The 57,671-nt window shown below is 30.8% G+C and carries 53 protein-coding genes and 1 pseudogene (1 of these 54 running past the window's edge); 7 read left to right on the top strand and 47 right to left on the bottom strand.

Going from position 1 to position 57,671, the window contains the following annotated elements:
* Positions 1-2,093: the 5' portion of a DNA helicase RecQ gene (gene recQ / locus ACK5ON_RS00730; protein WP_409818957.1), read on the bottom strand. 103 nt of this gene lie to the left of the window's left edge; only the first 2,093 of its 2,196 coding nucleotides appear in the window; the start codon lies at positions 2,091-2,093; the stop codon falls past the left edge of the window.
* Positions 2,094-2,179: 86 nt separating this feature from the next.
* Between recQ and ACK5ON_RS00725 the strand changes: the two genes are divergently transcribed.
* The 4 genes from ACK5ON_RS00725 to lptB all read left to right on the top strand — a co-directional run bounded on the left by ACK5ON_RS00725 (position 2,180) and on the right by lptB (position 5,130).
* A complete protein-coding gene (locus ACK5ON_RS00725) occupies positions 2,180-3,145 on the top strand; it encodes an SIS domain-containing protein (protein ID WP_396174996.1) in 966 nt (321 codons plus the stop codon).
* Complete coding sequence (tatC, locus tag ACK5ON_RS00720) at positions 3,145-3,969, top strand: twin-arginine translocase subunit TatC (protein WP_396174994.1); 825 nt, start codon at positions 3,145-3,147, stop codon at positions 3,967-3,969. The genes ACK5ON_RS00725 and tatC overlap by 1 nt, the downstream gene beginning before the upstream one ends.
* Positions 3,953-4,300, top strand: coding sequence for a carboxymuconolactone decarboxylase family protein (locus tag ACK5ON_RS00715; protein ID WP_396174993.1), 348 nt, complete (start codon positions 3,953-3,955; stop codon positions 4,298-4,300). Before tatC ends, ACK5ON_RS00715 begins: the two co-directional genes overlap by 17 nt.
* 86 nt (positions 4,301-4,386) lie before the next feature.
* A complete protein-coding gene (gene lptB / locus ACK5ON_RS00710) occupies positions 4,387-5,130 on the top strand; it encodes an LPS export ABC transporter ATP-binding protein (RefSeq protein WP_396174992.1) in 744 nt (247 codons plus the stop codon).
* Between the two features lie 107 nt (positions 5,131-5,237).
* Here the strand turns inward: lptB and pssA are convergent, their stop codons facing one another.
* Positions 5,238-5,954 (bottom strand): CDP-diacylglycerol--serine O-phosphatidyltransferase, encoded by a 717-nt coding sequence (gene pssA, locus ACK5ON_RS00705; RefSeq protein ID WP_409818954.1) that lies wholly within the window; start codon positions 5,952-5,954, stop codon positions 5,238-5,240.
* Positions 5,955-6,149: 195 nt separating this feature from the next.
* Here pssA and ACK5ON_RS00700 point away from each other — a divergent pair, with 195 nt between their 5' ends.
* Both ACK5ON_RS00700 and ACK5ON_RS00695 read left to right on the top strand, forming a co-directional pair.
* Positions 6,150-7,136 carry a PorV/PorQ family protein gene (locus tag ACK5ON_RS00700; RefSeq protein WP_396175010.1) on the top strand — a complete coding sequence of 329 codons (987 nt, stop codon included), beginning with the start codon at positions 6,150-6,152 and terminating at the stop codon, positions 7,134-7,136.
* Positions 7,137-7,143: 7 nt separating this feature from the next.
* Positions 7,144-8,259, top strand: a complete 1,116-nt coding sequence (locus tag ACK5ON_RS00695; protein WP_409818951.1) for a DUF4105 domain-containing protein — start codon at positions 7,144-7,146, stop codon at positions 8,257-8,259.
* Here the strand turns inward: ACK5ON_RS00695 and ACK5ON_RS00690 are convergent.
* The 27 genes from ACK5ON_RS00690 to ACK5ON_RS00560 all read right to left on the bottom strand — a co-directional run bounded on the left by ACK5ON_RS00690 (position 8,239) and on the right by ACK5ON_RS00560 (position 37,365).
* Entirely contained in the window at positions 8,239-9,627 is a 1,389-nt protein-coding gene (locus ACK5ON_RS00690; RefSeq protein WP_409818949.1) for an exopolysaccharide biosynthesis polyprenyl glycosylphosphotransferase, read from the bottom strand. The two genes, ACK5ON_RS00695 and ACK5ON_RS00690, sit on opposite strands and share 21 nt — an antisense overlap.
* Positions 9,628-9,676: 49 nt before the next feature.
* Positions 9,677-10,687 carry a glycosyltransferase family 4 protein gene (locus ACK5ON_RS00685; protein WP_409818946.1) on the bottom strand — a complete coding sequence of 337 codons (1,011 nt, stop codon included), beginning with the start codon at positions 10,685-10,687 and terminating at the stop codon, positions 9,677-9,679.
* Positions 10,659-12,002 (bottom strand): O-antigen ligase family protein, encoded by a 1,344-nt coding sequence (locus ACK5ON_RS00680; RefSeq protein WP_409818943.1) that lies wholly within the window; start codon positions 12,000-12,002, stop codon positions 10,659-10,661. The genes ACK5ON_RS00685 and ACK5ON_RS00680 overlap by 29 nt, the downstream gene beginning before the upstream one ends.
* Positions 12,002-13,075, bottom strand: a complete 1,074-nt coding sequence (locus ACK5ON_RS00675; RefSeq protein ID WP_409818940.1) for a glycosyltransferase — start codon at positions 13,073-13,075, stop codon at positions 12,002-12,004. The genes ACK5ON_RS00680 and ACK5ON_RS00675 overlap by 1 nt, the downstream gene beginning before the upstream one ends.
* 2 nt (positions 13,076-13,077) lie before the next feature.
* Positions 13,078-14,190: a glycosyltransferase gene (locus ACK5ON_RS00670; RefSeq protein WP_409818938.1), complete on the bottom strand. Its 1,113-nt coding sequence runs from the start codon at positions 14,188-14,190 to the stop codon at positions 13,078-13,080.
* Between the two features lie 6 nt (positions 14,191-14,196).
* On the bottom strand, positions 14,197-15,198 hold the full coding sequence (locus tag ACK5ON_RS00665; RefSeq protein WP_409818935.1) for a glycosyltransferase family 2 protein: 1,002 nt from the start codon (positions 15,196-15,198) through the stop codon (positions 14,197-14,199).
* Positions 15,195-16,193: a glycosyltransferase family 2 protein gene (locus ACK5ON_RS00660; protein ID WP_409818932.1), complete on the bottom strand. Its 999-nt coding sequence runs from the start codon at positions 16,191-16,193 to the stop codon at positions 15,195-15,197. The genes ACK5ON_RS00665 and ACK5ON_RS00660 overlap by 4 nt, the downstream gene beginning before the upstream one ends.
* Positions 16,186-17,727, bottom strand: a complete 1,542-nt coding sequence (locus ACK5ON_RS00655) for a glycosyltransferase family 2 protein (RefSeq protein WP_409818929.1) — start codon at positions 17,725-17,727, stop codon at positions 16,186-16,188. The genes ACK5ON_RS00660 and ACK5ON_RS00655 overlap by 8 nt, the downstream gene beginning before the upstream one ends.
* 15 nt (positions 17,728-17,742) lie before the next feature.
* Positions 17,743-18,546, bottom strand: coding sequence for an FkbM family methyltransferase (locus tag ACK5ON_RS00650; protein ID WP_409818926.1), 804 nt, complete (start codon positions 18,544-18,546; stop codon positions 17,743-17,745).
* Positions 18,543-19,685 (bottom strand): glycosyltransferase family 4 protein, encoded by a 1,143-nt coding sequence (locus ACK5ON_RS00645; protein WP_409818924.1) that lies wholly within the window; start codon positions 19,683-19,685, stop codon positions 18,543-18,545. Before ACK5ON_RS00645 ends, ACK5ON_RS00650 begins: the two co-directional genes overlap by 4 nt.
* Position 19,686: 1 nt before the next feature.
* Entirely contained in the window at positions 19,687-20,247 is a 561-nt protein-coding gene (locus tag ACK5ON_RS00640) for a serine O-acetyltransferase (RefSeq protein ID WP_409818922.1), read from the bottom strand.
* A gap of 4 nt (positions 20,248-20,251) precedes the next feature.
* Positions 20,252-21,652, bottom strand: coding sequence for a UDP-glycosyltransferase (locus tag ACK5ON_RS00635; RefSeq protein WP_409818920.1), 1,401 nt, complete (start codon positions 21,650-21,652; stop codon positions 20,252-20,254).
* A 388-nt stretch (positions 21,653-22,040) separates the two neighbouring features.
* Positions 22,041-22,757: an FkbM family methyltransferase gene (locus tag ACK5ON_RS00630; RefSeq protein WP_409818917.1), complete on the bottom strand. Its 717-nt coding sequence runs from the start codon at positions 22,755-22,757 to the stop codon at positions 22,041-22,043.
* Positions 22,758-22,825: 68 nt separating this feature from the next.
* Positions 22,826-23,044 carry a hypothetical protein gene (locus ACK5ON_RS00625; RefSeq protein ID WP_409818915.1) on the bottom strand — a complete coding sequence of 73 codons (219 nt, stop codon included), beginning with the start codon at positions 23,042-23,044 and terminating at the stop codon, positions 22,826-22,828.
* A 73-nt stretch (positions 23,045-23,117) separates the two neighbouring features.
* The gene (gene asnB, locus ACK5ON_RS00620) at positions 23,118-24,890 is read right to left on the bottom strand and encodes an asparagine synthase (glutamine-hydrolyzing) (RefSeq protein ID WP_409818912.1); all 1,773 of its coding nucleotides are present in this window, start codon (positions 24,888-24,890) and stop codon (positions 23,118-23,120) included.
* Position 24,891: 1 nt separating this feature from the next.
* Positions 24,892-25,587 carry a cytidylyltransferase domain-containing protein gene (locus ACK5ON_RS00615; RefSeq protein ID WP_409818909.1) on the bottom strand — a complete coding sequence of 232 codons (696 nt, stop codon included), beginning with the start codon at positions 25,585-25,587 and terminating at the stop codon, positions 24,892-24,894.
* A complete protein-coding gene (neuC, locus tag ACK5ON_RS00610; RefSeq protein WP_409818906.1) occupies positions 25,587-26,747 on the bottom strand; it encodes a UDP-N-acetylglucosamine 2-epimerase in 1,161 nt (386 codons plus the stop codon). The genes ACK5ON_RS00615 and neuC overlap by 1 nt, the downstream gene beginning before the upstream one ends.
* Positions 26,744-27,751: an N-acetylneuraminate synthase family protein gene (locus tag ACK5ON_RS00605; protein ID WP_409818904.1), complete on the bottom strand. Its 1,008-nt coding sequence runs from the start codon at positions 27,749-27,751 to the stop codon at positions 26,744-26,746. Before ACK5ON_RS00605 ends, neuC begins: the two co-directional genes overlap by 4 nt.
* A 66-nt stretch (positions 27,752-27,817) precedes the next feature.
* Positions 27,818-29,023, bottom strand: coding sequence for a hypothetical protein (locus ACK5ON_RS00600; RefSeq protein ID WP_409818902.1), 1,206 nt, complete (start codon positions 29,021-29,023; stop codon positions 27,818-27,820).
* 5 nt (positions 29,024-29,028) lie between these two features.
* A complete protein-coding gene (locus ACK5ON_RS00595; protein WP_409818900.1) occupies positions 29,029-29,964 on the bottom strand; it encodes a glycosyltransferase family 2 protein in 936 nt (311 codons plus the stop codon).
* 15 nt (positions 29,965-29,979) lie between these two features.
* Positions 29,980-30,867 carry a glycosyltransferase gene (locus ACK5ON_RS00590; RefSeq protein WP_409818898.1) on the bottom strand — a complete coding sequence of 296 codons (888 nt, stop codon included), beginning with the start codon at positions 30,865-30,867 and terminating at the stop codon, positions 29,980-29,982.
* A 504-nt stretch (positions 30,868-31,371) separates the two neighbouring features.
* Positions 31,372-32,313: a glycosyltransferase family 10 domain-containing protein gene (locus ACK5ON_RS00585; RefSeq protein WP_409818896.1), complete on the bottom strand. Its 942-nt coding sequence runs from the start codon at positions 32,311-32,313 to the stop codon at positions 31,372-31,374.
* Positions 32,314-32,451: 138 nt separating this feature from the next.
* The gene (locus tag ACK5ON_RS00580) at positions 32,452-33,330 is read right to left on the bottom strand and encodes a glycosyltransferase family 2 protein (protein ID WP_409818893.1); all 879 of its coding nucleotides are present in this window, start codon (positions 33,328-33,330) and stop codon (positions 32,452-32,454) included.
* Positions 33,294-34,073, bottom strand: coding sequence for a glycosyltransferase family 2 protein (locus tag ACK5ON_RS00575; protein ID WP_409818891.1), 780 nt, complete (start codon positions 34,071-34,073; stop codon positions 33,294-33,296). Before ACK5ON_RS00575 ends, ACK5ON_RS00580 begins: the two co-directional genes overlap by 37 nt.
* 84 nt (positions 34,074-34,157) lie before the next feature.
* On the bottom strand, positions 34,158-35,030 hold the full coding sequence (locus ACK5ON_RS00570) for an FkbM family methyltransferase (RefSeq protein ID WP_409818889.1): 873 nt from the start codon (positions 35,028-35,030) through the stop codon (positions 34,158-34,160).
* Between the two features lie 10 nt (positions 35,031-35,040).
* A complete protein-coding gene (locus ACK5ON_RS00565; protein ID WP_409818888.1) occupies positions 35,041-36,330 on the bottom strand; it encodes a polysaccharide ABC transporter ATP-binding protein in 1,290 nt (429 codons plus the stop codon).
* Positions 36,331-36,510: 180 nt separating this feature from the next.
* Entirely contained in the window at positions 36,511-37,365 is an 855-nt protein-coding gene (locus ACK5ON_RS00560) for an ABC transporter permease (protein ID WP_409818885.1), read from the bottom strand.
* Between the two features lie 187 nt (positions 37,366-37,552).
* Here ACK5ON_RS00560 and ACK5ON_RS00555 point away from each other — a divergent pair, with 187 nt between their 5' ends.
* The gene (locus ACK5ON_RS00555) at positions 37,553-38,290 is read left to right on the top strand and encodes a tyrosine-protein phosphatase (protein WP_409818884.1); all 738 of its coding nucleotides are present in this window, start codon (positions 37,553-37,555) and stop codon (positions 38,288-38,290) included.
* Here ACK5ON_RS00555 and ACK5ON_RS00550 read toward each other — a convergent pair.
* The 18 genes and pseudogenes from ACK5ON_RS00550 to ACK5ON_RS00465 all read right to left on the bottom strand — a co-directional run.
* On the bottom strand, positions 38,273-40,675 hold the full coding sequence (locus ACK5ON_RS00550) for a GumC family protein (protein ID WP_409818881.1): 2,403 nt from the start codon (positions 40,673-40,675) through the stop codon (positions 38,273-38,275). The genes ACK5ON_RS00555 and ACK5ON_RS00550 overlap by 18 nt on opposite strands.
* 1 nt (position 40,676) lies before the next feature.
* Positions 40,677-41,444 carry a polysaccharide biosynthesis/export family protein gene (locus ACK5ON_RS00545; protein ID WP_409818879.1) on the bottom strand — a complete coding sequence of 256 codons (768 nt, stop codon included), beginning with the start codon at positions 41,442-41,444 and terminating at the stop codon, positions 40,677-40,679.
* Between the two features lie 42 nt (positions 41,445-41,486).
* The gene (locus ACK5ON_RS00540) at positions 41,487-43,430 is read right to left on the bottom strand and encodes a polysaccharide biosynthesis protein (RefSeq protein WP_409818876.1); all 1,944 of its coding nucleotides are present in this window, start codon (positions 43,428-43,430) and stop codon (positions 41,487-41,489) included.
* A gap of 51 nt (positions 43,431-43,481) precedes the next feature.
* Entirely contained in the window at positions 43,482-44,618 is a 1,137-nt protein-coding gene (locus ACK5ON_RS00535) for a DegT/DnrJ/EryC1/StrS family aminotransferase (RefSeq protein WP_409818874.1), read from the bottom strand.
* Positions 44,619-44,630: 12 nt separating this feature from the next.
* The gene (locus ACK5ON_RS00530) at positions 44,631-45,227 is read right to left on the bottom strand and encodes a sugar transferase (RefSeq protein ID WP_409818871.1); all 597 of its coding nucleotides are present in this window, start codon (positions 45,225-45,227) and stop codon (positions 44,631-44,633) included.
* The gene (locus tag ACK5ON_RS00525; protein WP_409818869.1) at positions 45,188-45,823 is read right to left on the bottom strand and encodes a NeuD/PglB/VioB family sugar acetyltransferase; all 636 of its coding nucleotides are present in this window, start codon (positions 45,821-45,823) and stop codon (positions 45,188-45,190) included. The genes ACK5ON_RS00530 and ACK5ON_RS00525 overlap by 40 nt, the downstream gene beginning before the upstream one ends.
* 8 nt (positions 45,824-45,831) lie before the next feature.
* A complete protein-coding gene (locus tag ACK5ON_RS00520) occupies positions 45,832-46,497 on the bottom strand; it encodes a sugar transferase (RefSeq protein WP_409818867.1) in 666 nt (221 codons plus the stop codon).
* A complete protein-coding gene (locus ACK5ON_RS00515; RefSeq protein WP_409818865.1) occupies positions 46,440-47,444 on the bottom strand; it encodes a sugar-transfer associated ATP-grasp domain-containing protein in 1,005 nt (334 codons plus the stop codon). The genes ACK5ON_RS00520 and ACK5ON_RS00515 overlap by 58 nt, the downstream gene beginning before the upstream one ends.
* On the bottom strand, positions 47,441-48,577 hold the full coding sequence (locus tag ACK5ON_RS00510) for a hypothetical protein (protein WP_409818863.1): 1,137 nt from the start codon (positions 48,575-48,577) through the stop codon (positions 47,441-47,443). Before ACK5ON_RS00510 ends, ACK5ON_RS00515 begins: the two co-directional genes overlap by 4 nt.
* Positions 48,578-48,584: 7 nt before the next feature.
* Positions 48,585-49,730 (bottom strand): glycosyltransferase family 4 protein, encoded by a 1,146-nt coding sequence (locus ACK5ON_RS00505; RefSeq protein ID WP_409818861.1) that lies wholly within the window; start codon positions 49,728-49,730, stop codon positions 48,585-48,587.
* Between the two features lie 16 nt (positions 49,731-49,746).
* Entirely contained in the window at positions 49,747-50,901 is a 1,155-nt protein-coding gene (gene gmd / locus ACK5ON_RS00500; RefSeq protein WP_409818859.1) for a GDP-mannose 4,6-dehydratase, read from the bottom strand.
* A gap of 25 nt (positions 50,902-50,926) precedes the next feature.
* On the bottom strand, positions 50,927-51,874 hold the full coding sequence (locus tag ACK5ON_RS00495) for a GDP-L-fucose synthase family protein (protein ID WP_409818857.1): 948 nt from the start codon (positions 51,872-51,874) through the stop codon (positions 50,927-50,929).
* A gap of 6 nt (positions 51,875-51,880) precedes the next feature.
* Positions 51,881-53,014, bottom strand: coding sequence for a glycosyltransferase family 4 protein (locus ACK5ON_RS00490; RefSeq protein ID WP_409818855.1), 1,134 nt, complete (start codon positions 53,012-53,014; stop codon positions 51,881-51,883).
* Positions 52,998-53,933, bottom strand: a complete 936-nt coding sequence (locus tag ACK5ON_RS00485) for an NAD-dependent epimerase/dehydratase family protein (RefSeq protein ID WP_409818853.1) — start codon at positions 53,931-53,933, stop codon at positions 52,998-53,000. The genes ACK5ON_RS00490 and ACK5ON_RS00485 overlap by 17 nt, the downstream gene beginning before the upstream one ends.
* 57 nt (positions 53,934-53,990) lie before the next feature.
* A complete protein-coding gene (locus ACK5ON_RS00480; protein ID WP_409818850.1) occupies positions 53,991-55,055 on the bottom strand; it encodes a glycosyltransferase in 1,065 nt (354 codons plus the stop codon).
* The gene (locus ACK5ON_RS00475; protein ID WP_409818847.1) at positions 55,052-55,957 is read right to left on the bottom strand and encodes a glycosyltransferase family 2 protein; all 906 of its coding nucleotides are present in this window, start codon (positions 55,955-55,957) and stop codon (positions 55,052-55,054) included. Before ACK5ON_RS00475 ends, ACK5ON_RS00480 begins: the two co-directional genes overlap by 4 nt.
* Before the next feature lie 15 nt (positions 55,958-55,972).
* Positions 55,973-56,620, bottom strand: coding sequence for an acetyltransferase (locus ACK5ON_RS00470; RefSeq protein ID WP_409818844.1), 648 nt, complete (start codon positions 56,618-56,620; stop codon positions 55,973-55,975).
* Positions 56,614-57,561, bottom strand: a pseudogene (locus ACK5ON_RS00465) (DegT/DnrJ/EryC1/StrS family aminotransferase); the annotation flags it as partial. The pseudogene ACK5ON_RS00465 and the gene ACK5ON_RS00470, both read right to left, overlap by 7 nt.
* Positions 57,562-57,671: the final 110 nt, after the last annotated feature.

Raw genomic sequence — 57,671 nt, 5'->3', positions numbered from 1 at the left:
TCCGAATCCATAAAATAGTCATGAATTTCTTCTTGTTGGTCTTCATCTAAAATTTCATTAATCCAGTATTTGATATTCAATTTTGTACCCGAGTAGACAATTTGCTCCATTTCTTTGAGTAAATCGTCCATTTTCATTCCTTTGGCTTTGGCAATGTCTTCTAGCGATAATTTTCGGTCAATATTTTGAATGATATACAATTTATTGGTAGAGTTAGCACCCGTAGATTTTACTACCAAATCATCAGGTCGAATAATATCATTTTCGTCAACATATCGTGAAATAAGTTCTACAAATGCAGTACCATATTTTTTTGCTTTTCCTTCTCCTACTCCATGAACATTGCTCAATTCATCAATTGTAATAGGATATTTCAATGCCATATCTTCTAATGACGGATCTTGAAAAACTACAAATGGTGGAACGCCTAGTTTTTTGGCTTCTTTTTTACGTAAGTCACGAAGCATGCTCATCAAAGCTTCATCGGCTGTTCCACTAGATTTTGCAGCAGTCATTATTGCATCATCTTCGGCTTCGTTATATTCATGATCTTCTGACATCATGAACGATATAGGATTATTAATATACTCATGTCCTTTTTCGGAAACTTTCAAAATACCATAAGTTTCGATGTCTTTGGTAAGCATTCCATCAACTAAAACCTGACGAATTAATGCCATCCAATAACGCTCTTCTTGGTCATTACCTATGCCAAAGAATTTTTGAGTATCCGTTCTGTGTGCTTTGATTGTGGCGTTTACTCTTCCAATCAAAGTGAATACTATTTCTTTGGATTTGTATAAATACTTTGTATCACGAACTACTTCCAGTAATTTTTTAACATTGTCCTTAGCTTCAACTTTGGCTTTTGGATTGCGAACATTATCGTCCATGTCGGCACCTTCTCCGTTTTCGCTATCAAACTCTTCACCAAAATAGTGCAATAAAAACTTACGTCGAGAAATAGATGTTTCTGCATAAGCTACTACTTCTTGCAACAAGGCAAAACCTATTTCTTGTTCTGCAACAGGTTTTCCCGACATGAATTTTTCTAATTTTTCAACATCTTTATAAGAGTAATAAGCCATACAATAACCTTCGCCACCATCTCGACCAGCTCGGCCAGTTTCCTGATAGTAACTCTCCAAAGATTTTGGTATATCATGATGTATGACAAACCGAACATCGGGTTTGTCGATTCCCATTCCAAAAGCAATCGTAGCCACAACTACATCAACATCTTCCATCAAAAACATATCTTGATGCTTTGCACGCGTTTTAGCATCCAAACCAGCGTGATATGGAACAGCACTAATACCATTTACTTGTAACACTTCGGCAATTTCTTCTACTTTCTTGCGACTTAAGCAATAGATAATGCCCGATTTACCTTTGTGTTGTTTAATAAAGCGAATGATATCAGACTCAATGTTTTTGGTCTTGGTGCGTACTTCGTAAAATAAATTTGGTCGGTTAAATGATGCTTTAAAAGTAGTTGCATCAACCATATCCAAATTCTTTAAAATATCTTCTTGCACTTTTGGGGTAGCAGTTGCTGTTAAACCAATAACAGGTACATCACCGATTAGTTTTATAATACTTCTTAAATTTCTATATTCGGGTCTAAAATCATGTCCCCATTCAGAGATACAGTGTGCTTCGTCAATCGCTACAAAGGAAATTTTCACACTTCGAAGAAACTCTACATATTCTTCTTTAGTTAATGACTCAGGAGCTACATATAATAATTTTGTAATTCCAGAAGTAATATCTTTTTTAACTTGGTTGATTTCGGTTTTAGTCAGCGATGAATTTAATACGTGAGCAATGCCATTTTCAGATGACAAGCTTCTAATAGCATCGACTTGATTTTTCATTAATGCAATCAATGGGGAAACTACAATAGCTGTTCCTTCTTGAATTAAAGCGGGTAATTGATAGCACAAAGACTTTCCTCCGCCTGTTGGCATAATAACGAAAGTATTATTTTGAGTAATAATACTTTTTATGACTTGTTCCTGTAATCCTTTAAATTGGCTAAAACCAAAATACTTTTTTAATTCCTTATGGATGTCAATTTCGTTTAAATTCATTCTGTGTTAATGGTATTTTTACATAAATTTGCAAACATAAAGATACGACTTTCTTTTACACACACAAATTTTATACTATTTCAATTTTGATAAATAGAGAAATAATTCTAAATACGGCAAAAAACACCATTTTATCCGAGAGCATTGCTATTGCCAAACTGGTGGATTTTTTGGATGATAATTTTGTAGAAACAGTAGACATCATCTATAACTCCGAAGGAAGATTAGTAATAACCGGAATTGGAAAAAGCGCTATTATAGCTCAAAAAATTGTTGCCTCTTTAAATTCCACAGGAACTCCCTCTCTTTTTCTTCATGCTTCAGAAGCCATTCATGGTGATTTGGGTATGGTTCAACCTGGTGATGTAGTGATTTGTATTTCAAAAAGTGGTAACAGTCCAGAGATAAAAGTATTGGTTCCATTATTAAAAAGATTTGGAAACAAATTGATTGCAATTACAGGGAACACTACTTCATTTCTTGGTAAAGAAGCCGATTATGTTCTTAATACTTATGTAGAAAGTGAAGCATGTCCAAACAACTTGGCTCCAACAAACAGCACAACCGCTCAATTAGTAATGGGTGATGCTATTGCCGTATGCTTGATGGAAATGAGGAACTTTACTTCCGAAGATTTTGCCAAATACCATCCTGGCGGTGCCTTGGGCAAAAAATTATTGTATCGTGTTCGAGATATGCTAGATACAACTCATAAACCTATCGTTGCTCCTGACGCCAACATCAAAAATGTTATTGTTGAAATATCTGAAAAACGATTAGGTGTTACCGCAGTTGTAGATAAAGATAAAGTAATCGGAATTATTACTGATGGAGACATTAGACGAATGTTGAATAAATCGGAAACAATATCTGGTTTGACAGCCCTCGATATTATGACTAAGAATCCAAAAATGATTAAGTCTACCGATTTAGTGAGCGATGCTTTGAATATTTTAGAAGATTTTTCTATTACCCAATTAGTTGTGGTAGATAATGATGAATACAAAGGAGTGCTTCATTTACATGATATTTTAAAAGAAGGCATTGTATAATGGCAAAAAAGTCGCTCGGAGAAATGTCATTCCTAGACCATCTTGAAGAATTAAGATGGCTTTTGGTAAGAAGTACGATTGCCATTGTGGTCATTGCTGGTGCTTGTTATTTCATCGATGATTATATTTTTGACACCATTATTTTTGGACCAAAAGACCCCAACTTTATTACTTATCGCTTTTTTTGTCAATTAACACGTTTTTGTGGTGTAGATGATAGCTATGCATGTGCCACTGAGTTTTCATTTATTATTCAAAATACTGAAGTTGGTGGACAATTCTCAATTTACCTTTGGATTTTAATTACAGCTGGGTTCATTCTTGGTTTCCCTTATATTCTTTATGAATTTTGGCGATTCATAAGTCCGGCATTATATGAAAACGAACGCAAAAAAGCGGGACTTTTTATTATAGTTTCTTCCATATTGTTTTTTATTGGAGTGCTTTTTGGCTATTTTGTTATTGTTCCATTATCCATTAATTTCTTTGGAACATTCAATGTGAGCAAAACTATTGTGAATCAATTTACCGTTGACTCCTATATTAGTATGATTAAAACGTCAGTCATTGTTAGTGGATTAGTATTTGAATTACCTATTATCATTTACTTTCTAACAAAATTAGGCCTTATAACTCCTGCATTTTTAAGAAAATATAGAAGAGCTGCCATTGTAATCATACTTATTGTAGCTGCCATAGCAACACCTCCAGACATTCCAAGTCAAGTAGTGGTTTCTATTCCAATATTGATTTTGTATGAAGTAAGTATTTTAATTTCTGCATTAGTTGTGAAAAAAGAAAAAGAAAATGAGCAAATTAGTTGAAGAATTTAACGATTATCGTTCTAGAATGAACGAAAAATTATTGGCAGATAACAATAAAATTGTAAAACGAATTTTTAATCTTGATACCAATGCTTATGCTGAAGGTGCTTTGGATGTTAAAACCAAAGAGCTTTTGGGATTAGTAGCATCAACTGTTTTACGCTGTGATGATTGCATCAAATACCATCTAGAAACCAGCTATAAAGAAGGAATTACCAAGGAAGAAATGATGGAAGCCATGGGAATTGCAACATTGGTTGGCGGAACTATTGTTATTCCACATTTGAGAAGAGCTTACGAGTTTTGGGAAGCGTTGGAAGAAAACAAATAATTGTTAATGTGTGGATTTGGTTATTTGTTTATTCGTTTATTTGCATAAACTAAGTACCAAGAGATACTGAAATAAATTCAGCATAAATGAAATTAAGAGCCGAAAATTTAGTCAAAACTTACAAAGGCAGAAGTGTTGTAAAAGGCATTTCTGTGGAGGTAAATCAGGGAGAAATCGTTGGGTTATTAGGTCCAAATGGTGCCGGAAAAACTACGTCTTTCTACATGATTGTGGGATTGGTAAAACCAAATTCAGGAAAAATTTTCCTCGACGATATGGATATTACTGATTACCCAATGTACAAACGTGCACAAAACGGTATTGGTTATTTAGCACAAGAAGCCTCTGTTTTCAGAAAATTAAGCATTGAGGACAATATTTTGAGTGTACTGCAATTGACCAAGCTTTCCAAAGAAGAACAAGTGGCAAAGATGGAAAGTTTAATTGCTGAATTTAGTTTGGAACATATCCGCACCAATCGCGGCGATTTACTTTCTGGAGGAGAAAGACGACGTACTGAAATTGCAAGAGCTTTAGCTACTGACCCAAAATTTATTTTATTAGACGAACCATTTGCTGGAGTTGATCCAGTTGCCGTGGAAGATATTCAACGAATTGTTGCTCAATTGAAAAACAAAAACATCGGAATTCTAATTACCGACCATAATGTTCAGGAAACTTTAGCTATAACTGATAAAACATACCTAATGTTTGAAGGTGGAATTCTAAAAGCAGGAATTCCAGAAGAATTAGCCGCAGATGAAATGGTAAGAAAGGTGTATCTCGGACAAAACTTTGAATTGCGAAAAAAGAAATTAGACTTCAAATAAAACTTTGAGAATATAGTTGACCGCGAATTCGCAAATTGTTTAAATAAGAATTTGCGAATTTGCGGTATTTTTTTTTTAAAATATGAAAAAAAATGAGGTTTAGCTTTCTAAATAGTAACCTTTTTTTTAACCATATTATTAATTACTGACAGCAATACATAAAGTATAATGATCATTGGCACCGCCAATATTTGAAGGAAGATTAGCATTAGTACTGAAAACGCTAAAAAGAAAATTTGCAGTTTATATTTAGCAAAACTGAAATTTTTAAACTTCAAGGAGAACAAAGGTATTTCAGCGTTCATGATGTAAGCGCTAATAAAGCTTATAACTAACAAACCTACTTTGATAATTGTGGTCAATTTATAACCGAACGGATCGTTATCAATCAGAAATGGAATACTCATAATAAACAAAGCATTTGCAGGCGTAGGCAATCCTATAAAATTATCTGATTGTCGTTCATCAATATTAAATTTTGCCAAACGATAACAAGCACCAAGTGTTATAACAAATCCTAAAAAGGGATAAAATCCCCAAAAAGATAAATCGATAATAAATCCTTTCAACAAAGTAAACATAAGGTATCCCGGAACAACGCCACTAGTTACCATATCTGCTAACGAATCCAATTGAACTCCCAATGGTCCAGCAACATTAAACTTTCGAGCAAAAAATCCATCAAAGAAATCGAAAAAAATACCAAGGGAAACAAAATAAAAAGCGAAGTCAAATTTATAATCAGAAACCATTGCCAAAGCCACGCAACCACAAAACAGATTAAGCATCGTAAATAAATTGGGAATCTGCGCTTTGATATTCATCTGTAATCGTTTAGTGTTTGCAAAGAAAAACAAAATTAACACAATAACTTAAAGGTTTCTGCGTTTTGTAATAGAGATTTTTATATGATATTTGTAAAAAGAAAAATTGCCTTGAAAAAAAAGATTGCTATTCTACTGCTTTTTATTAGCATAATTACTCATGCTCAATCGGTTAGAAAATATTCGAATGAGTTCATGAATATTGGGGTTGATGCAGCATCTCTTGGAATGTCCAATGCTGTAACGGCTTTTAGTGGTGATGTAAATTCAGGGTATTGGAATCCGGCAGGATTATTAAGAATTGAAGATAGCGAAGCGTCATTAATGCATGCCAGTTACTTTGCCAATATTGCACAATATGATTATGCTAGTTATGCCAAGAAGATAGATGACCGAAGTGCTTGGGGTGTTTCTCTAATTCGGTTTGGCGTTGATGATATTTTAAACACCACGCAATTAATTGATGGTGAAGGCAATATTGACTATAACCGAATAAGTCTTTTCTCGACGGCTGATTATGGTTTGACTTTTTCATACGCAAGAAAACCTGTCCTTTATGAAGGTTTTCAATATGGTGTGAATGCCAAAATTATTCGAAGAGTAATTGGAGAATTTGCCAATTCTTGGGGTTTTGGTTTTGATATTGGACTTCAATATGAAAATAATGATTGGTATTATGGGTTAATGCTTCGTGACATTACTACAACTTACAATGTATGGGCTATAGATGAAGATAAATACAACGACATTAGAGATGCCGTTTCTGGTCAAAATCAAGAATTGCCAGAAAGCACAGAAATCACTTTACCAAAAGCACAATTGGGAATTGCCAAAAAATTTGAATTTCATTATGATTACACGCTTTTGGCTGCCGTAAATTTGAATATGCAATTTGCACAAACCAATGATGTAATTTCTTCAGAAATAGTGAGTATTGATCCTGCATTAGGATTTGAATTTGGCTACACTGATTTAGTTTTCCTTCGCGCTGGAGTTGGGAATTTTCAAAATGTGTTACAAATTGATGGTACTCAAAAAGTGAATTTTCAACCTAATATTGGTTTAGGATTTAAATACAAAGGCATTCAGATTGACTATGCCTTAACCGATTTGGGAGACCAAAGTGCCGCTTTGTATTCAAACATTTTTTCTGTTAAAGTAGATTTGAGTATTTTTAGATAAAATGGATATGTTAAAAAAAACACTGCTACTACTTTTCTTTTTTAGTGTAAACTCATTTTCACAAAACCCAAAACTTTCTGAGAAGACAAAAGTCAGTATTTTTACTTGCGGAAGAGGTGAAGAATTATATTCCACTTTTGGTCATACAGCGCTAAGAATAAAGGATGATGAAAACCTATTGGATGTGGTTTTTAACTATGGAGCATTTGACTTTAGAACCGAAAATTTTTATTTGAAATTTATAAAAGGTGATTTACAATATTTCATGAATGTCACTTCTTATGAAGATTTCATTTTAGAATATCAAACGGATGAAAGAGAAGTAATTGAGCAAACACTAAACCTACCATTAACAAAAAAACAAAAACTATTTGAAACTTTAAGCGCTTCTTTATACACTTACGAAAGATATTATACCTACAAATTTATTGATAGAAACTGTACTACTATGGTGGCTGATAAAATTAGTACTTTGATTGGACAAAAACCACTTGAAAAGGTTGATGATACAAGTATATCCTATCGTAAAGTATTATATCCTTATTTTGAAAATTATTTCTGGTACAAGTTAGGAATCAATATTATTTTTGGAGCAAAAACAGATGCAAAAGCAGCAAAAGTATTTCTTCCAATTGAACTAATGCACAGTTTAGACAAAGCAATAGTTGACGGTAAGCCATTAGTATCAGAAAAAAAAACTATTTTAAAGGGTAATAAAAAACAGGTTGCCTTTTCATTTTTTAATAGTATCTATCTGATAATCATGATACTACTGTTATTAATACTGATGAATAAACGATTTTTATTTTTAAGCTATTTATTTCTGTGTGGGATTTTAGGAGTGTTTCTGTGTATTGTTGGTTTATATTCTCAGCATCAAGAAGTACTTTGGAACTATAATGCACTCCTTTTTAGCCCTTTATTTTTTACATTACCTTTCCTTAAACAAACTAATTTAAATAAGATTTGTAAACTTTCAATAGCAATTATATTCATATATGCCATCATTATGATAAACAAACCTTATTTGTTAATCATGTTGCCGTTTATGATAAGTACAATTTATATGCTATTGAAAATTAGTGGTAAAAATCCACTGAAACTATTGCCCTCTATAAAATAATATTGTGCTCAGTGTCTTGAACATAATATTAAAGTCAAGAAAAAGACTACGATGTTTGATATAATACAAGTCATATTGAAGTTTGATCAAGCTATCGTTTATAGTTTCTCCATAAGAATAGTTGACTTGTGCCCAACCTGTTAACCCAGGTTTAATAACGTGACGTGTTTCATAAAATGGCATTACAGCCGCAATTTCATCCACAAAAACAGGACGTTCGGGTCTTGGTCCAATAACAGCCATATCTCCCTTTAATATGTTGTAAAATTGAGGAAACTCATCAATTCTTGATTTTCTTAATATTTTACCAAAAGGAGTAACTCTTGAGTCATTAAGAGTTGCAAAAACTGCACCTTCATTTTCGGCATCTTTAATCATGGTTCTAAATTTTACAATATTAAAAACCTTACCATTCTTTCCTACTCTTTCTTGTGTATAAAATAGTTTTCCTTTATTTCCTATAATATTTCCTATAATCACAATTGGAATTAAAATGACACCAAATGCTAACCCAATTATTGCAGTTATAATTTCCAAAAGCCGAACAAAAAGTATATAAAAATGATTTTGATTGCTTCTACTAAATGGGAAATAGCGATAAAAATCCCGAGACACATATTGAACAGGAATACGATAAGTAAGACTTTCATAAACCTGAGTGTACTCTCTAATTATATAGCCATTTTCTAATAAATGTATTAACTGATTATATAAAGTAATGCTAATTCCGTCTGTTTTTTGGGAAGCAATAACTATTTCTGAAATGGAATTTTCTTTTACAAATTTTTCTAAATTAGTAATATCAATATTTTTAACATTATTTAATTTAGTTTCATTTGAACTATCCGAATTAACAAATCCAAGAACTTTATAGTGTGGGTCAGCACTTTCTAGTCCTTTTACAAGCTCTTTTACTTGATCATTATCACAAATTAATATTACTTTTTTTGAAAATCTATTGGAAGCAAAAAACCGGACATATATCATTCGCCAAGAAAATAAAGCGACAAAAATAGAGACAAAAAAGATAAGTATTTGAATACGATTTGTAGGTAAAATAGGAGTGTAAATAGGTGTCAATAAATAAACCAATACAGTTGTGGAACTAGTCAATATAATACTTTTAACGACTTGAAATTGACTACTCGCAACTTGCAGGTTATACATTTCAAAAATTGAACCTATAATAGTTAAATAGAGTCCTAAGACAAACGTCCAATAAAAATTAGTCTTTGAAATATTAAAATAATCAAATTCAAAAATAATTCCAACCAAGTACAAAGAAAGCAGCACAGAAACTACATCAAAAATTCGTAAAAGAATTTTTCTTTCTGAAACTTCAAAATGTATGTCCTTGTATTTGTTCATCTTATAAAAAAAGTAATCTTAGAAGTCGCAAGTTACTAAATTATACTAATTATCGCAGTAAATCTTTCCATTGCTTTTTAACCATATCCCAATCAAAACTTTTAATTGACTCCTTGGCATTTCCTGTCATTTTATTAGCTAAATTAGGTTCAATAAAAATTCTGTTTATTTGTAGAGTCATGGCTTCAATATTATTATCTGAAACTAACAAAGCGTTATAATCATGTTTCAACAAATAGGGAATTCCACCTACATTCGTTGAAACAACAGGAATACCTAAAGCCATTGCTTCAATAACGCTAATCGGGGTATTATCAAAATGTGTGGTATTTATAAAAACATTATAAGCAGCCGAAAGTTCAATCCATTTTTGTTTTGATAATTTACCCATAAAATTAACTTCAACATTATGATTTTTTGCAAAACGAATTGCTTTTTCGAGGCTGCTATCCTTTTTTGGTCCTACCATGCATAACTCAGCATCTGGATACATCATTTTTAAATTTATAAATACTTTTATAGCCATTAATGGATTGTATATCACAGAAAAAGACCTAACCCAAAGCAATTTTGGGGATTTAAATTGTTTGTTAAATGATATATATTTATCAAGCTCGATAGTATTTGGAATATAGTAAAGATTTGTATAACCATTATCTTTAAAGGCATTTAACAAATAATTAGAGGGAGCAATATTGACAAAGGCATTATTAAAAATTAATCTGGAGAAGAATTTTGATTTAACAATTCTATTTGGTAAATCTCCACCATGAAGTTTAGGAATATATTTTAACTTTAAAATTCTGCATAGCTGAGAAATAATAAAAGCATACCAAAAATTGTTTGTACTATAGGTATCAATCAATACGTAATCAACTTTATTTGAGTAGCTTATGGTCTTGCCAATCATTTCCATCATTCTAAAATATTTGTTTTTTTGGGATGATGCATAGTAAACAGTATAGCCATCACTTTCTAAAAACTCACCTAATGTTTCTATCGAAGTAGAAGTGTAACCGTGTTCAGACAGTTTATTCCCTATGTAAAGGAGTCTCTTCATCCATATAAACTTTTAATAATGATAACGAATATACAAAAGCCGGTGCTGCTATTCTCATAGCAGCATGATTGATTGTCATTAACCAAAAAATTAAAAAACAAAAGATAAATATATTTTGTTTATTATCTAAATATAAAAAAAAAGGTGTAAAAAAAACAATTAATAATGCAATAATACCCATCGTACCATGTTCAGCAAGTGTTCTAGTAATTTCATTGTGCGATGTTACAGTCTCTCCTGTCTTTTCTTTCCTTATTTCTAAACCTTTGGCAACTCCAACACCAAAGACTGGATGATCTTCAAATGCTGCAATTTCGCTATTCCATATGTCTTCTCTACCTGTAAATTGACTTTCTTTCATTCTTCCTTTTGCGTCTTGGTTTGCATATCTTTTATCAATTAAACCACTTGTTTGATTTGAGGTATATATCCAAGTTAGAGCAAATGCAGCTATCATAAATACAAATAAAATATAAAGTCGTGATCTAGCATAACTACTTATATCTTTGTATAATATCACTAAAAAAAGTGTCATCATAACTAATCCCGTCAACATACCACCACGGGAAAAAGTTACCAATCCTCTATAAGAAATATTGAGCAAAATAATTAGATTAATTATAAAAAGCAGTTTCGTTTTCGAAGCCAAAATCAATCTTGTAAAAAAGATAAACATCCCAATACCAAGCATTGTTGCAACTTGATTGGGACCAAATCCTCCTGAAGTGGCTAGATTTGAACCGGTGCTAACTAAAATTGTTTTTAATTCAGGTGTATATAAAATTAAATAGACTGTGGTAGAAATAATGGGCAAACCAAGTGTAAGCAACATATTATTTAGTTGAGAAAATAATATTTTCCTGTTGTAAGTATAAATCGAAGCAATACCCAAACAAACAGGACCAGTAATATTAAAAGCTATTGAGGTTCTTAAATCTGATTGCAAGTTTAAAGTTTCTGTGGCAACTACAACTCCTGGCAATAGCAACAATAGATAAATCCATAAAGGGACAGCATTTTTAGAAAATCCACTGTAATACATACCCATTGATAAAAAAATCATCACTCCATATTTTGAGAATTCATAAAGAATATTTCCACCTGTCATTCTCAAAAAAACCTCACTACCGACAATATAAGCAGCTACAAATAGTACATCATTGTTTCTATTGCGAGTTTTTATTACATAATACAACCCTAATATTAATATTGAAAAACCATATAGTTTAGATATTGGTGGAATTAGATAAATTAAAACTCCAATTGCTACATGCAATAAAACTAAAGCGATATAATTTTTTTCGTTTTTATCCATTATAACGTTTCAATCCAATTTAAATACTTAACAATTACACCTTCCTCCGAATGATTTTCTAAAATAGTTTTATGCAAATAGTTGCCAAAACGTAGTCTTAAACAAGAATCATCAATTAATTGAATTAATCTTTCATAAAACATTTCTACTTCATTGACTCCAACAATAAAACCATTAATTTCATCTTGAATAATAAATGGAATTTCACCAACATTTGTTGTAATAACAGGTTTGCTCATTAATCCATACTCAATTAAGGCAACTGGTAAACCTTCCGATTTTGAAGTTAAGATAGCAATATCTGCCTGATTAATAATATTATTCACATCATTTTTTGAACCATAAACAAAAACAGTGTCATCTAATCTTTTACTTAAAATTAAGCTTTTAATTTTTGTAGAGTAATCATCTTCAAAATCTTTTCCAACTAAATGGAATGACCAATCAGATTTAATTTTCTTCAGTTTTTCAGCAACTTCTAACAACAAAAAATGATTTTTTTGATCTCTCAAATTAGCCAAACATAAAATGCGTTTACCAGTAACACCTTTTAAAATTGTATCAGGTTTTATAGTAGAATTTTCAATGGTAAAATTAGGAAGATATAAAACATTAGAACAATTCAATTCCTTTTCAGCCCATTTTATCAATTTATAATTTACACCTATTAAACCAATTAAAAAATAAGATGGAATTTTAAAAAAAAGAGATCTTTCCAAACTAATATTCTCGCTTGAACCATAATGATCATGCCAAATAATTTTTATTTTCGGATAAACAATTTTCAACAACACTGATAAAAAAAAGGAAGTACTGTGAGCATGGACAAAATCAATGCTATTCTCGGTACAATATCTTTTTAATTTAAAAATAGCAACAAAATCAATAGTTCTTTTTTTTTTTAAAAAAAGATAAGATACCTCTTCATATAGTTGCTTTTTTAAATTTCCTTCTGCTCTTGTAGCAATTAAACCCGAAAACTCAATTCTTTTTGAGAGTGAATTGGCATAATTAACTGCCATTTTTTCGGCTCCACCTACTTCTAAGGAATCTATAACTTGTACTATTCTCATGATTATATAAGGTGTTTTATTTCTTCTTCAAAAACATCTAAAGTATATTTTCTTGACCAATTAACAGCATTATTAACTTTTTCTTGATACAACTCATTTTTATCCAGAACAGATTGAATATTTTTTATATCATCTTGTAATGTAAGCTCTAAAATAATTCCTCTGTCACCGTTGTCTAACATATTTGGAACACAGGAAACTCTTGTTGCAATAGGCAAACAACCCCAAAACATACCTTCAGCAACAGCTTTTGGCCAACCTTCGCTTAATGAGGGTAAAATTATGAAATGATTTTTTTGATAGGCATTTTTGATGACTTCTTGATTTTGGTTTCCTTTTAAATTTACAATATTTTTTAGTTTGTTTTTTGCAATATAATTTTCTATACTTACCCTTTCTTTACCTTCTCCATAAATACATAATTCAACTTCATTACCATTTTTATGGAGTTGTTCAATTAATTGAATAGCATACAAAGGTTGCTTACCATTAGAAAGCGTACCAACAAAAATAAATGTTATCTTAGAATTTAAATCTTTAGGGCTGAAATCAATTTTATCTTTTTCAAAATAACTTGCTGTAAAAAAGGATTTGATATTTTTAGAACTATTTTTCCATTCGCCATAAACTAAAACCTGCATGTTTCTGGTCAAAAAAGTATTACTCAAAATCCATTTTTGAATACGGTAACTAATTGGTTGTTTGGCTTTTAAATCCCAATTTCCTGCATATTTTGCAGTTTTTGATTTAGACGGAAACAAAATCTGCACAAAACATCCCAATAACCCCATATTTCCTGGACACCGCAAATGGATATGGTCAGAATGCTTCATCGCTTTATAAATTTCAAAAATAATTTTTGGTAATTTGAAAAGGGTAATTAAAATTGAATTTAATGTTAAAAAATTAAAGTTGGAAACATTTCTAAAATCTATAACTTTATGGGTATAATCCATATCTATTGAAGTACTATTTTTCAGATGTAAAGGTGCAACAAGAACTATTTTTTCTACATACTTCGACCAAATATTCATTTCTCTCACGTAAGGAGAATAGGCAAAATAATTGCCATTTTGATAACCGTGTGGAACATGTGTAATGATGCAAAAAGTCATTAATCGTTAAGTCTCTATTTTTGGTTTACTAAAGAACAAACTCAACCAGCCAACAGTTCTCCCCATAGTTTCTGTAAAAGCTTCTTGTCGTTTACTTGTGGTAAATATATTGCTAAATCGGATGAATGATAATAATAATATGATAATATTCCATTTCAATTTGGCGGAAAATGATGGCTTTGGATATTTTACTCTCCAAACATACCATCCGTTTCGAACAACCATTTTACCATATTTATATTTATTTGGCCTACCTGATGGGTCATGATAATGTGATAGTTTTGCTTTGGTTGTGATGACGTTTTTACCAAATTGCTGAGCTCTTATACTAAAATCGGCATCTTCATACAGTCCGTATCCTTCAAAATAGGTAGAGAATTTTATATTGTCAAAAACGATTCTTTTAAAACTAAATGAAAGACCCATTAATAAATCTACTTCATAAGTTTTGCCAGTTAAGGGAAACCCACAATTTCTTCCGTTTGAAAATTCAGGCATTTTGCCAGAACCTAAATTGGATTGTAATCCTAAAATATTTCGGACTCTATTTCTAATTCCTTCTGGATAAACATAATCTTCAAACTCATAATATTTTATTTTATTATAGTATTTATTTGGATTTTTTTTAATCCATTTATTTTCGTTTATTTCAATTCCGGCAGCGCCTACAATATTCAAATCACTTTTAAACACATTTAGGATTTCTTCAAAATAATTGGGCGTTAACACCGTGTCATCATCCAAGAAACAAAGTACATCTGAACTTGCTGAAATTCTCGAAATTCCGAAATTCCTTTGCCTTGTTAAACCTCTATTTTCTTTATCAACATGAAAGTAAGTTAAATTCCTAAACAACTCAGTTTCAAAAATTTTTTTAGTGTCATCATTTGTGGAACCATCAATAATCAAAATTTCATTAGGATAAAGTGTTTGTTGCTTCACTGAATTCAATAAATTCAGTAAGGGAACTGGTCTCATATAGGTACAAATGATTAAAGTAAAATTCATTTTTCCTTAAATAATAATGAAAACCAAGCCATTATCCTTCCTGCAAACTCATTAGTTGTTTCACGCTTTTTTGGTTTTGTCAAAACATTACTTAACAAAATAAAAGATAATATTAATGTAATAAGGTTCCATTTTACTCTTGCTTTTAATGATGGATTTGGAAAATTGACCCGCCAAACATACCAGCCATTTCTAACTACCATTTTTCCGTATTTAAATTTATCTGGTCTTCCTGAAACATTGTGATAGTGAGCTAATCGTGCATTGGAATTCAAATAAAGATTTCCAGTTTTGGAAATCCTTAAAGTAAAATCGGCATCTTCATATAGACCATAACCCTCAAAATATGATGAAAATTGAAAGCGGCCGAAAATCTCTTTTCTGTAAGAAGCTACACCTCCTTTAAAATGTTCAACCTGATAAATTTTTGCTGATGGTGGCAGATAACCAACACCTCTACCATTTGAAAATTCGGGCATAAATCCTGGTGGTTTATTGCTATCCAATCCTAACTTCTTCCTGATTATAAAGCGTTTACTTTCCTTTCTTTTCCAGCCATCAAAATAAAACTCATCTTTTTTTGGAACATAATTTTCTTCAACTTTTTCCCATTCTACTTCATTAGTAATGTAACCGCCAACGCCCACGGCATCAGGAAAAATAGAATAAGTAGTAATTAATTCCTTAAAATAAAGAGTTTCCAAAATAGTATCATCATCTAAAAAACAAATTACTTCGGAATCATTCGAGATTTTAGAAATACCAAAATTTCGTTGCTTTGTCAATCCTCTATCAACTTCTGAAACCTGAAAATAAGTTAAATTTTGAAATGAATTTTGAGCAATAATTGCTCTCGTTTCATCATTTGTGGAGCCATCAATAATTAAAATTTCATTAGGATAAAGTGTTTGTTCCTTTACTGAATTCAATAAATTTAATAAAGGAATTGGTCGCATATAAGTACAAACTATAAGCGTGAAATTAATTTTACTCATTGTATAATTTGTTTGCCCAAAAAACGCTTTTGTTCCATTTCGATTTGAAAACAGCAATATAATGGTATGGATTTTTCAAAAAATTACCATTTATATTTTTCAAAAATAAAGTTACTTTATATAGAGATAATTGCTCTTTTGTGTCATGTTTTAATTTGTATAACATTACAGTTGGTGAAGGTTTTGGTGTTATTTGCTCATTACTCCATTTTAAAAAAGGTTTGGTTCTAAAACCACCTATAGGCGCTTTTAAATGAATGATTTCAAAAGTTGAAATGAAGAGAATATCATATCCTTTATTCAATAATTGCATTCCAAAGTCACCATCTTCTCCAAAACCGAATTCATAAGCCATGTCGAATTTTAAACCTTTTAAACAAGAAGATTTTACAAAAGCATGTCCTCCACCAAATATAGGAAATTGTTTTGGCTGTTGTTGAATAATACTTTGCGTTTTCAAATGACAAGAAACAAGCAGAACTTCATTGCCAGTTGATTGAAAATTTTGCATCACTTTTTCTAGTAAATCATTATTAAAAGTAATATCGTCATCGGCCAAAAAACAAAACTCACTTTCGATGAAATTCAAACCAATATTTCTAGCATTGCAAACTCCTGCTTGTTGAGTAAAATGATGCTTAATTTGAAAAGGCCAAGTTGTATTTTCAATATAATCCAATTCGGAACTGCTATTCTCATTAGGATTTTGTTCTATAATAATTACAGTTGTAGGTAAATATGTTTGTGATGCTAAATTTTGAAGTACATCTAACAAATACTCTTTTCTACCAATAGTGGGAATTAAAACATCAATAGTTCCTTTTTCAATTATTTTTTTAGTAGAATTTATTTCAATTTGATTTAATTTATCTGGATTTATAGTTCTCTTTTTATAAAAAATGGAAAATAAAAACGGAAATAATGGAAATCGTTTTTCAAATAGAAATAAGTTGAAGAATAACAGAAAAATCCAACGTGTCTTATAATGCTGTTTTGTAAACCTAAAAAGTTCAAAAAGATTCGTGTTTTTGTAATGACTAATCTGTATTATTTTTAATAAAAGCTTTGGCTCAGAATAACATAAAAGTCCAATAGCCATAGCTCTTTTGGCAAAAGAATTTAAAAAATAATCAAAATTAGTTTCACTTTTCAAATCCTTTCGGCAAGCATTGATTATTGAGGAATGAATCGCTCCAACTTGACTACTCATTTGCCAAGTACCATATCGAATAGCTTTATTCACTTTTACAAATGGAGAATCTTCTATATAACCTAATTCTCTGTTGAAATAATTTGTTGATGTAGGATTGAATGTAAAAAGGAATTTCTTGTGATGAAAGAAGGAATCGATACCATTTATATTGAGATTTTCTTTGTAGTTTTCATGACACCAAACCAAAATTTCGTTTTGGAATTTTTCAGCAAAATCGAGTAAAACAGTCACAACATTTTTACCTATTTCATTAGGAAAATCATTAATTTCACTTGAAACAATTTCGGTAATTTTTGATTGGTTGTGGTATAAAATAATCATGAAAAATAGTTGAGCTTATTTCAAATTTAATCCAGCAAAAGTTATGATTTCTGTTCCTCTAAAATGAATTGTTTTACAAGGATAATTCATATTATTAAAAAATTGCTCCACTTTTATATAGGTTTGTTCTCCATTAACAACATGATAGGAAGCAATTGCAAAATTTGGTTTCAAGGTTTTAATTGTTGCTCTACAGCCATCAAGTGCTTCTATTTCAGCACCTTCAATATCCATTTTTATAAAATCTAGTTTGTTAATATTTTTATTGATAACCCAACTATCAATGGTAACAGCTTGCTTTTTTACACACTGCTCACTATCAGGTTTCCATACCGCTGAGGAACCAACAGTGCCAGCTTCATAAAAATCAATTAATTCATTTTTATCCCAAAGCAATACCTCTTCAATAAAAATATTATTGGGCAAATCAGGATTTAAGATTATATTTTTAGTAATTCTCTCTATGTTAAATTTATCGGGTTCAAAAGCAAATATTTTTCCAATTGGGCCAACTAGTTTTGAAAAGAAAATAGATAAATGACCACAATTAGCTCCAGCATCAATTATAACATCATCTACCTTCACTTTATAAAAATGTTGATAATAATTAAAATCGTCTACTATTGGGTACAAAGCTTCATTTGTAAATAATGAAAGTCCACTAAAGGTTGTTTTGTATGCAACTGCTCCACTATTAACTGCTAATTCAAATACAACATTTTTTGGCTTAAATAAACTATAGTAAAACAATTTAACTTGCTCTTTTGTATTTCCTTTTGGGATTAATTTGCTTATTATCTTTTTAATTGCTTTTTTCATTGGAGTATTTTTTTGTAAAAATTAGCGCTTTGTTTGGCAACTACTTCGATACTAAATTTTTGCATTACTTTTTTTCTGGCTTCAATACCAAATTGATGTCGTAAAGCTTCATTTTCTAATAACTGAATTATTTTTTTTGCATAGTTTTCGTGGTCTTGTGGATGTACTAAAAATCCATTAACGGTATCATCAATAACCTCAGTTGCCCAACCAATATTAGAAGCCACTATTGCTTTTTGTATCGCCATCGCTTCTATCCAAGAAACAGGCAAAGCTTCGGCAAATGTAGGGAAAACACAAACTGTGGAAGTAGATATATATTCCTTAATTTTATCATAGGAAACGCTTCCTAAATAAGATACATTTTGCATTGCTTCAACGCCAAATAAAGGTTGCATCATCTCCCAAGTGGAAACATTTTTAGTCAATATATCAGAAGCATCTCTTCCTATCAAAATTAATTTTGCTTGCTTATTGTGTTTATAAACTTCGTTGAAAATCAATGGTAACTCCAATGATCCTTTTTTTCTAATCAAAGTTCCAAAATAAAGAATCGTGTTTTCCTGAACAGCAAGGGAATTATCCTTTGAAAATTTGTCGGTATCAATGCTATTTGGAATAATTTTAAAATTTCTATTTAGTGAGAATAATTGTTTAGTAACTTCAGCTGTATATTGACTCACGGAAAGTAAAGCATCTGCATTTTGCAATGCTCTTTGTTCATGAAACTTATTTAAAAACTTTACTGGTCTTTTATCCAAGTGACAAAAATAAGTATCAGAACCATTTAGTCTAATTACAACAGGACAATTGGGTTTAATTCTTGAGGTTATTCCAGTCCAATCTGGTGCTTCAACAAGGTCAAGATTGTTATTTTTTATCAAAAGATTAATAATTTTTTCAATCTTCTTTTGTGATAGAAACCTAGAAAACCCTTTAACTTTTATATTATTAATCCTATAATAAGTAATATCATTTTCAACAAAAATGGCATCTTCCGATTGTCCATAAACCAAAACAAAGACTTGATGTCCAGCTTGGGTTAAACCTCTTGATAAATTGCAAATACTGGTTCCAATTCCTCCAGACGAACCCATTTTTGGGTGTGGAAATTCGGATGTTAGAAAAGCAATTTTCATCTTAATTTGAATATTCGTGAATGTAATAAGAAGACAAATCTTTATCTAAGAGTATCATTTTTGAAGTTAACACAGTTTTTCCATCAGCAATAGTATCTGTAACAACAGCATTGGCACCAATAGTAACATTATTACCAATTGAAATATTACCAAAAACACAAGCATTAGGACCAATAAAAACTCGATTACCAATAGTTGGAACCCCTTTCTTTTCACCATAATTGCTTACTCCAATAGTAATTCCTTGAGAAATGTTACAATTTTCTCCAATTATGGCATCTCCATGAATAACTATATTACCAAAATGACCAATATAAAAACCCTTTCCTATTTGTGTTCTATAAGAAATATCGAAACCATATTTTACTTTTAACCTTCTTAACCAATAGAAAAAAAAATAGAATAGTAATCTATTTTTTCTTCTATAATTTTGGGCCAATCTAAAAATAGTCATGAACTTTAATCCAGGAATCGGATGAGAAATAAAGACAAAGAAGAGTGTTCTAAGGTTTATTTTAGAAAGGTTATATCTTTTAAAATCTTCTAAAAGTATATTTTTCACCTTACTACTTCTTTAATATTGAATCAATAGCATTCCATATTCTTTCGGAAGCATTTTCTGGTGGATGTTGATTGATTATATCAAACCATTTTTGAGCATCATGAACAATTTTAGTCTCATTAGAGTTCAATAGACTTTCTATTATACTTTCAATCTCTTCTGGAGAATTTAACCAAATTACAGAGTCTTTTGTTGGCATTGATCTGAAATGAACGAAATTATATATTTTTCTAACAGACCAATTTGGAAATTCTTTATTGACAACATCATAATTTATAAATGCACAAGGTTTCTTGAAGGAAACAAAATCAAAAACCATTGAAGAACCTAAATTAATGACAAATTCAGAATAAAAAATAGTATTCATTTGAAGTATCAAATCTTCTTTTGTTGGCAAAATTGCATTCCAAGTATCACCAATATTTTTCCATTTTGGATTTATACTGACTATGATATCTTTGTATTCTTCCAATACAGTATCATATCTACTTGAGAAATCAACAGGACAACGACGGAAAATAACACCAAGATTTTCACCTTTTAAATTTAGTTTTTCAACTGCTTTTGCAACATCCAATAAATATTGAGGATCATTGGGTGAAGTAGTAACATCATCACCTGAAAAACAGATATATTTTTTAGATAAATCTAAACAATATTCTTTGAAAAATGTTTCCATAGAAACTATAAACTGCTCATCAAAATGTGGTTCAAATTGTGGTGTTCCTGTTATAAAAATTTGATTTTCATTTATATATGGATAATAATATTGAAGTTCTTTTTTCATATGTTCACTCCAAACAAAATAGAAATCGGTTTCAATAATCTTAGTTCCTTTTGGTAAATTATCCCAAGAAAAAATAAATGTTGCAGTTGGAATTCCTAAATCTTGTGCTGCAAGAATAGAGGAAACCGCTGAAGTAATTCTTTGATTGGTACAAAATACAACGGTTGGTTTTTCCTCTTGAAGTGTTGCCAAACTATCAAAATATAATTTAGTTTTCCTTTCGTGCAACTTAATTTTATTTTTAATTCTATTAATTCCTTTTGAAGAATTGTTCCAAAATATAATCCAATAAACAATTCCTACTTTGATAACTTCTTTTAGATTTCTTTTTGAAAAAGGAAATCGATACGAATCGTATATTTTATTTTTAGCTCTTTTAATATTTAAATTTAATTCAATTTGAATTTGAGCTTTTTTATAAAAATCTGTTAATGGATGAGTCTTAGGTTTATCAATTTTTATTTCATTAAAACCTAAAGTTTCCAAATTAAATGGTGTTGCATTCCAAAAAGTAATGTCAAATCCTTTTTCTGATCCGATTTTATGGAAATTTGTGAAAGCAAAATTCTTTAATCCGATGCCGTCAGGAAGCAAAATAAATATTTTTTGGTGCTGCATGAATTATTTAATTGAAACTTCAAATATCTTGAATTTATGATGAAAATAAAAGTTTATTAGGATGAATTATGAAACAAGATTTTGTTAATACCAATAGTCAATTCCCTATATTTCAAAAACTCTAAATTATAGTCATTTAAAATTTATTGAAAAGCTTTTCGCCATTGAAATTTATGATTAATTCCAATGGAGATACGTTTTGTGATAGTCATATTAATAAAATCTTAATTACGATTTGTAAAAACTTCTTCATTCATAAAAAATATTTATAAATAAAAAAAAAACAACTGAAATATTTAAACTTTACAAAATTGGTTATATAAATTCAAATATTGAAACTTGATTCACATTATTATAGTTTTTCTATTTAAAAACTATGCTATTTATGTCAGGATGCAGAAAATTTTTTATATACTCTATGAATAAACGTATTGAATTTCCAAATTTTTAACCGAATCTTGATACCCAAAGTAAGTTGAGTATTGCTTATATAAACATCATCTAACTCTAATTTATAAAGCAATATAAAATTATGTTTTAATAGAAAATTTTTTATTCTTTCATCGTTATAATTGTTTTCAATTACAACTGCATTTACATCTAATTCACTAAAATTGAAACTAGAAACTATATCAAACTCATTACCTTCAGTATCTATTGAAATAAAATCAATTTTTTTATTTTTAAGCATTTCAATACTGCTTAGTGTAATCATTTCTACCAATATTTCATTACGCTTTCCTCCTTTGTTTGCAATATCTTTTTCTATTCTTTGAATATGACGTTCATCATAACTTTCAGAAATTCCGCTCAACATTTCGGCATAACCTTCTATTTGTGTGAACTTAATAGTTTTGTTAAAAGCTCCTATGCAAACATTAAGGTTTGTTGATTTTCGAAAAGAATTTAACTTTGAAAAAACAGACGGATTGGGTTCAATACATATTCCATTCCAATTATTAAACCTTTCAAAAAATAATGAATTACTATATGATATACCGTCATGTGCACCAATATCAATAAAAAAACCCTCTTTTTTATTATTAAAAATAACTTCATTCAAGAATTTATCTTGACTGCATTGTGAAAAATAATTTTTTTTCATTATTTGTATTCTTTTAAATTCCATTTACAATTCATCTCCCACCATTCTTCATTAACATCATTATTTTTTCAATCTTCTAAATTCTCCCAACCCTTTGCAACTAAATAATAATTTTCATCTAATAATTCTTTAAATCCAGACTCACTATCATCTCCCAAATAATAAATATTATCATATTCATTTTTTAATGTTTCGCAACTTATACATCCAATTTTATTTTTATAATAGCCGATATTGACACAAAAAATTAGAAACAAATTAATTACTTTTTTCTGTATAAAAACCATCTTTCTATAGATTGTTTATGATGAACGATATCCCAAATTCGTTCATTAATACAAATAATTAATTTACTATGGACTAAACTTTAACCTTAAGTAACTCATATAAACTTATACATTGCCAAATGTGAAAACTAGATTGACAATTGCCATTTAAATAAAGTTGCAATTCCTTTTGTAATTCTTTACTAGAAAACCATTCTGAACAACTTGAAATTTCAATACCATCAAAACATTGGCTTACCCAAGCTGATAAATCCTCTGAAAGCCATTCGCGTTGGGGTGTTTGTAAGGCGCGTTTTGGTGCAAAAACCAAATCACTTGTCAAGTATTCCAAAGCGATTTCACGCAGCATATATTTACTTTGTCCGTTTCTAATTTTAAAATCTAGTGGTAATGAAAAAGCAAATTCTACTAAACGATAATCCAAAAAAGGTTCACGCAACTCTGTGGAATGCAACATCGAAATACGATCATTAAATCGTAAAGCTCTTGGTATCTTGGTGTAAAATAAATCACGATATTGTTTATTTAAAACTTCATCTTCAAAGGGTTTTGGATAATTTGGCTTAATTGCTTTTGCCAAAAATGAATTAGAAAGCATTGCTGTTTTATAAGGAGAACCAGTTACACCTTGAAGTATTGCTTCATTTTCTTGAGTATAATAATCATAACCCGCCCACTGTTCGTCCATCCCTTGACCATCAAGCAAAACGAGAACTTTGTCAATACGCGCTTGTTCAAATATTTTAGCATATGCCAAGGTAGGAATTCCACCATAAGGTTCGTCTTGTTGTAAAGACATTTTTTCTACTAAATAGGGAACTTCATTGGCTTGTAATAAGACTTTTTCTAATGGATTATGAGTAGTAACAAGCATCTTTTCTACCCATGGTAACTCGTCATAGTCCGAATTATTGGTATAAAAAGTATAGGCCTTTATCGCTTGTAAAGCAATAGAATTTTCATTTTGAACTTGTTGAATTTCATTATCACACTTTTCATTGCTTTTACTAGTTATTTGTAAATTGACCATCGCCAACAAAACCGAACTATCTAAGCCACCACTTATAGTAAAACCAACAGGAACATCAGCTCGGAAACGTAAATTAATACTGTCTTTTAAAAGAGCTATATAGTGTTTTTTAGCTTGTTCAAAAGACAAATTTTTAGGTTGTTTAGCAACTTCGTCTTCAAAGCAGTACCATTTTTGAATAATTACTTGATGATGTTTGAACTCCAAAAAGTGTCCGCCAGGCAATTGTGAAATACCTTCCCAAAAGGTTTCATCTGGCATTCCATAAGTGCCAAAGGCAAAATAAGAAGCCCATACTTTCTCATTGGGATTTTTTTCAATTCCAGTAACATGCAATGCTTTTATTTCAGAAGAAAAATAAAAAGAATTATTATTAATGCTATAATAAAAGGGTTTAACACCAAACCTATCTCGGGCTGCAAAAAGTGTTTTTGTCTGATTGTCCCATATAGCAAAAGCAAACATACCGTTAAGTTTATGCAAACATGCTACACCATAAACAATAAATGCTGCCATTAAAACCTCAGTATCCGATTCGGTTTTGAAATCATATTGATATTGTAAGGTTTTTCTAATTTCTAGATAATTATAAATTTCACCATTAAAAATCAAAATATAACGACCCGAATTATCTTTAAAAGGTTGATTAGATTGTGATGATAAATCTATAATAGCCAAACGATTATGACCTAAAACAGCAAACCCTTCATCTTTGTATTTTCCAGTAAAGTCAGGTCCACGATGATGTTGACTTGAAAGCATAATATCTAAATTAGCTTCCTTATAATCTCCAATAATTCCAGCTATGCCACACATATTAAAACTGGATTTGGGTAAGTAATTTTTCGGCGGCTTCCCAATCTTTCATGGTGTCAATATTCACATAAAATTTTGGATTACTTTCTATATAGGCGATGGATTTTCCATAAAAACTACCATTTTTAATCACAGTTGTTTTCGAAATATAAACAGCACCATCGCGATGAAATGCTTTGGGCAATTCTTGTCGTCTCGGAATAATAGTTTCCTCGCCTGTAGCAATTTTCAATAATCCGTTCTCACATTCTTCAAAAGCCCAATGTGGATTATACTCATGTGGAATGGGTAAGACACTAACTAAACAATCCGCTTTAGAAGTAATAAATTTTTCAATAGCTTGATCAATAAAACCTTTTTCTCGAAAAGGGGTTGTGGGTTGTAACAAGCAAACGGCGTCAAAAAAAATATTTTGACTTTCAAAAAAAGTAATAGCATGTTGCACTACTTCAAGCGAAGTTGAATTATCTTGAGCTATTTCGTATGGACGAATAAATGGTGGCTTACATCCAGCTATTTCGGCCGCAATAGCTATTTCTTGATCGTCTGTGGAAATAACTATTTGACTTATAAGTTTTGAATTTTTGGCACCATCAATAGTATATTCTATCAAAGGTTTTTTACCAAGAAGTTTGATGTTTTTTTTGGGAACACCTTTGGAACCACCACGTGCTGGTATTAATCCTAAAATCCTCATTAATACGTTATCGTTTTATGAAACTGTAAAGGCAATTCTATTAGTAAGGCTGCAATATGTTCGCCCGCATTTCCACCACCATAAACATTGGAAGTAGCTCTATTTTCAGTTTTCAATAAAGATTCGACAGCAGCAACAATTTCATTTTCGTCGTAGCCAACATCGACGACATTTGTGCCTCTATCTCGACGATTTTGACGTGAACCTATATTAACAGTGGGAACGCCAAGATAAGTACATTCTCTTATACCGACACTTGAATTACCTATCAAACATCGGGAATTATGTAAAAGATTTAAAAAATCTTCTCCTTCCATATTTTTGAAAAAATGGACATTTTCTAGGGTATACTTTTCTCGGTAAGAACGAATTCCAGTAGAAGTTCCGTCAGCACCAGCATCAACATTGGGCCAAAACCATAAGGTTGGTTTGTTAATTTTTTGGATAGCCCGAAGTGTTGCCTCAATATGTTTACGGGAATCTTGGTATTCATTAGTTACAGGATGTTGCATCACAACGATGTAGCCATTATTCAAATTGGGTTGTGAACCTACTCCGCCATATTTTTCATAAGGATTGAAAGTCAATTTACTATTTTTAGCAACTTCTTGTGCAATATCTATGGAAGGGCAACCAGTATTGAAAACCATTGCTGGATTTTCTCCTAGTTGAATGACCCTTTGTTTGGCATTTTCAGAAGCAACAAAATGATAGTCTGCCAGTTTGGTTATAGCATGTCTCACCTTTTCATCTATGTTTCCTGTTACTTCTCCACCTTGAATGTGTGCCAACGGAATATTCATATAAGAAGCAGAAATGGCAGTGGCCATAGTTTCAAATCGATCGGCTACTGTTACTACAATATCTGGGCGAAGGTTATCAAAAACAGTTGACAATTCCAGAATACCAATGCCTGTTGTTTTGGCAGCAGCAGTGAGATTTTCCCCTTCCAATACGTTAAAAACTTTGGCAGCAATTTCAAAACCGTCTTTTTCAATAAAATTCACAGCACTTCCATATCTATCGAGCAAGGCAGATGCAGCCACAATCAATTGCAACTCCAATTGAGGATGTTTTTTAATAGCCGATAAAACAGTTTTAACGCGACTATAAGATGGTCTTGCTGTGATGACAACAGCTATTTTTCTTTTGGCACTCATACTAAATCTTCTTCATTCAAAAAATCCCATTGGGACTTAGGGTTTTTCAATGTGCGCCCAATGACTTTTTCAAAATCGGTGGCGGAAATTCCATATCCCTTTGGTTTTTTACTTTCTAAATCATCAAAGGTAATAAGATGCCCTTGTGGTAAATCTTTATTGATGGCTAATGATTTTTCAAAGATGGCTTTTAATTCTCCAAAACTTTCATTAGTATTCTTATCTATCGGATTAGAATTGGCAATATAAATTTCGTTTACCGCTTCTACTAATAGCTTAGTTTCTTCCAATGTTAAAGATGCTTTAGCATCAGGACCAAACATATCACGATGAAAAACCACATGGAATTCTAAAATTTCAGCGCCTAAAGCAACTGCTGCAATTCCTGTTGCTATTTTGGCGGAATGGTCCGAAAAACCAACAGGTACTTTGTATCTTTGTTTTAATTCTGAAATGATATTAAATCCGTATTGTTCTGGTTTTGTTGGATAAGCTGTGGTGCATTGTAAAATAGAAAAATCAACTTTTCTTTGCTTCAAAAATTCAACTGTTTTATCTAACTCTTCAAAACTGCTCATTCCTGAAGAGATAATAACTGGTTTACCTGTTTGAGCAATTTTTTCTAATAAAAGAAAATTATTCACTTCACCAGAACCAATTTTATAGGTATGAACACCAATTTCTTCCAACCAATCGACAGCTAGATTACTAAAAGGAGAACAAATAAAATCTAGTTTTACCTCATCGCAATGTTGCTTAATCCCTGCCCATTGAGCTAAAGTAAATTCCATTCGCTTCCAATAGTCATAACGAGTAGCATCTTCTCTGGAAAATGACACTCGAAACGGTTCGTGGATGCTACTTTCTGCTTCGGCTATGTGCATTTGGAATTTAATAGCATGAACGCCTGTTTTCGCCACAGCATCAATATAGGAATGAAGTATTCCTAGACTACCATCATGAGCTTGGGCAATTTCGGCAATTAAATAGGGTTTTTGGTTCATCAAAAAATCAGTTGAAATGGTAGTAAAAATAACTAAAATGAAAATTGATAATAACTTTTATTTGATTTAATTTGCTAAAATTTCATTTAGCGATTTTTTAAAATTTTCTAAACTAAAAAAATCCCCAAATGGATAAACGGGTTCATTTGAATGCAATCTGTCGATGATTAAATTTTCCAATTTTGTTTTTATTTCTTGTTTGTCATTACTGTTGGCAATAAACCTGTCATCTGTAATAATATTTCTCAACTCACTTCGGGCTGGGGAAAGTGAAAGTATAGGTTTTTTAATTTCCGCTAAAAAAGGTGCTTTCCCCACTAAAATATTGCAATATAATGGACCATTTTCTAAAATAATATTAATGTCAGCAATATACTTTTGCTCATAGCAGGAGTTAGAAAAATTTAAAGTTTCTAACACTTTTATATTCGAAATACTTTCGTATTTTTTAGCTAATTTTTGTAGTTCACCCCATTTTAAACGGAGCACAAATTCGGTGTTTTCTTGAAATAAAATATTGTTTTCTATCAATTCCTTATAGGCGTCTAATAGAATTTCAATATTTCGGCCAAATTGAATAGCGCCATGATAGGAAATGGTAACTTTTTTATTTTTTGGCAAGACAGCTGCATTATCGGCCAAATCAAAGACCGCATCAGCATATTGATGTGGTAGTGTGTAAAATTTTTTTCTTGTTCCGTAAAGAAATTCCAAATCATTTGACATATGATGCGCAGAACTCATACAAGTTTTTGATTGTTCAACTACTTTAAACATGGTTTTCATTTGAAATAGTTGAAGTCTTGTCAACTCTTTATTAGAACCAACATACCAAAATAATGGATAGGGATCGTGAAAATTAACTATAGCTTTTTTGAGTATTGGTAAATCCTTTGTACCTAAAATAGTTTCGTGAGCTAAACCTGCACTCCTAATAAAAATATGGTCATAACTCGCATATTCAATCTTGCTGATGTAAGAACGATAAACGTTGTTGATATATTCTACAACCAAAGAAACTCCAGATAATCTCCAATAAAATCTGTTGATTAGTTTGGTAAAAAAAGGTACATTTAAATTTAGAATGTGCGTTTTTATAGAATTAACAGGTAATAAATGCAATTGATCATCGCTTTCATTCTGCTTAAGGTAGACAACATCAATAATTGCATTAGCATATGCCTCTCGCAATTTTGACAAAAAAGATCTTGAAATTATACCTTGACTGGTCCCAGAAACTTTAAGATCTTGCTCAATTATTAAAAATTTCATTTGATTTATTTAAAAGATTTTCTAAACCTATACAAACGTAACCTAACAGGCAAAACAAGATAAAAAAACTGCCACTTGTAATGTTCCAATTTAGAAAGTTCAAGAATAGTTAAAATTTTTTCAAATAAAGCATATTCGTTAAAATTAATTGAACTTGCAATAAAATAACGTTTTATAGAATAGGTCAATAACTGCTTTTCTTTTAAATTTTTGACAACTAGTAGAATCGCACTAACATAGGATTCTCTTCGAATTGGGTCATTATTATAAAATTCTCCCGTATTAGAATTTTCATGTTTTCTTCCGTAAAATAAACATTTATCAATAGAAACACCCTTAAATCCTGAGGAAACAATTCTTGAATACAATTCCCACTCTTCAGCATACATTAATGTTTCAATAAATTTATTTTTTTCAAAACAGGCTGATTTCCACATCACTGCACAAGAATTAAAAGGAAGTTCATTATTTATCATTTGTTCAATATCAGTCTTATCAATAAAAAAAGAAGTATAGTTTTTTGAATAATCAAATTGATAGTTAAAGTCTCCAAAAAACACATTTCTTATATACCTACAAAAAGAAATGGATGAATCATTAAGTTCTTGAACACATAATTCTAAATTTTGAGGATGCGGAATATCATCATCATCAAAAAAGATAATATAATCACCTTTGGCTAAATCAAGTCCATTATTTCTACAACCTGGTAATCCTTTTAGGTATTTATTGTCTCTATTTAAATATACAAATCGTTTATCTTCATCAATAATGGGCTTAATAACTTCCTTTGTATTATCGGTTCCTCCATCATCAATAATAATACATTCCCAATCTATGAAAGTCTGATTTTGTATAGACACTAAGGTTTCAACTATAAAATGCGACCTATTATAGGTCGCCATAATTATGGATACTTTAGGATTATTAGTGTTTTCCATTTTTGATAAATAAAACTATTTTACTTTCAATCTCATGAATTTCTTTATTGAACCAATGTTCATATTAATTGTAAAATGCCACAAGAGAAATAATCCTTTGTTGAAATCGAAAGATTTTAGATTTTTTAGCTCCGATTGGTATTTTCGTAAAATTTTGATGCGTTGCTGTTTGGTATAATATGTTGACTTTTTTGTGATCAAAAAAGTGTAAAACTCAATAAGCGATTGACTTTTTAATGCAAGATTATCTTTTCTCCCCGTAATATTTAAATCAGACAATCGCACACAAACGACACTGTCATTAATTGAATAAATGGGTTTTTGTTCTGAAAAATCTAACCAAGCTCTATCATCACTATTCCAAGCAAGTGGATAGTTATAAAAATGATGTCTTTCATAAGATGCTTTCAAAAAAACGTATTCAGAAAGTGAACTTCTGGTCAATTTTTGAAACTTTCTATAATAGGCATCAGTAGCGTTTTCCCATACTGGATGATATGAAATTGCGGCTTTGTAATTTTGTTTTTGGACAATGGTTCGAGAAGCAAATCTAATAAGATTAGTTTTAGTATTGAAAATTGAGTAGTGAATATAAAATTGTTCTACAACATTATCAGTCAAATAATCATCATCGCCTAAAATCATTATCCACTGTTCGTTATTAGTCATTGCAATACAACGTTCCCACTGTTTAACCAAATTTGTTCCTCCCATATTATTTTCAAAGCGGTGATACACAAATTCAAATTCATTTTTGAATTTATCTAATAGCATTGAAGGGTTTTCAGGACTTGCATCGTCTCCTATATATACTGTAACTCTTTTATCAGTTTGAGCAGCTAATGATTGTAATGTCTCTTCAAAAAAAGTGAGTTTGTAATAAGGAATTACGATAGCTAGCATTTGTTTTATGTTCATTAAAAAAAAACTAATTATTGTTATAAGTTAGCAGTGCACAAATAAATTTAAAAATCCATAAATAGTTTCATTTAAGTTAGAAAAAAAAGATTTTTAAATTAATACTTTATCTTTTTAATCTTTTAAAAAAAACTTTGTTTAACCCGTTGGGGGTAATTATTAAAAACGTCAGTTCGATGATAAAAGTGTTTAAGTCTTAATCGAACTATGAGTTTTACTCGGAGTGATTCTTAGTTTACTTAAACACTTTTCTCTTTTCTAAATTTACCTAAATTTATTAAAACAAATCTAAAGGAGTGTTTTTTGTGCATCTCGTCTTTTGGGACTAGAGGAACAAAAAATGACTAGAGGCAGTAGCCGAAATGAGCGAAGCTAATCGAGAACCGTTTTTAATGAAATTTTTCTTGTTCTGTCATCCTGAGTGAAATCGAAGGACGATTTTCTATCGAAAATCACTCGAACTGACGAAAAATTATCATCAAAAACTAATTACACCCAACGGATTTTGTTTAATAAACTTTTTTTTATTTTCAATAGTCTTAATTTGATGATGTAAATCTTTGACCAAAATTGTTGTGCAATTGGTTTTTTTGGATTTTCTATAAATTCAGTTAATATATTTAACACTATTTGATGTTCTTCCTCATGAGATATTTTATTTTCATTAAAGGTTGGTTGCATCAACATTTCGATAGCAATAGTATCATTTTGATCAATCTCTAAAATTGTATCAATTAATTCTTTTTCAGTATTAAATTTATTATAATCAATGAATCGCTTTTCATTAAAATCTTTATCAACTAATTTATTTCCCCAATAAATAGGTATACAATTTGTTGAAATAGGTTCTAATATTTTTTCGGTAGTATAGCCATCATTTGAGCTATTTTCAAAAGAAATTACAAATTTATAATCTTTTATAAAATCAATTTTATTAGCTACTCTTCCACCCACATTATTCAAAACTGATCCACCAGAGTCAACTTGTTTAACTTTATTAAGAGTATGGAAAAAAGCAATTCTTTCAGGGCAATTTGGGTTTGAAACCACCATGCAACAAAATTTAGATTTATTTTTCCATATTTCAACAGCTTTTGCTTTATTTTCTATGGTTTGTAGAGAATTTAGCATGTTGTGGTGGTCAATATACAAAGAGTATAATGGCAATCTAAAATGTTTTTTATGATAATCATATTGGAAAGAAAAAGCAAAATCACAACCCAAGTAATCGGGTTTTATATTTTCACCAGTGTAAAATATTCTGGTACAATTATACTTTAAATAGTCTTCTCCAAAACAAGAGTAAAACAATAAATCTGGATTTTCATCTATAATGATCGTATATTTCTTACTCAATAAATTAAAAAAATAATTATTTGATTTATCGAAACCTGTCCAAAAATCAACAAAATTTATTTTGATTTCACTCATTTGAAATATATTGATATTACTTTATTATTCAAAGCAATAATCGTATTAATTTTATATTGTTACAATGTTATTATGAGATTTTACTCAATTTAAAAATTGGATACCAATTACTAAAATTAGGGAAATAGATAATATTGATTAATTTCTTTTATAGGTTTTAAAGATACTAAAACCAAAAAAAGTAACAAAAAACAAATCGATTACAAATTTCTTGTTGTTTACTTTAAATTTCAATTCAGACTTTGCATTTTTAGCATTGAGATGTAAATGAATGAAAGAGCCCAATTGTGCAACAAAAAAATCGGGATGTTTTACACTTAGATATTCATGCAACTTTTTCTTTTTTTCTTTATCCAAAACTTGAATCATAGAGTTTTCTTTAATCCTATAAAAAAAACCAATAAAATCTATTCTTTTTACATTTCCTCCATTTTTTAATATCGCTATCCAAAACTCCCAATCTTCAAAACCATATAACATATTGACATCATAACCGCCTACACGAACCCAATCGCTTTTTTTATACATTGCCGAGCAAAAAATCATGTTCTCAACAGCTAAAGCTTTCATTGAGAAGGGTTTTAATTCCCATAATCCATGCTCATTTCCAAATTTTTCAGCCTTACAATAAACAATACTCAAGGAAATATCCTCAAGAAAATTTTGTAATGCCAAAGCAACATAATTATGTGAAATTCTATCATCAGCATCTAGCGGAAGTATATAATCTCCATTTGAATGCTGTATGCCAAAGTTTCTGGCGCTACTTAAACCACCATTCTCTTTTTCAAGATAAATAAAGCGATTGTCATTTTCAACCCATTTTTTGGCAAAAAAAGCGGTATTGTCAGGACTTCCATCATTAACAATTATACATTCCCATTCTGAATAGGTTTGGTCTAATACAGATTGAAGACACTCGTCAAGATACTGGGCTTGTTTGTAGCATGGTACTATGATGGATACTTTTGGAATACTCATTAAAACTTGTGAATTAAACCCAATTTTACCAACCAAGCTATTTTTTTTGAATTTCTTAACCCTGAAACAATCGTTCTCAATTTGTTTAATTCTTTTAGATCTGCAATAAGATTTTTGAAATCTGAATTTAATACCTCTTCTCGTTCGTCAATTTGAATTTTTTGATTAGATAAATTAGAACTTATCCCATCTAAATAAAACACCGAAAGTGTTTGATTTACGCAAAGGTACGTACAGTTATATTTGAACAATGCTACTAAAAAAAATTTCCAATCAGACACAATTGTAAGGTTCTCATCATACAAACCTATTGTTGAAAATAAACTTGCTTTTATCATAGTTGATGGATGAGGCAAAGAACCCATAAGAAAATCAGAAAAGCACAGTATGTGTGGATAACTAACAACCCTAGATTTTATATCTTCTACAAACTGTATGTCAAAATAAATCAAATCAAAATCAGCTATGAGGTCATGGTTTTGTTGAAGAACGGTTGTACTAAAAAAACAATCACCACTATTCAAAAAAAGTAAATATTCGCCTGAGGCTTTCTCAATCCCTTTGTTCATGGCATTGTAAATACCCTTATCTGGTTCACTCACCCAATAATCAATATTTTTATCATAAGATTCAAGTAGTGCTTTACTCCCATCTGTACTTCCTCCATCAATTATGATATATTCAAAGTCCTGCCATGTCTGATTAATAACACTTTCGATGGTTTTTTGTAAACCTACTTTATTGTTATAATTAATAGTGATTATGGTAAGTTGTGGCATTCTATTATTGAAAATTATAATTTAGTAAACTAATAAAACGATTTAATATTTCTTATTTATTAGTTGTTTTGTTAAAATTTTTACCTAAATATTTTTTATGGCTACTAAATTGTCGTAGGGATAGTATAATTTTTTTTCTTCTAAGACTAATTCTCCTTTTTGTAATCTATACCATGTGTAACCATAACTGTTCATTATATCGTATATCTCATGAACTGGATAACCCGAATTAAATGTATTTTGTTCAGTAAATTCAACCATAACAATAGGATTAAAATTTATTAAAAAATCTTTTGCTCCTTGTAAAACAAATTTTTCCCATCCTTCAACATCAATTTTAACTAATTTAATTTTGGATTTATCAATATCGCTCAACTCGAAATCTAATGTTGAAACAGGAACTTTAATTGAAAGTTCTAATTTATTATCTGCACTCGGCGAAAAGGAATTCCATGCATCATATCCATTATTTGAAACATAAAATGCTAATTCACCTATAGAGTCAGAAAGGCCTAAGTTTCTAACATCTAAATTATTATAATTATTAATTGTAACATTCTCTTTTAATCTAGTATATGTCAAGGGAGACGGCTCAAAACATATAACCTTACCTTCGTTACCTACAATCTTTGATGCTATTAATGAAAACAAACCAATATTTGAACCAATATCAACAAAAACATCTCCCTTTTTCAAAACTTTGCACATATAATCAGTTTCGTCTTTCTCAAAATTATTCCAAATCAGTCTAGATAAAACACTATCTTTATATAAATTAATTTTGGCATAGTCATATAAGTTATATTCGAAAAAATCTTTCCCATTAAACAAATTATTCCATTGTTTATTAGCCACTTGTTTTAATTTGTCATCTTGTCGCTTTTGAAAATTTCTCATTAGTGATGAAATTTTTCCTGCTATGGAATATAAAGGTCTTTTTAAAATGTGTTTATACATTAGGATAGTCTTAGTTGATTTTAATTTTCCACTCTAATTTAGGCATTATAATTCCTGGTCTAGTATCAGTAAAGGCGCTATTAATTCCATCAAAATTAATTACATTAAATCTCAATAATAAAGTATCATCATAAATAATCCATCTATTATTGTGAATACCAACGACTGGTTTAATTGCAAATAAGCCCTCTTTTAATAAATTTTCTGGTATCGTTGCATGAATAGTGTAGCTTCCTTTATTCATAATATTGATTTTTACATCTTCATCATTATGAAATGTTCTAAATATAACCAATCCCGTGCTCAAATCAATTAAATCAAAACCAATTCGTAGACCTAAAATTTCCTTTAAAAGATTGAATTCAAAATTTATGTGAATCTTTTTATTTGTAAAAAAGTTATTTTGATTAGAAAAATCTTGATCTAATAAAAATCTTTTTAAAATAAAAATTTCATCATCTTGTTTTTGTATAAACTCTTGAATTGAATTTACAATCAGATTTTTATTCTCAAAATTTAAATAGGATGTAATACCTTCATCTATGTTTCCTTCATAGTCAACTAAACCATTTTCTAATACAATTATTTTTGAACATAATTGTTTCACCGCCGCCATATTATGACTCACAAACAAAACAGTTCTACCCTCACCCTTACTGACATCATTCATCTTGCCCAAACACTTTTTTTGAAAATCAGCATCACCTACGGCTAAAACTTCATCCACAATTAGAATTTCACTTTCTAAATGGGCAGCTACAGCAAAAGCCAATCGTACATACATTCCCGAAGAATACCTTTTTACCGGCGTGTCTATATAACGTTCCACACCTGAAAAAGCTATTATTTCATCTATCTTTCGAGTTATTTCATGCTTCCTCATTCCTAAAATAGCGCCATTCAAGTAAATGTTTTCCCTTCCAGTCATCTCAGGGTGAAATCCAGTACCAACTTCCAATAAGGAAGCAATTCGTCCTTTGGTATAAATTCGACCAGTGGTAGGTTGTGTAACTTGGCTTAATATTTTTAACAGTGTACTTTTCCCAGCACCATTGCGACCAATAATACCTATTGATTCTCCTTCATTTATTTCAAAATTAATATCACGCAAAGACCATACATAATCACTTTCTCCTTTGGTAGATCGATTATTGGTTTCCCCTATTTTTAAAAACGGATTTTCTTTTCCTTGAACACTATACCACCAGCGCTTTAAATCATCACGTACTGTGCCAGTTCCAACGAGTCCAAGACGGTATTGTTTTGATATATCTTCCGCTTTTAGTACTACTCTACTCATATGCAACTTTCGGTTTTGTTTGTTCCTTGATAAACTAGGATTTAATTATGTTAATCTAAAATCAAAATTATTTTCCTCAGATTAGCATTGTTTAGACGGATTGTATTTTTTAATATTAGGTAGCATTCTCTAAATCAATATGCTTCTTTACTGCTCTTTGTTATTAAAATCTAATATCATTTAAACAGTATCTATAAATGTTTTTTGTGATTTGTTGAAAACAACTATTCCGATAGTTAAAATAACTACAGCAAACAAACTAGGATAAACCAAAGACCATACTGAAAAATGGCCTATACCGATAAAAGCAAAACGCATAAAATCAAACAAAGCAACTAAAGGGTTTAAAGTAACCAACCATTTATAATCTGAAGGTATGGATGAGCTAGGATAAATAACTGGAGTGATATACATAAACAATTGTATTCCAAAAGTAATCAACTGACTTAAATCTTTATATTTCGCAGTCATAGCTGTTAATACCAATCCCAACCCCAAGGCGATTAATGCCATCAGAAGAATAATGAAAGGCAATAATAGAATATAAAGACTGGGTTGGATTTGCCCTTTCGCAACAAAATAGAAAACAAAACAAAGAAACATGAGAAATTGAACCCCAAATTTCATTAAATTAGAAATTACTACAGTTAGTGGCATGATTAACCTTGGAAAATATACTTTTCCAAAAATACTAGCATTAGCTGTAAAAACGCCAGCAACTGAAGTGAGACAATTTGAAAAATAGCTCCACAAAGTGATACCAGCCATATAAAAAATAATTTTCGGTGCACCATCAGTAGATAATTGAGCAATGTTTCCAAAAATAATAGTAAAGGTTATCGTAGTCAACAAAGGTTGAATAAAAAACCACAATGGACCCAAAATGGTTTGTTTATAAACCGTAACAAAATCTCTCTTCACAAACAAAAATAACAAATCTCTATAATGCCAAATTTCATTGAGCCGGACGTCAAAAAGCGAAGTATGGCCTTTGATAACTAAATCCCAATCTTCCGTAATTGAATTATTTTTCACAATTTTATTCTCAATTTATAATTAAATATCAACTTGTCTTCTAAGCTACTGTGGTTACTCTATCCCGCAAATATATAAATTAGCATAGCCCTTTGAAAAGAAACATCCCAATATTATTTAGTTATGTATTAAATAAGTTAATTTTAAATTTATAATTGAGTATTTTTACAACACTAAATGGACAATTTTGACTCACTTTTTCAAACAAAAACCTCTTTTATGTGATTTGATACCAGACAATCACATAGACATCCATTCCCATTTACTTCCTGGGATTGACGATGGAGCAATTACTTTGGAAGATAGCATTTCTCTAATTTCTCAAATGAGTACCTTGGGTTTCAAAAATATAATTACGACACCTCATATAATAACAAATGTTTGGGATAACAACGAAGAATCAATTAGGAGTATACATCAAGAAACATTAGGGATAGTTCAAGATAAATGTAATGTTGATACATTTAAAGCAGCTTGTGAATACATGTTAGATTCGTATTTTTTAAAAAGACTAGAAACCGAAAAACTATTAACTATAAAAGATAATTATGTATTGGTAGAAATGTCGTATTTAAGTCCTCCATTTCAATTATATGAAATATTGTTTGAAATTCAATTAGCAGGATACAAGCCCATTTTAGCACATCCTGAGCGTTATTTATATTATCACAACAATTTCAATGAGTATGATAAACTCAAAAAAGCGGGATGTCTCTTTCAATTAAACCTATTATCAACTGTAGAGTATTATGGTAAATTCATAACAAAAATAACTGATAAATTATTAAAAAACGAGTATTATGATTTTGTTGGCACTGATGTCCACCATCAGAAACATATCAATTCGTTCAAGAATAAAATAGCAATTAAAAATATTGAGGCATTAAAATATGTTATACTCAATAATTTATTTTTTCTTGAATGAAAATTTATCTTTCCAAGAAATTTTTTCTTCATCAACTCCATAGCCATAGCCATAACCGTAGCCATAACCGTAGCCATAACCGTAACCGTAACCATAAGATTTTTTCAAATCAGTATCATTCAATACTAAAGACAGATTAGGTAATTTTTTCTCTTGATATAAATCTTGAATGAATCCTAACATTCGTTTATCAAGATAATTAGCACGAATAACATAAATAAAAGCATCGGCGTTTTTAGCAATCAGTAACGTATCAGTAACCAAGCTAACAGGTGGCGTGTCAACAATAATATAGTCGTACTCTTTTTTTAATTCATCAAACAAATCATGTATTTTATTAGAACTTAATAATTCTACCGGATTTGGTGGAATTACACCTGACGGCAAAGCGTAAAATGCTTCAAAATTGTCAATTTTAACAATGTAATCGTTTATGTTTTGGTCATTTCTAGCAAGATAATTAGTCAATCCTTTTGCGGGAATGTTGATATAACTATTCAATTTAGGGTTACGAACATCAAGTCCAATAATAAGTACTTTTTTGGAAGATAAAGCAATAGTAGCGGCAAGATTAACAGACACAAATGTCTTTCCCTCTTTGGGTATGGAAGAAGTTACGAAAATAGTTTTACACTTAGTATCGCTAATAGTACTTAACACAAAATCAAGGTTAGTGCGAATCATTCGTATTGCTTCGGCAGAACTAGATCGACTATGAACTTCAATAATTTTGTCATTAGTTTCAGATGATGGAATATCGCCTAAATAAGGAATTGAAACTACTTTTTCGACATCACGTCTACTCTTTACCTTAGTATCAAGGAAATCTTTAATAAAAATAACTATAAATGGAATGCCTATACCAGCAAGAAGTGCAAAAATTTTAATTATGTTTCTATTTGGAGATACAGGTGAATTTGATACCAAAGCAGAGTCAATAATCTTAGCGTTTGGAGCAGTAACGGCAAGTGTAATTCCTATTTCTTCTCTTTTTTGAAGTAAATAAACGTAAAGTGTTTCTTTTATTTTTTGTTGTCTATCAATTACTTTAAATTCTCTTCCTTGACTAGGAATACTTGATATTTTACTGCTAAGCAAATTTTCTTGCTTTTCTAGATCTCCTCTTTTAATTTGTAATGTTGTGATTAAACGATTTAGATTTTCTGCTATATTCAATCTCATATCGATTATCTTATTATTAAGATTTACAACGGTTAAGTTTTTTTCGGTAGCACTAGTTAAGTTTCTGTTTTTTTGAATCACTAAGCTATTATACTCATTTATCAAATCACCAGTATTTGAAACGCTTCCGTCAAATGAAACAATATTATTTGGTATGATGGCATCCTTTGGAGCATTTTTTAAGTAATCAATCATGGAGTTAACCACTTTAATTTGTGTTTCTGTTTGAATTAATTCTTGTTGGAAATCGTTGGAATTTTCAATGAAAGACTCTGCGTTACTTTGAATATCGGTTAATTTATTACTTTTTAAAAACGTTTCTCCAAGTTTTTCAACATCACCAAGTTCTTCTGAAATGAATTTTAATCTTTCATCAATAAATTTTTGGGTGTTTTTTGAAATATAATTATTGTCGTCAATGGCATCTTGATTGTAAATTTCAATTATGCTATTTAATAAATCTTGAGCTTTTTGCGGGACAGGATCGATTAATGTAAGTTCTACTACACTAGAATTTTTACTAAGAGGGACTACTGAAACTCTATTTCTAAAACTTTGTACAACTTGTTCTAATTTATTTATGTTCATCATAATTGAAAAATTTGGATCAATTTCACTTTTTTCAATTATTGGTCTTTTAGTAATGACCATTTTTGCATTGAATAAATTTATAATCGTGCCGTATTTAAAAATTCCGAGTGATTTTGTTTCGGAAGATTTTAATTCAAAAGTTTGATTTGAACTGTATTCGATTAAATACGATTGCTGAATATTATAAAAATTGTCTTTTACATCAAAAAAAGAAACCTCTATGGGGTTTTTTTCATAAAACTCCTGAACTTTTACACGACCTTCAATAAAAAAAGAAACATTAAAATTAAGTTTTTTAATTGCTTTTTCTAAAATACTTCTTGACTTGATAACCTCAATTTCATTGTCTACATTATTCTTTGTATTCATTAAACCTAAATCGTTAAATGAACTTAATTCAGACTGAAAATTACCTTTTCTGTCATCTTTTACAAGTATAGTTGCCACTGCTTTATATTGTGGTTGTGTATATCTTAAATAAAGAAACGAAAAAAATAATGTTATAATTACTGAAAACAAAAACCAAGGCCAATATTTAAAATAACTATCTATTTGTTCTCTAAGATTTATACTTTCATCTTGAAGTTTATCTTGAAAAGAATTTTCTTTCATATTATCTTTGTAATAGAATTAGTATGGAAATAATAATGGATGCCGCAGAGATAATTCCTAAAACATTAGGACCAAAACTTGAAGAATTAATTCTAGTTTTATTTGGCTCTACAACTATAACATCGTTTTGGGTTAAATAGTAAAATTCAGAGTTTACAAAACTTGAATTGGTAATGTCTACTCTATTATAGGTTTTTTGATTGTTTTTTTCTCTAATAATGAGAATGTTGTTTCTTTTTCCATAAATAGTCAAATCACCTGCAATTGCAAGTGCCTCCAATAGCGTTACACGCTCACTACTGAAAGTATAACTACCAGGTTTAATTACTTCACCTAAGACCGAAACTTTATAATTTAAAATTCTTAAATTAATTGTTGGATTTGTGATATAAGGTTTTACTTTTTGAGTAAGTTCTTTAATTGCTTCAGAACGGGTAAGCCCAGCCAAAGAAATTTTCCCTAAAACAGGAAACTCGATTTGACCATAACTATCAATAAGATACGTTCTTATACTTGACTGACTCTCATCAACTTTATAATTTCCTTGAATTTGAGGAATATTAAACATATAGGTAACTTCTGGATCATCGGCAGAAACAATTATACTCAACAAATCATCATTCTTTAAAACTGGCTCATAGGATAAGGAATTGCTAGCTTTTATAGTATCTACATCCTGAAGATAAACAATATCTTTCTTCGAGGCACAAGATAGAAAAAAAATTGAGAAAAAAAGGAGCAGAAGTTTGGTTAAAAAGGATACGCGCATAATTTTTTTGGCAAATGTAATGTAATTTGATAAAATTTTTTATTAAAAATCTAATGTTTCAAAAACAGAATTCATACTTTTAAATTCAGGAATTATTTTTTTCATCATAGAAACTATTTCTTCATTTGAAGAATATTTGGCTGTGTGGAGTAATTCGTTAATATCCATTTCTAGATTATCGAAATTGTCAGCATGTTCTAATCCTATCATAATTTTTTCATTATGCGTTGGTAATGTTTTTGCAGAATTGTTCAAAAGCTCTTCATATAATTTTTCACCAGGACGAAGACCAATAATTTTAATTTTTATTTCTTTATCAGGAACAAATCCAGCCAATCGTATCATTTTATTGGCTAAATCTATAATTTTAACTGGTTTTCCCATATCAAAAATATAAATTTCACCACCATTTCCCATTGCACCCGCTTCTAAAACCAACTGACATGCTTCTGGAATAGTCATAAAATACCTAATAATATCAGGATGAGTAATAGTTATTGGACCACCTTCCTGAATTTGTTGGCTAAACAAAGGAACTACTGAGCCATTTGATCCTAAAACATTTCCAAAGCGAGTAGTAATAAATTTTGTTGAACTATTTGACTTTTCATGTAGTTTAAAATTATAAGATTGTACATATTTTTCAGCTATTCGCTTACTTGCGCCCATTACACTACTGGGGTTAACAGCTTTATCTGTAGAAATTAAAACAAATTTTTCTACTCCATAACTCCCAGACAAATCGACTAAATTTTTTGTTCCCAAAACATTAGTAAATATTGCTTGAGCAGGATTTTCTTCCATCAACGGTACATGTTTGTAAGCAGCGGCATGATAAACATAATTAGGCTCATAATTTCTGAATACACGTTCTAATATTTCATAATTACGGATATCGGCAATAATCGTTTTAATTTCTATTGATTTTGAAAAAGTGTCTATTTCGAGTTTTAAACTGTGGAGTGGTGACTCGGCTTGGTCTAAAATAATTATTTTTTTGGGTTGATAGTTAATGATTTGTCGAACAATTTCGCTACCTATAGATCCAGCGCAACCAGTAATTAATACTGTTTTATTATTAATTTGAGACGAAATTCTTTTAGTATCCAATACAATTGGCTTTCGTTCTAATAAATCTTCAATATCAAAATTCTTTACTTGATTTGAAATTTGTTTTTGGTCTTCCCAATCGGTAATTAATGGTACAGTAAAAACTTTAAAATTATATTCTAGACATTCTTCAACTAGCGCTATTGTTTCTTCTTTTGTTAAGCTCTTTTCAGCAATAATTAATGCTTCTGCTCCAACACTTCGCATGATCACATGAACACTTTTAGTCTGATTGATTATGGGTAAGTCTAAAATACTTTTAGATGTTTTTACTTGCTGAAATTTATCAATAAAAGCAGTGAGTTTAAAACGAGCTGGTTTTTCCGTTTTCAATGCATTGGCAACAGAAATAGCGTTGGCATCAGAACCATAAATAACAGCTTTAATTAAATTATTTTTATTGATGGCTTGAAAATAAGTTTCAAAAATATTTTTAACCAAAATTCTAAACAAAAAAAGAAGTAAAAATGAGATGACGTAAGTGATAAACAACCCAGTCGATAAAAATAATTTAGTCTTATTAAAATAGTAAATGCTGAAATTAGCAACCATCAAAAAAAGATACGAAAATGATGTAGCAATTAATAACTTAACACCATCAATAAATGTGGAATGGCGAATAATTCCAGCGTAAGTCCTAAAAAAAACAAAAAAACCAGCATTAACAAAAGCTACAATTATTGAACTTATTGGTCGATCCAGTGGACTTTCAAATGATACAGATAAACTATCTATAATTAAATAATTAATCAATGTAGCTACCAATACAATAGAAATATCAATAACAAAAATAATCCAACGAGGCAGGTAGCCAATGTTTTGGAATCTATTATTAAATATTTTTTTTATAAAGGTTTGAAATATTGATGTTATCATCATGAATAATCTAACAAACAAATTTAAGATAAAATTAACAACAAAAGCATCCTATTTAAAAAATTCATCAAAAGCAATTATAATTCTCTCTTTATCGAGATTTGTTAAATTGGAACCAGATGGTAAACATAGCCCTGTAGCAAATAAATTTTCGCAAACAAAACCACCATAATAAGGGTATTTTTTAAAGATAGGTTGTAAATGCATAGGTTTCCACAAAGGACGTGTTTCAATATTTTTGGTTTCCAGAAAAAGTCTAAGATCGTCAGGAGTTTTGTTTATTTTTTTTACATCAAAAATAATACAAGACAACCAATGGTTTGAATAGTAATTCGCATGAGGTTCTCTGAAAACGGTAACTCCATTTATATTTTCAAAATAATCAACATATAAAGAGTGCATTGCTCTGCGATTCAAAATATGATCATTTAAAACTTGCATTTGACCTCTACCTATTCCTGCCGAAATATTACTCAATCTATAATTGTACCCTATTGCTGAATGTTGATAATGTGGTGCAGAATCGCGTGCTTGTGTAGCTAAAAAAACTGCTTTTTCTTTTTCAGTCTCTTTTGAAGCAACTAATGCGCCACCTCCAGAAGTTGTGATGATTTTATTTCCATTGAAAGATAAAGCTGCCAATGTTCCAAAAGTTCCACACATCTTTCCTTTGAAATGACTTCCCAGAGACTCAGCAGCGTCTTCAAGAATAGGAATAGAAAACTGATTTGCAATTTCCATAATTGATTCTACATCAAATGGCATTCCATACAAATGGACTGCAATGATTGCTTTGGGCTTTTTTCCTTTAGCAATTCTATCTAAAATTGCCTCTTCTAGTGCTTTCGGACAAATATTCCAAGTATTTGGTTCGCTATCCACAAATATTGGAATGGCACCTTGATACAAAATCGGATTTGCAGAGGCCGAAAAGGTAAAACTTTGACAAATAACTTCATCGCCTGCCTTAACGTCAAGTAAAATGAGTCCTAAATGTAAAGCAGCAGTTCCAGAGCTCAAGGCAGCCACAAAAGTATTACTACCTAAGAAATTCTCTAAATCCTTTTCAAATCCTGTAACATTTGGACCAAGTGGTGCAACCCAATTAGTATTGAATGCTTCTTGAACAAATTGTTGTTCCGTTCCACCCATGTGAGGTGAAGAAAGCCATATTTTTGAAGTATTCATTAGTAGAAATAGTTAATTTAATTCTTGTATTGTTTTCCAAATTATTTTTACATCTAACCAAAAAGATTGATGGTAAAAGTAGTCTAAATTCATCTTTACTTTATCAGGAAAAATAACGGTATCATTATAAAATAAAGGGTTCTCTTGTTGCTCCAGAATGGTCTCTTCATTGTAATATTTTAAAGAAGCTATACTAGTAATCCCTGGCTTTAACTCCAAAATTTTTCTGTCTTCACCTTCTAATTTGTCATAGTACCCTTCAATATCAGGTCTTGGTCCAACTATACTCATATTACCTATTAAAACATTAAAAAACTGTGGTAGTTCATCGAGTTTATGTTTTCGCATCCATGTTCCAAAAGGTGTAACTTTTTGACTTGTATCATGCATTGATTTTAACTTAAAAATGGTGAATGTTTTTCCATACTGACCTATTCTTTGTTGAAAATACAAACCATTTGATCTTGATTGTAAACTAGCTAGAATGTAAAAAAACAGTAAAAATCCGCTTAAAAATAATAAGATAATTAATGAAAATATAAAGTCAAATAGTCGTTTACTCAAAACTATTACAATATTGGTTTTGCTGGAATACCTGTTACAGTACACGATACTACTATATCTTTTGTAACCATAGCTTGGCCACCTATTTTACTATTACTAGCAATACTAATTCCTTGTAATGTACAAGAACCAATTCCCATTTCAACAGAATCACCTAATATAGTATTTCCACCTAAATTTACTCCAGGCGAAAGAGACGAAAAAGAGTCAATAGAACAATTGTGCCCAACAGCACAATTCATATTGATAACAACAAAATCTCCAATACAAGATTCATAGTTTATAGAAATTCCAGGATAAAGTATTGTACCTTTTCCTATTGTTACTTCATTTGAAATCCAAGCATTTTTGGATATAAATGAGGGAAATTCAAAATCCAAATTTTGGTATTTATCAAACAAATGTTTTTTTACATTTGGAAAAGCGATTCCAAATACTAATGCTATTCCACTATTAGCAAATTCCGTTAACCTATCTACTGAACCTAACACCGGAATTCCGGCAATAATGGTATTGTGTTTCGCAACATCATCGTCTAAAAAACCTATAATTTCATAGGTTTGTATAAAATTATAATTGTTATAAGCGATGAATTTTCCAACGCTTCCAGCACCAATTATGATTAGTTTTTTATTTGTCATTTTACAATTTAATTCGTTCCATCAAAAGGTTGCATAGGTTGAGCATCACTTTGATTGACACCTTCTGTTTTTATTACTTTTATAAAAGTTTTCCAAAGTATTTTAATGTCAAATTGAAAAGATAGATGTTCAACATAAAACACATCCAACTCAAACTTTTTTGTCCAACTTATTGAATTTCTTCCGTTTACTTGTGCCCAGCCAGTTATTCCCGGTCGAACATTGTGTCGGCGTTGCTGAGCTTCTGAATACAACGGTATGTATTTGAATAAAAGCGGTCGTGGTCCAACCAAACTCATGTCGCCATTCAAAACATTTATCAATTGAGGTAATTCATCTATTGATAGTCTCCTTATGATTTTTCCAGCTTTTGTAATTCGTTGATTATCGGGTAATAGTATTCCTTTATTGTCTTTTTCATCAGTCATGGTTTTAAACTTAATGATACGAAACGCCTTTTGGTGCAAACCAGGTCTTTCTTGAAAAAAAAACACTTTACCTTTATTTTGAAAAAGTAAAATAAGTGATGCCACAAAAATAATAGGAAACATTACAACTAAAACCATAATAGCTACCAAAATATCAAATAATCTCTTAAAAATCAATCGATACATCACTAACGTAAATGAGGTTTTAAAAGTTCTTTTAATCCTTGTTTTGCTGGCAATTGCCATAATAATTTGCACCAGTCGTGATTGCCTTCTATAAATCCGGGACCATTTTCAGTAATCACTATATCCCAACCAATAGAACGATTTTGCGGATGTTGTAGTGCTGCTTTTTCTACCATTTCTAATATTTCTTTCCAAAAAGGAACTTGAAAACCTACTATAGCAACTCCAGTAACAGGATGCACTTCTTCATCCGTCTTTGTAATATCGCTATACACGCCTTTTCCTGTTACAACTCCTGTGGTTTTATCAATAACAGCAGCCATATTTCCTGCAGCCATATTATCTACTGATGAATTAACCGATATTCTTAATCGACAACCTAAAAGGTCAACTTTATTGTTTTTATCCAATTGGGTAAAGATACGAACCGTATTTACGGCAGATGGGGATAGTTTATTTAATTCAGCATGTTGCGTTATAAATTCTTCGACTAAATCGAAGGAATTATTTTCCATGAACGCTACCATAGTTGTGGGCGTAAACTTTTCAGCTTTTTCTATTTGAACAGCAATACCACATTTACCATCGGCAACTTTAAAAACAATTTTTCCTGAAGAGTTATCGATTAATTTTTGAGCTACATCGGTGTTTTTTTTGAGTGCTTCGACATCAGCTACAGTGTGAACAAAATAATTTCCGTATTTTTTGTAGAACTTGGTCTTGTCGTCTAAAATCGTTCTTTCGCTTTTAGGGTTCATTTGCAGTTGATATTCAAACATATATCCTGTTCCTGCCCAAGTACTTCGCTCCATATGATTCTGTTCAAAAAAGCGAAATTGAAAATATTCTAAAATCGAAATATTATATTTAAAAACAGATAAAATGGCTTCAAAAAGAATACTGATTTTGTTTCGACTAGTTTTTTGGGTTGTATAGTTCAAAAACAAATCTAGTTTTTTCCAATCCATTTGTTTCAGATAGTATCCTAGATATAAAAATCGTTTCATGTATTCTTAGTTATGTAGGTTCCTAATTCATCGGCAGACATAAACTCAACATCTGGCCATTTTTTTATAATAGCTTCCAGAAGTTCTTGTAATTTTTTTAATCCTTTTTCTCTATTGCTTGCATCAATATGCCCACAAAAATTGACACGATGTGAGCTAATGATAGCAGGTTTATTCCATCGAAAAGCCGTTTCTATTTGTTTCATTGTATACGATACCCAGTCAATACCTCGCACTTCAGTGGGTTCAAAAACCACATTGCGAACCATGATAGTAAGTTTTTCCTTTGTTGTTTTTCCAGTATAGTTAAATGACTTTTTGTAGTGGTCTTCTCCTTGATGTTCTTTTCTAAGTAATGCTAAATCTATATAGTCTATACCATTTTCTTTTAACGCACTAAACAATGAATGATGAATACTAAAAACTGGTGGTGTAAAATAATTGCTTTTATAACCAAAAACGGTTTCAAATTGGGTTAAACCATCAATGAGTATTGGTTTTAAATTATCATTTTCGGATACTTCCCAAAAATCAAATGCAGCAAAACTTGACATTGTAGGATACTTGTCATCTGAAATACTAGTATACGATTTGTTTTGCAAGGCAGTAAGCAAATGCTGGTCTTTATTTTTTAATTTATCATGAAAAATAGCTAAATTGAGGTGTTCCCTTCCATGAAATTGTGGTTTTAAAAAACCTTTCTGAATGCCTTCTTGCCATTTTTCCCATGCGCCAAGATAAGCTTCGGGTTGTTCTTTGGCTAATTTTGAATAGGTTTCGGGTAATAGCTCGTACTCATACTTTTGAAAACCATTGGCAGCTACTTTTTCAAAATTAATATTACAAGGCAAAGCAAAAGGTGTAAAAACGGCATTCCTTCCAGTTGCGTCTTTTACAGAGTCTAAAACTTGATACAATTGTTCCAAATCTTGTTTAGTTTCCAAAGTATCTAAGGCGTCAAAACGGGAATATACTTTCATTCCAGCTTTATCCATATTGATTCTTGCTGTTTTAGAATTTAATCGAACATTGCCATAATCATCAACAGAAAAAACAATTATTTTTCTTTTAGTTTTCCAACCAATGCTGTTTTTCAGATTACTAAATGCAGTATATATTATTGACTTTATCAACAGATTATTATAAATAAAATTCTACAAATTTATCGGCATTATCTCGTCTAAATAGCTTAGAGGTATTCAATGCGTTTTCTGACATTTGATTCCATTTTATTGGATTGACAGCTAACTCTAAAATAAATTGTTTGGCTTTTTCCAACTCTTTCTCCGTATGGCATGCCGCAGCATGAAACTGATGAGCATAATCATTCAACTCTGAGTCTTCAGCAGCAATATATAACGATGGTATTCCATAGCTCATTAAATTATAGGATTTACTTGGAACGCTTCCTTTGGAAGTCAATTCGTCCAAAATCACTATACCTAAGTCTGCTGCTGAAAGTGAGTAGGGAAACATTTCATCTGTTTGAAAAGGTAGAAAAATACAATTAGGTAAATTTTTCTTTTCCACCATTTTTTGAAGTTCAGGAACTCTAGGTCCTCGACCTATTATTTGAAAAATAATGTTTGAATTCTCTTTTAATAGTTCTGCTAACTGAACAACAACCTCAACTTTATGAGTAAGTCCAATGTTTCCAGAATACTGAACTATAAATTTTTCTTGTAAATTATGTTGTTGAATAAAAGGATTCTCATTTTTAGCAACTCGGTCATTTTCCTGAAATATTGACCAAATGGGCTGAATAATCAATTTAGATCGATCTACATATACTTCGAGTAAATCAGCCATTTTGTTTCCAATGGTAAATAGACGATATGCTTTTTTAAAGGATTTTTTATTCAAAGTTGCCCAAGATTTATATAACCATAGAGTTTCCTTCATTCCAGTAATTTTAAAAACATCTGGATACACATCCCAAATAACCATGCTGAATCGATTAGCAACTAATAAATTTAATAAATAACCCATCGGTGGTATTGAAACAAAAAACACTTCATGCTTTCTGTACTTGGTTTGTAGAAGCCAATAGATTTTAAAGCATGCTTTAATGTATGAAAGAATTTTTTTTCTCGCGGGGCGTTCTACCCATTTATTGATGTAAGTAACTTCAATATTAGAATTTAAAACTTCACCCTGAATGTGAATACTTCCAGTAACCAATGCCACATTTTCAAACTTTTCTGAGAAAGCGTTGCAAAAACCAACAGTAAGATAGTTGCTCGCCTGATTAACGACAACTATCTTTCTATCTTTAATTTTATTCATAAACTACTTTTGAATACTACTCCGCTTGTCTTAAAATTTTATGTCCGCCTGCTACTAAGTGTATATCTCTTTGAAATAATTTAACATCAGCTTCAACCATTTCTTCCACCAACATTTTTAAATCATATTTAGGTTGCCAACCCAGCTTGGTTTTAGATTTCGAAGGATCTCCTATCAATAAATCTACTTCTGTTGGTCTGAAATAAGCAGGATCAACTTTTACAAGAACAGAACCTAAAGTAGGAATTGAAAAATCTTTTGTAGAAAAGTCATTTCCTAAAGCAGCTTGGTATTTGGCTTCATCAATTGATTCAAGAATTCCAACCTCCAAAACTCCTTCACCTTCAAAACGGACACTAAATCCAACTTCTGCAAAAGCCATTTTTATAAAATCGCGAACACGCGTTGTGATTCCCGTTGCAATTACATAATCCTCTGGAGTATCTTGTTGCAAGATTCGCCACATGGCTTCTACATAATCTTTGGCATGACCCCAATCGCGTTGTGCGTCAAGATTACCCATGTATAAATCACTCTGCAATCCTAAACCGATTTTGGCAACGGCTCGTGTAATTTTTCGTGTTACAAATGTTTCTCCTCGCAAAGGTGATTCATGATTGAACAATATTCCATTACAAGCAAACATGTTATAAGCTTCTCTATAATTTACAGTAATCCAATACGCATAAATTTTAGCAACAGCATAAGGCGAACGCGGATAAAACGGTGTCGTTTCCGATTGTGGCACTGCTTGAACCAATCCGTACAACTCTGAAGTTGATGCCTGATAAATTTTAGTTTTGTTTTGCAAACCTAACAAACGAACAGCTTCCAGCAATCGTAAAGTGCCTATTCCATCTGCATTGGCAGTATATTCAGGCGTATCAAAACTCACCTTTACATGAGACATTGCAGCCAAGTTGTAGATTTCATCGGGTTGCACTTCCTGAATAATTCGCGTGATATTCATTGAATCAGTCATGTCACCATAATGCAATTTCAATCGTATTCCTTTGGCATGTGGATCTTGATACAAATGATCAATTCTGTCAGTATTGAAAAGTGACGAACGTCTTTTGACACCATGAACCATATACCCTTTTTCAAGTAATAATTCTGCTAAATAAGCACCATCTTGACCTGTTATTCCAGTAATTAATGCGGTTTTCATCTTTTTATTTTTTTATAAATAACAATTACATTTTGACTTGTTTAAACGAATTTTCGTGCTCCAAAAACCAGTTGTAGGTCGATTGAATTCCATCTTCCAAAGAAATTTTGGCTATCCATCCTTGGTTTGCCATTTTGGATACATCCAATAATTTTCTTGGAGTTCCATCTGGTTTTGAGCTATCCCATATGATTTCACCGGTATGACCGACTGTTTTTTGGATTAATTCTGCCAAGGATTTTATGGTTAAATCAACTCCAGTTCCAACATTGTATAAGTTTTCAGCAAACGGATTTTCGAGAGCAAAAACAACTGCTTCTGCTAAATCATAAACATGTAAAAACTCTCTCATGGGCGAACCAGAACCCCATAGTTCGACAGGCTCACTATTGGCTTTGGCTTCGTGAAATTTTCTCATCATGGCTGGTAGTACGTGTGACGTCTGCAAATCGAAATTATCGTTTGGACCGTATAAATTAGTTGGCATCAAACTCACGAAATCTTTACCAAACTGTTTACGTATAGCTTCGCAAGCTTTTACTCCCGATATTTTGGCAATCGCATACCATTCGTTTGTTGGTTCTAAAGAAGAAGTCAACAAATACTCTTCTTTCAAAGGTTGTGGCGCCAATTTAGGATAAATACAAGAACTCCCTAAAAAGATAAACTTATCTACATCTTGATGCAATGACGTATTAATGAGATTATTTTGTATCTGCATATTTTCCATTAGGAAAGTAAACGGATAATTATTGTTTGCCAATATGCCACCAACTCTAGCAGCAGCATCAATAACTACATCTGGTTTTTCAATTGCAAAAAATTCTTGAACAGCTGCTTGATTTCTCAAGTCAAGTTCTTTGCTGGTTTTGCCTATAAGGTTTTCATAATCTTTAGCTTTCAGTGCATTCCAAATGGCACTCCCAACCATTCCTTTGTGTCCTGCGATGTAAATTTTTGAAGATTTATTCATTTTGATTTATTTAAATACAGATAATAATTCGTAGGCGGCGGTTTTCATACGGTTTTCATACGAATCGTATAATAGTTTGGTATAATCTCTATTGGGATAGGTTTCTAAAATTGAAACAAGTTGTCTTACATTGTGTGGTTCAAAATAAGTTCCTGTTTCTTCTAATTGTTCCATGTTTACATTGAGATTTGCCGCGATTACCGGAACCTGAAGAGACCTTGCATCTTCAATTACGGTGCTCCAACCTTCAAATAAACTGGGTTGCAGTATCGCTTTGCAATATTTCATCAATAATAATTGATCACCACGTGGAATAAGTCCGAAAAACTTAACAGACTGTTTTAAATCATTTTTATTAATGATATCATGTAATTCCTGTAAATAGGGCGATTCCGGTTGTTCAGGAAATCGACCAGTAATTCCGATGCAAACTTCAATCCCTTTTCTTTTTAATTCGGCAACTGCTTCAAAAACAACTTTGTGGTTTTTGTGTTTGTGAAACTGATTACTTATCATGTAGAAATGTTCGGGCAAATCATACTTATTTCGAATTTCGTCAAAACTCATATCGGGCAAACCTTCAATGATAGAGACAAAATGATAAATGTGAATATTTAGTTTTTTTGGAACTTTAAAGAACTTATAAAAATCATCTTTCACGGCTTGACTAGATACCACTAAATCTTTTGAATTTTTTAGTATTAGTTTAATTCGAGCATTACGCTCAATTACTTTTCTTTTAGTAAAAAATTGCGGATAATATATGTGTTGTAAATCGGCATACCAAGAAACTAACTTGGCATCCAATTTACTTTTTACTGGATAATCATGCATCGGAAAAATGGCATCTAGCTTATGATAGACAACCAAATCATGCACAAAAGTGTTTTTGTTTTTTAGAATTGAATCCAAATAACCTTTATAAATCGAGGGAAAATTATGTGGCACTAATTCCAAATACGGATAATTAATTTCGTATACATATTTTTTAAGCGATGGGTTGTAAAGCACTACCACTGTTGGCTTGTCTTTTTCATCCAAGAAATTCAGAATGCGAATGGCATTTAATAAATAAATGATACCACCCGTCCATTTTGGATTAAAATTGAAAAGTAAACCTAATTTAAATCTGTCGTTCATATTCTAACCAATTATCTACTAAATCTTTTATTCCTTGGTTTAAACTCCATTTTGGTTCCCAACCTGTTCTTTGTTTCAATTTAGAAACATCGGCTAATAAATGCATTCTTTCCACTTTTCGAACTCGAGCAGGATCTACTTCGATAACAATCTTTTCATTCAGGATTTTTTCAAACTCTTCTACCACTTCAGTGACAGCATATTCTATCCCGCGTCCCAAATTGAAAGTATCATAACCCAAATTTTCTAATTTTATTAAAGCAAACATCGCATTCGCCATATCATGTGTATGAATGAAATCACGTTTTGGAGTCAGATTGCCTAAAGCAATTGTTCGGTTTCCTTTTCTAATCTGTTTTTCAATTTCTGGAATCAAATGCGGATTAGTTTCATTAGGTCCGAATGCATTAAAAAAACGACAGCAAATCGTATCGATTTTAGTTTCGAGATAAAATTTCTGCATCAGTTGTTCGCCAGCTAATTTGCTTAAACCATAAATGTCTAAAGGTCTTACCTCATCGGTTTCTGCAACAGCAAAATCTGAAATTGGATAAACCGCCGCAGTTGAAGCGAAGATTATTTTAGTCAGATTTTTTAGCTTTTTAGCAGCATTCAGTACATTCATTGTTCCGCGAATATTGATATCCGAAGATTCAAAAGGATGTTCGTTGCAATAGGGAATAAAGTGAACGGCTGCCAAATGAATTATAATATCTGGCGAAATGGTTTGAACAGCTTTAGAAAACGCTGCTGCATCTCGGATGTCACCAAGAAAAAAATGGTCGTCGGTAACGTTGATAAAATCTCTGTTTCCAAAGCTTAAATTATCATATACAAAGACGTCGTGGTTTTCACTTTGTAGTTTTGGAACAATTGCTGAGCCAATAAATCCGGCACCGCCAGTAATTAAAAATATCATTATAATTATTTTGTTTTTAAGTAATGATTTGCGAATGAATTAGTTAAATAACTACTTTTAATTTATAAATTCCATCATTTTTTTATGGACTATTTCTTCCGTGTATTTTTGTATTGACTTTTGTCCTTGAATTCTAAAATCTTCAATAATTGATGGATTGTCAACTAATAATTGCAGCTTTGAAAGAAATTCTTCCTCATCATTTAATGGGATTAAAAAACCATTTTTTTTATTTTCGATAATATCTGATGGTCCAGATATACAATCAAAACTAATACAAGAACATCCTGCCATCATACCTTCTGCTAGGGCATTTGGAAATCCCTCATAATAGGATGTGAAGGCAAATATTTTTGATTTGATTAGGTAGTCATCTACATTTTTTATAGCGCCACAAAGAATTACCTTATCATTTAAATTTAACTCTTTAATTTGCACTTGTAAATCATCTAATAATGGACCATCGCCCAAAATCATCAATTTCCAGTTTTGAGAATTAGATAATCTTGAAAATATAGAAATTAATTTATTAAACTGTTTGTATTCAATTAATCGACCAACACTTATAATTATATTTTCCCGTTCATCATTATCATCAAATTCTATTATTCGAATTGGATTTCCAGTAACTAAAGTATTTGTTATTTTATATTTTTCTTCTATCATTTTTGCAGCGAGTTTAGTTTGTGCTATAAACCCTGTTGCATTTTTATATGTAATTTCTCTTATTATTTTATTAAATCCTTTCCACTCTATTGTTGGCTTACTCCTATCTGAGATATATTTTGAAATTTTCAGTCCACTTGTTGAAACCAACATTAATGAATTCCAATATTCGCCAAATGAAAGTACTGATTGAGCTCTGGTGTTTTTTATTTCTTTTCTTAACCAAAAAATAATTTTAATTAAATATAGAATTCTATTTTTCTTATTGTACTCAAAGTTAGGCTCGATAATTGTAACCCTATCATCTATATCATAAAACTTTTGAACCTTTAACAAAAGTATCAAAGTCACTTCAAATTTGTTGTTTTTAGCTAAATAATTTGCATAACCCGCCATTACTCTTTCCATTCCACCCATTTGGAGTGTATGAGAGACTAAGCATATTTTTTTTTTCACAATGAATAATTTTTTTTAAATATCTTACTCAAGATGTAAAACAGATTATTTGGTAAATCAAAAATGTTCTTACTTATTGATTTCCTAAAATACTCTATACATCTTGAATCTTTTTTAACGAACAACTTTAATGAAATCACCATATATTGACGACTTAAATATTTCTTTTCAACATCCTTATATTTATCATTAAAGCTAATTGCAATTTCTTCATGCTGTTTTAACAATCTCAATTGCAAATCTAAAGGCATATCGGCTGTAACACTACTTTCATTTCTTCTATAAACTGCACTTTCAAAGGGTAAACAAAAAACACTGCCTTTTCCGAGCAAAAATAACCACAGAATCATATCGGGAAAAATGAAATTTTTATTATTAAATAACTTATCATAATTGCAGTTCTCTTCATTTCTAAAAACGGCGCTACATGTCGGAACCAATAAATTATATATGATTTCTTTTGCTGAATATTCTTTTTGTTTTAATTCTAAATTCCATTTACTGTATATGTTTTTGTTTTGATAATATTTTTTTACAGAAGTAAAGCACATTGAGGATTTAGGATTAACTTCCAAAAAATCAACTTGCTTTTGCAATTTTAAAGCATCAGTCCAATAGTCGTCACCCTCGCAAAGTGCTATATATTTTCCATTAGCTTGTTCTAAAGCCCAAATAAAGTTCAGAATCATCCCTTTATTTGAATTATGCCTTGTATATTTTATCCAGTTTGAATTGGGATGATTTTCCATAAATTGATCAACCACGTTATCTGTATTGTCTGGTGAACAATCATTGGCAATAATTAATTCTACTGCAAAATCACATTGTTGTATCAGCACTCCTTCAATGGCCTGCTTAATATATTGCTCATGACCATAGGTGATCATCACTACAGAAACCATGGGTTTTGTTATCACTTAAAAATCTAAAGGATTTAGTTCTTTTATAACTTTTGCAGGAATTCCGACAACAACACAATTTTCAGGAATATCTTTGGTAACAACGGAACCCGCTCCAATTATTACATTTTGGCCTATTTTTATATCAGGGAGAATTGTAGCATTTGATCCAACTTGGGTATAAGATCCTATTTCACTTCTTCCCAATATTGTTACACTAGGTGATATTTCAACAAAATCTCCAATTACACAATCATGAGTAATTATAGAATTATAATAGACAATGCTTCCCTTTCCAATTTTACTTCCATTAGAAAAAATTGCACCTGAAAGCACATTCGTTCCATATCCAATATTTACATCAAAAGTTCCTATAGATGCCATAGGACTTATAGTTGATGTTAATTTTCCTCCTAATTCAGAGAATTTATTAAATATTTTTTTTCTCAAAACAGGATTCCCGATACCAATAGTAAACTGATTATCTATTGTTTTAAAATAAACTGCAGCTTCATGAATTGTTCTAAATACTGGAAACTGACCAAATAATTTTTCAGGAACAGTATCATTGACATCATCATAAAAACAGATATTTTCTAGTTGTTTCAATTGATGTAAAACCTCTAATACTTCTTTTGCAAAACCTTTGGCTCCAATTATTAGCATGATAAATTAGTATTTATAAGTTTCACAATTTTTTGGGCATCTAAAATTGCTAAGTCATGAGATAAAGGCAAACACAAAATTCTGCTAGCTACACTTTCGGAAAAGGGCATCGACACTTTGTCTACGTAGGGTATCGTATTTAACGAGGGATAAAAATACCGTCGCGGGAAAATCTGCTGTTCGTTGAGCGCTTTTTGAACCTTTAAGAGTTGTTCTTCTGTTTCAAATAACACAGGATAATAACTGTAGTTCCATTGCGTGTTCGCTCTAATCTTGATTTTTTTTAAGGTAGAAAAATCAAGAGTTGCATCGTAACAATCGACAACGGCTTTTCTATTTGTTAAAATGGATTCCATGTACGGAAAAACGGCCAATCCCATTGCCGCTTGCAACTCCGAAATTTTACCGTTGATACCCAAACCGTGAAAATCTAAAGGTCCGTTATGTCCAAAATTGTGGCTATAAAACATCTTATGACGCAACAACTCGTCTTCACAAAACAAAGCACCGCCTTCTCCGGTATGAAATAACTTTGTAGCATGAAAACTACAAGTACTTACATCGCCATAGTCGAAAATAGATTGGTTATTATAAGTTACACCGAAAGCATGAGCCGCATCATAAATTACTTTTAAATTATGTTTCTTAGCAATCGCCTCAATCGCTTCAACATGACAAGGATTCCCAAAAACATGGGTTGCTAAAATACAGGTAGTTTTTTCGGTAATAGCGGCTTCAATTTTGGTTTCATCAATGGTGAGATACTCCGGATGGATATCCACAAAAACAGGCGTACAGTACTCCCAAACGATTGATGCTGTTGTAGCAACATAACTGAAAGGTGTTGTTATAATCTCTCCATTGTTTCCTAAAATCTTTAAAGCAATTTGTAATGGAATAGTCCCATTATTCATTATAATAATGTTATTAACTATGACGTATTCTTTTAATTTGTTTTATAACACTAATACTAATTCAACCCTAATTTATAAACATTGATTATACCAAACTCATTCTAGTTTAAGCTGGTATTCATTTAATGGCGGAAAGA

The organism is Flavobacterium sp., from assembly GCF_046317795.1.
GTDB lineage: Bacteria > Bacteroidota > Bacteroidia > Flavobacteriales > Flavobacteriaceae > Flavobacterium.
Note: the sequence above shows the minus strand (reverse complement) of the source record. Positions and strands in the feature narration are given on the sequence as shown.

What these genes read in the sequence shown, in the direction of transcription:
- pssA (WP_409818954.1), bottom strand. Translation starts at nt 5,954, where the DNA reads ATGAATATCAAAGCGCAGATTCCCAATTTATTTACGATGCTTAATCTG.
- ACK5ON_RS00590 (WP_409818898.1), bottom strand. Translation starts at nt 30,867, where the DNA reads ATGCTAGCTATCGTAATTCCTTATTACAAACTCACTTTTTTTGAAGAG.
- ACK5ON_RS00570 (WP_409818889.1), bottom strand. Translation starts at nt 35,030, where the DNA reads ATGTATAAACACATTTTAAAAAGACCTTTATATTCCATAGCAGGAAAA.
- ACK5ON_RS00545 (WP_409818879.1), bottom strand. Translation starts at nt 41,444, where the DNA reads ATGCGCGTATCCTTTTTAACCAAACTTCTGCTCCTTTTTTTCTCAATT.
- ACK5ON_RS00595 (WP_409818900.1), bottom strand. Translation starts at nt 29,964, where the DNA reads ATGGAAAACACTAATAATCCTAAAGTATCCATAATTATGGCGACCTAT.
- ACK5ON_RS00685 (WP_409818946.1), bottom strand. Translation starts at nt 10,687, where the DNA reads ATGAAGAGACTCCTTTACATAGGGAATAAACTGTCTGAACACGGTTAC.
- ACK5ON_RS00485 (WP_409818853.1), bottom strand. Translation starts at nt 53,933, where the DNA reads ATGATATTTTTAATTACTGGCGGTGCCGGATTTATTGGCTCAGCAATT.
- ACK5ON_RS00535 (WP_409818874.1), bottom strand. Translation starts at nt 44,618, where the DNA reads ATGAATACTTCAAAAATATGGCTTTCTTCACCTCACATGGGTGGAACG.
- ACK5ON_RS00605 (WP_409818904.1), bottom strand. Translation starts at nt 27,751, where the DNA reads ATGAACCAAAAACCCTATTTAATTGCCGAAATTGCCCAAGCTCATGAT.
- ACK5ON_RS00470 (WP_409818844.1), bottom strand. Translation starts at nt 56,620, where the DNA reads ATGCTAATAATTGGAGCCAAAGGTTTTGCAAAAGAAGTATTAGAGGTT.
- ACK5ON_RS00695 (WP_409818951.1), top strand. Translation starts at nt 7,144, where the DNA reads ATGTTAAAAAAAACACTGCTACTACTTTTCTTTTTTAGTGTAAACTCA.
- ACK5ON_RS00505 (WP_409818861.1), bottom strand. Translation starts at nt 49,730, where the DNA reads ATGAATAAAATTAAAGATAGAAAGATAGTTGTCGTTAATCAGGCGAGC.
- ACK5ON_RS00575 (WP_409818891.1), bottom strand. Translation starts at nt 34,073, where the DNA reads ATGCCACAACTTACCATAATCACTATTAATTATAACAATAAAGTAGGT.
- ACK5ON_RS00690 (WP_409818949.1), bottom strand. Translation starts at nt 9,627, where the DNA reads ATGAACAAATACAAGGACATACATTTTGAAGTTTCAGAAAGAAAAATT.
- ACK5ON_RS00565 (WP_409818888.1), bottom strand. Translation starts at nt 36,330, where the DNA reads ATGAGTAGAGTAGTACTAAAAGCGGAAGATATATCAAAACAATACCGT.
- ACK5ON_RS00540 (WP_409818876.1), bottom strand. Translation starts at nt 43,430, where the DNA reads ATGATAACATCAATATTTCAAACCTTTATAAAAAAAATATTTAATAAT.
- ACK5ON_RS00715 (WP_396174993.1), top strand. Translation starts at nt 3,953, where the DNA reads ATGAGCAAATTAGTTGAAGAATTTAACGATTATCGTTCTAGAATGAAC.
- asnB (WP_409818912.1), bottom strand. Translation starts at nt 24,890, where the DNA reads ATGTGTGGCATAGCTGGAATTATTGGAGATTATAAGGAAGCTAATTTA.
- gmd (WP_409818859.1), bottom strand. Translation starts at nt 50,901, where the DNA reads ATGAAAACCGCATTAATTACTGGAATAACAGGTCAAGATGGTGCTTAT.
- ACK5ON_RS00660 (WP_409818932.1), bottom strand. Translation starts at nt 16,193, where the DNA reads ATGAGTAAAATTAATTTCACGCTTATAGTTTGTACTTATATGCGACCA.
- ACK5ON_RS00490 (WP_409818855.1), bottom strand. Translation starts at nt 53,014, where the DNA reads ATGAACGACAGATTTAAATTAGGTTTACTTTTCAATTTTAATCCAAAA.
- ACK5ON_RS00625 (WP_409818915.1), bottom strand. Translation starts at nt 23,044, where the DNA reads ATGGTTTTTATACAGAAAAAAGTAATTAATTTGTTTCTAATTTTTTGT.
- ACK5ON_RS00600 (WP_409818902.1), bottom strand. Translation starts at nt 29,023, where the DNA reads ATGAAATTTTTAATAATTGAGCAAGATCTTAAAGTTTCTGGGACCAGT.
- ACK5ON_RS00520 (WP_409818867.1), bottom strand. Translation starts at nt 46,497, where the DNA reads ATGGCAATTGCCAGCAAAACAAGGATTAAAAGAACTTTTAAAACCTCA.
- ACK5ON_RS00675 (WP_409818940.1), bottom strand. Translation starts at nt 13,075, where the DNA reads ATGAGAATAGTACAAGTTATAGATTCCTTAGAAGTAGGTGGAGCCGAA.
- ACK5ON_RS00665 (WP_409818935.1), bottom strand. Translation starts at nt 15,198, where the DNA reads ATGAATTTTACTTTAATCATTTGTACCTATATGAGACCAGTTCCCTTA.
- ACK5ON_RS00700 (WP_396175010.1), top strand. Translation starts at nt 6,150, where the DNA reads ATGAATATTGGGGTTGATGCAGCATCTCTTGGAATGTCCAATGCTGTA.
- tatC (WP_396174994.1), top strand. Translation starts at nt 3,145, where the DNA reads ATGGCAAAAAAGTCGCTCGGAGAAATGTCATTCCTAGACCATCTTGAA.
- lptB (WP_396174992.1), top strand. Translation starts at nt 4,387, where the DNA reads ATGAAATTAAGAGCCGAAAATTTAGTCAAAACTTACAAAGGCAGAAGT.
- ACK5ON_RS00495 (WP_409818857.1), bottom strand. Translation starts at nt 51,874, where the DNA reads ATGAATAAATCTTCAAAAATTTACATCGCAGGACACAAAGGAATGGTT.
- ACK5ON_RS00585 (WP_409818896.1), bottom strand. Translation starts at nt 32,313, where the DNA reads ATGAGTGAAATCAAAATAAATTTTGTTGATTTTTGGACAGGTTTCGAT.
- ACK5ON_RS00550 (WP_409818881.1), bottom strand. Translation starts at nt 40,675, where the DNA reads ATGAAAGAAAATTCTTTTCAAGATAAACTTCAAGATGAAAGTATAAAT.
- ACK5ON_RS00525 (WP_409818869.1), bottom strand. Translation starts at nt 45,823, where the DNA reads ATGACAAATAAAAAACTAATCATAATTGGTGCTGGAAGCGTTGGAAAA.
- neuC (WP_409818906.1), bottom strand. Translation starts at nt 26,747, where the DNA reads ATGAGTGCCAAAAGAAAAATAGCTGTTGTCATCACAGCAAGACCATCT.
- ACK5ON_RS00475 (WP_409818847.1), bottom strand. Translation starts at nt 55,957, where the DNA reads ATGGTTTCTGTAGTGATGATCACCTATGGTCATGAGCAATATATTAAG.
- ACK5ON_RS00670 (WP_409818938.1), bottom strand. Translation starts at nt 14,190, where the DNA reads ATGACTTTTTGCATCATTACACATGTTCCACACGGTTATCAAAATGGC.
- ACK5ON_RS00655 (WP_409818929.1), bottom strand. Translation starts at nt 17,727, where the DNA reads ATGATTATTTTATACCACAACCAATCAAAAATTACCGAAATTGTTTCA.
- ACK5ON_RS00615 (WP_409818909.1), bottom strand. Translation starts at nt 25,587, where the DNA reads ATGAGGATTTTAGGATTAATACCAGCACGTGGTGGTTCCAAAGGTGTT.
- ACK5ON_RS00515 (WP_409818865.1), bottom strand. Translation starts at nt 47,444, where the DNA reads ATGAAACGATTTTTATATCTAGGATACTATCTGAAACAAATGGATTGG.
- ACK5ON_RS00635 (WP_409818920.1), bottom strand. Translation starts at nt 21,652, where the DNA reads ATGCAGCACCAAAAAATATTTATTTTGCTTCCTGACGGCATCGGATTA.
- ACK5ON_RS00630 (WP_409818917.1), bottom strand. Translation starts at nt 22,757, where the DNA reads ATGAAAAAAAATTATTTTTCACAATGCAGTCAAGATAAATTCTTGAAT.
- ACK5ON_RS00680 (WP_409818943.1), bottom strand. Translation starts at nt 12,002, where the DNA reads ATGGATAAAAACGAAAAAAATTATATCGCTTTAGTTTTATTGCATGTA.
- ACK5ON_RS00650 (WP_409818926.1), bottom strand. Translation starts at nt 18,546, where the DNA reads ATGAAAAAAGCAATTAAAAAGATAATAAGCAAATTAATCCCAAAAGGA.
- ACK5ON_RS00645 (WP_409818924.1), bottom strand. Translation starts at nt 19,685, where the DNA reads ATGAAAATTGCTTTTCTAACATCCGAATTTCCACACCCAAAAATGGGT.